At 60.8% G+C, this 55775-nt stretch carries 54 protein-coding genes and 2 pseudogenes (1 of these 56 running past the window's edge); 30 read left to right on the forward strand and 26 right to left on the reverse strand.

All coding sequences use genetic code 11. The features are described 5' to 3' along the window. The 8 genes from GFM02_RS01840 to GFM02_RS01875 all read right to left on the reverse strand — a co-directional run. A protein-coding gene (locus GFM02_RS01840) for an L-idonate 5-dehydrogenase (protein WP_168320591.1) crosses the window boundary here: on the reverse strand, nucleotides 1-494 show its 5' end (the start). Its footprint begins 541 nt before the window's first position; the window shows 494 of its 1035 coding nt (coding positions 1-494); it begins with the start codon at nucleotides 492-494; its stop codon lies off the left edge, out of view. A 9-nt stretch (nucleotides 495-503) separates the two neighbouring features. Continuing rightward, entirely contained in the window at nucleotides 504-1910 is a 1407-nt protein-coding gene (locus tag GFM02_RS01845; protein WP_020047402.1) for a TRAP transporter large permease, read from the reverse strand. A 4-nt stretch (nucleotides 1911-1914) separates the two neighbouring features. Further along, the gene (locus GFM02_RS01850) at nucleotides 1915-2487 is read right to left on the reverse strand and encodes a TRAP transporter small permease (RefSeq protein WP_020047403.1); all 573 of its coding nucleotides are present in this window, start codon (nucleotides 2485-2487) and stop codon (nucleotides 1915-1917) included. A gap of 274 nt (nucleotides 2488-2761) precedes the next feature. Next, a complete protein-coding gene (locus GFM02_RS01855) occupies nucleotides 2762-3736 on the reverse strand; it encodes a sialic acid TRAP transporter substrate-binding protein SiaP (RefSeq protein ID WP_168320592.1) in 975 nt (324 codons plus the stop codon). A 23-nt stretch (nucleotides 3737-3759) separates the two neighbouring features. Beyond that, nucleotides 3760-4518 (reverse strand): FadR/GntR family transcriptional regulator, encoded by a 759-nt coding sequence (locus GFM02_RS01860; protein ID WP_168320593.1) that lies wholly within the window; start codon nucleotides 4516-4518, stop codon nucleotides 3760-3762. 210 nt (nucleotides 4519-4728) lie between these two features. After that, the gene (locus GFM02_RS01865) at nucleotides 4729-5256 is read right to left on the reverse strand and encodes a sigma-70 family RNA polymerase sigma factor (protein ID WP_168272078.1); all 528 of its coding nucleotides are present in this window, start codon (nucleotides 5254-5256) and stop codon (nucleotides 4729-4731) included. 272 nt (nucleotides 5257-5528) lie between these two features. Beyond that, complete coding sequence (locus GFM02_RS01870) at nucleotides 5529-5843, reverse strand: hypothetical protein (RefSeq protein WP_020047407.1); 315 nt, start codon at nucleotides 5841-5843, stop codon at nucleotides 5529-5531. A 177-nt stretch (nucleotides 5844-6020) separates the two neighbouring features. After that, nucleotides 6021-6725, reverse strand: a complete 705-nt coding sequence (locus GFM02_RS01875) for a transcriptional regulator NanR (RefSeq protein WP_020047408.1) — start codon at nucleotides 6723-6725, stop codon at nucleotides 6021-6023. Between the two features lie 137 nt (nucleotides 6726-6862). Between GFM02_RS01875 and oiaX the strand changes: the two genes are divergently transcribed. The 17 genes from oiaX (at nucleotide 6863) to GFM02_RS01960 (ending at nucleotide 25900) form a co-directional block, all read left to right on the forward strand. Further along, the gene (gene oiaX, locus GFM02_RS01880; RefSeq protein WP_205930164.1) at nucleotides 6863-8158 is read left to right on the forward strand and encodes a 3-oxo-isoapionate-4-phosphate decarboxylase OiaX; all 1296 of its coding nucleotides are present in this window, start codon (nucleotides 6863-6865) and stop codon (nucleotides 8156-8158) included. 5 nt (nucleotides 8159-8163) lie between these two features. Next, on the forward strand, nucleotides 8164-9501 hold the full coding sequence (locus GFM02_RS01885; protein ID WP_168320595.1) for a four-carbon acid sugar kinase family protein: 1338 nt from the start codon (nucleotides 8164-8166) through the stop codon (nucleotides 9499-9501). A 119-nt stretch (nucleotides 9502-9620) separates the two neighbouring features. Further along, entirely contained in the window at nucleotides 9621-10448 is an 828-nt protein-coding gene (locus GFM02_RS01890; RefSeq protein WP_168320596.1) for a phosphogluconate dehydrogenase C-terminal domain-containing protein, read from the forward strand. 75 nt (nucleotides 10449-10523) lie between these two features. Continuing rightward, nucleotides 10524-11465: a D-ribose ABC transporter substrate-binding protein gene (locus tag GFM02_RS01895; protein WP_168320597.1), complete on the forward strand. Its 942-nt coding sequence runs from the start codon at nucleotides 10524-10526 to the stop codon at nucleotides 11463-11465. A 73-nt stretch (nucleotides 11466-11538) separates the two neighbouring features. After that, a complete protein-coding gene (locus GFM02_RS01900; RefSeq protein WP_168320598.1) occupies nucleotides 11539-12183 on the forward strand; it encodes a DUF2291 family protein in 645 nt (214 codons plus the stop codon). Further along, nucleotides 12180-13730, forward strand: a complete 1551-nt coding sequence (locus GFM02_RS01905) for a sugar ABC transporter ATP-binding protein (protein WP_168320599.1) — start codon at nucleotides 12180-12182, stop codon at nucleotides 13728-13730. The genes GFM02_RS01900 and GFM02_RS01905 overlap by 4 nt, the downstream gene beginning before the upstream one ends. Further along, a complete protein-coding gene (locus GFM02_RS01910) occupies nucleotides 13727-14791 on the forward strand; it encodes an ABC transporter permease (RefSeq protein ID WP_017957302.1) in 1065 nt (354 codons plus the stop codon). Before GFM02_RS01905 ends, GFM02_RS01910 begins: the two co-directional genes overlap by 4 nt. Before the next feature lies 1 nt (nucleotide 14792). After that, complete coding sequence (locus GFM02_RS01915) at nucleotides 14793-15827, forward strand: Gfo/Idh/MocA family protein (RefSeq protein WP_168320600.1); 1035 nt, start codon at nucleotides 14793-14795, stop codon at nucleotides 15825-15827. Beyond that, nucleotides 15824-17686 carry a D-apionate lactonase gene (apnL, locus tag GFM02_RS01920; protein WP_168320601.1) on the forward strand — a complete coding sequence of 621 codons (1863 nt, stop codon included), beginning with the start codon at nucleotides 15824-15826 and terminating at the stop codon, nucleotides 17684-17686. The genes GFM02_RS01915 and apnL overlap by 4 nt, the downstream gene beginning before the upstream one ends. A gap of 55 nt (nucleotides 17687-17741) precedes the next feature. After that, on the forward strand, nucleotides 17742-18746 hold the full coding sequence (locus tag GFM02_RS01925; RefSeq protein ID WP_168320602.1) for a dihydroxyacetone kinase subunit DhaK: 1005 nt from the start codon (nucleotides 17742-17744) through the stop codon (nucleotides 18744-18746). Between the two features lie 3 nt (nucleotides 18747-18749). Continuing rightward, nucleotides 18750-19394: a dihydroxyacetone kinase subunit DhaL gene (dhaL, locus tag GFM02_RS01930; protein ID WP_168320603.1), complete on the forward strand. Its 645-nt coding sequence runs from the start codon at nucleotides 18750-18752 to the stop codon at nucleotides 19392-19394. A gap of 70 nt (nucleotides 19395-19464) precedes the next feature. Next, nucleotides 19465-20718 (forward strand): ABC transporter substrate-binding protein, encoded by a 1254-nt coding sequence (locus tag GFM02_RS01935; protein ID WP_168320604.1) that lies wholly within the window; start codon nucleotides 19465-19467, stop codon nucleotides 20716-20718. A gap of 93 nt (nucleotides 20719-20811) precedes the next feature. Beyond that, nucleotides 20812-21711, forward strand: coding sequence for a carbohydrate ABC transporter permease (locus GFM02_RS01940; RefSeq protein WP_168320605.1), 900 nt, complete (start codon nucleotides 20812-20814; stop codon nucleotides 21709-21711). Continuing rightward, entirely contained in the window at nucleotides 21708-22592 is an 885-nt protein-coding gene (locus GFM02_RS01945; protein ID WP_012755221.1) for a carbohydrate ABC transporter permease, read from the forward strand. Before GFM02_RS01940 ends, GFM02_RS01945 begins: the two co-directional genes overlap by 4 nt. A 33-nt stretch (nucleotides 22593-22625) precedes the next feature. Beyond that, on the forward strand, nucleotides 22626-24146 hold the full coding sequence (locus GFM02_RS01950; protein ID WP_168320606.1) for a DUF5060 domain-containing protein: 1521 nt from the start codon (nucleotides 22626-22628) through the stop codon (nucleotides 24144-24146). Between the two features lie 20 nt (nucleotides 24147-24166). Continuing rightward, nucleotides 24167-25237 (forward strand): ABC transporter ATP-binding protein, encoded by a 1071-nt coding sequence (locus GFM02_RS01955; protein WP_168320607.1) that lies wholly within the window; start codon nucleotides 24167-24169, stop codon nucleotides 25235-25237. A 153-nt stretch (nucleotides 25238-25390) separates the two neighbouring features. After that, the gene (locus tag GFM02_RS01960) at nucleotides 25391-25900 is read left to right on the forward strand and encodes a GNAT family N-acetyltransferase (RefSeq protein WP_168320608.1); all 510 of its coding nucleotides are present in this window, start codon (nucleotides 25391-25393) and stop codon (nucleotides 25898-25900) included. A 131-nt stretch (nucleotides 25901-26031) separates the two neighbouring features. Here GFM02_RS01960 and GFM02_RS01965 read toward each other — a convergent pair. Together GFM02_RS01965 and GFM02_RS01970 are read right to left on the reverse strand one after the other, a co-directional pair. Further along, a pseudogene (locus GFM02_RS01965) lies at nucleotides 26032-26214 on the reverse strand (ABC transporter ATP-binding protein); the annotation flags it as partial. A gap of 57 nt (nucleotides 26215-26271) precedes the next feature. Continuing rightward, nucleotides 26272-27177 (reverse strand): LysR family transcriptional regulator, encoded by a 906-nt coding sequence (locus tag GFM02_RS01970; RefSeq protein ID WP_168320609.1) that lies wholly within the window; start codon nucleotides 27175-27177, stop codon nucleotides 26272-26274. A gap of 83 nt (nucleotides 27178-27260) precedes the next feature. Between GFM02_RS01970 and GFM02_RS01975 the strand changes: the two genes are divergently transcribed. Both GFM02_RS01975 and GFM02_RS01980 read left to right on the forward strand, forming a co-directional pair. Then, entirely contained in the window at nucleotides 27261-28106 is an 846-nt protein-coding gene (locus GFM02_RS01975) for an oxidoreductase (protein ID WP_168302645.1), read from the forward strand. 183 nt (nucleotides 28107-28289) lie between these two features. Further along, nucleotides 28290-29417, forward strand: a complete 1128-nt coding sequence (locus tag GFM02_RS01980; RefSeq protein WP_348643946.1) for an alpha/beta fold hydrolase — start codon at nucleotides 28290-28292, stop codon at nucleotides 29415-29417. A gap of 111 nt (nucleotides 29418-29528) precedes the next feature. Here the strand turns inward: GFM02_RS01980 and GFM02_RS01985 are convergent, their stop codons facing one another. From GFM02_RS01985 to GFM02_RS02000, 4 genes are all read right to left on the reverse strand, one after another. Continuing rightward, nucleotides 29529-30026 (reverse strand): SRPBCC domain-containing protein, encoded by a 498-nt coding sequence (locus tag GFM02_RS01985; protein WP_168320610.1) that lies wholly within the window; start codon nucleotides 30024-30026, stop codon nucleotides 29529-29531. Between the two features lie 83 nt (nucleotides 30027-30109). Further along, nucleotides 30110-30904 (reverse strand): SDR family NAD(P)-dependent oxidoreductase, encoded by a 795-nt coding sequence (locus GFM02_RS01990; protein ID WP_168320611.1) that lies wholly within the window; start codon nucleotides 30902-30904, stop codon nucleotides 30110-30112. A 36-nt stretch (nucleotides 30905-30940) separates the two neighbouring features. Next, nucleotides 30941-31456 carry an SRPBCC domain-containing protein gene (locus GFM02_RS01995; RefSeq protein ID WP_168302643.1) on the reverse strand — a complete coding sequence of 172 codons (516 nt, stop codon included), beginning with the start codon at nucleotides 31454-31456 and terminating at the stop codon, nucleotides 30941-30943. A 3-nt stretch (nucleotides 31457-31459) separates the two neighbouring features. Continuing rightward, the gene (locus GFM02_RS02000) at nucleotides 31460-31594 is read right to left on the reverse strand and encodes an NAD(P)-binding domain-containing protein (protein ID WP_168320612.1); all 135 of its coding nucleotides are present in this window, start codon (nucleotides 31592-31594) and stop codon (nucleotides 31460-31462) included. A gap of 151 nt (nucleotides 31595-31745) precedes the next feature. Here GFM02_RS02000 and GFM02_RS02005 point away from each other — a divergent pair, with 151 nt between their 5' ends. The 3 genes and pseudogenes from GFM02_RS02005 to GFM02_RS02015 all read left to right on the forward strand — a co-directional run bounded on the left by GFM02_RS02005 (nucleotide 31746) and on the right by GFM02_RS02015 (nucleotide 34209). Continuing rightward, complete coding sequence (locus GFM02_RS02005) at nucleotides 31746-32660, forward strand: LysR family transcriptional regulator (RefSeq protein WP_168320613.1); 915 nt, start codon at nucleotides 31746-31748, stop codon at nucleotides 32658-32660. Between the two features lie 72 nt (nucleotides 32661-32732). Beyond that, nucleotides 32733-32998 (forward strand): annotated as a pseudogene (locus tag GFM02_RS02010) (tyrosine-type recombinase/integrase); the annotation flags it as partial. A 317-nt stretch (nucleotides 32999-33315) separates the two neighbouring features. Then, nucleotides 33316-34209 (forward strand): protein-L-isoaspartate O-methyltransferase family protein, encoded by an 894-nt coding sequence (locus GFM02_RS02015; RefSeq protein ID WP_168320614.1) that lies wholly within the window; start codon nucleotides 33316-33318, stop codon nucleotides 34207-34209. Nucleotides 34210-35363: 1154 nt separating this feature from the next. Here GFM02_RS02015 and GFM02_RS02020 read toward each other — a convergent pair. Both GFM02_RS02020 and GFM02_RS02025 read right to left on the reverse strand, forming a co-directional pair. Continuing rightward, complete coding sequence (locus GFM02_RS02020; protein WP_168271916.1) at nucleotides 35364-35552, reverse strand: hypothetical protein; 189 nt, start codon at nucleotides 35550-35552, stop codon at nucleotides 35364-35366. A 1056-nt stretch (nucleotides 35553-36608) separates the two neighbouring features. Then, nucleotides 36609-37076 (reverse strand): hypothetical protein, encoded by a 468-nt coding sequence (locus GFM02_RS02025; RefSeq protein WP_168271917.1) that lies wholly within the window; start codon nucleotides 37074-37076, stop codon nucleotides 36609-36611. Between the two features lie 623 nt (nucleotides 37077-37699). Between GFM02_RS02025 and GFM02_RS02030 the strand changes: the two genes are divergently transcribed. Together GFM02_RS02030 and GFM02_RS02035 are read left to right on the forward strand one after the other, a co-directional pair. Beyond that, nucleotides 37700-38779: a YihY/virulence factor BrkB family protein gene (locus tag GFM02_RS02030; protein WP_168320615.1), complete on the forward strand. Its 1080-nt coding sequence runs from the start codon at nucleotides 37700-37702 to the stop codon at nucleotides 38777-38779. A 73-nt stretch (nucleotides 38780-38852) separates the two neighbouring features. Next, complete coding sequence (locus GFM02_RS02035) at nucleotides 38853-40136, forward strand: cystathionine gamma-synthase family protein (RefSeq protein WP_168320616.1); 1284 nt, start codon at nucleotides 38853-38855, stop codon at nucleotides 40134-40136. A 45-nt stretch (nucleotides 40137-40181) separates the two neighbouring features. Here GFM02_RS02035 and GFM02_RS02040 read toward each other — a convergent pair whose 3' ends face one another. Then, a complete protein-coding gene (locus GFM02_RS02040) occupies nucleotides 40182-40595 on the reverse strand; it encodes a cupin domain-containing protein (protein ID WP_168320617.1) in 414 nt (137 codons plus the stop codon). 49 nt (nucleotides 40596-40644) lie between these two features. Next, on the reverse strand, nucleotides 40645-41409 hold the full coding sequence (locus GFM02_RS02045; RefSeq protein WP_168320618.1) for an SDR family oxidoreductase: 765 nt from the start codon (nucleotides 41407-41409) through the stop codon (nucleotides 40645-40647). Nucleotides 41410-41805: 396 nt separating this feature from the next. Here GFM02_RS02045 and GFM02_RS02050 point away from each other — a divergent pair, with 396 nt between their 5' ends. Beyond that, nucleotides 41806-42264 carry a carboxymuconolactone decarboxylase family protein gene (locus tag GFM02_RS02050; RefSeq protein WP_168320619.1) on the forward strand — a complete coding sequence of 153 codons (459 nt, stop codon included), beginning with the start codon at nucleotides 41806-41808 and terminating at the stop codon, nucleotides 42262-42264. Nucleotides 42265-42284: 20 nt separating this feature from the next. Here GFM02_RS02050 and GFM02_RS02055 read toward each other — a convergent pair whose 3' ends face one another. From GFM02_RS02055 to GFM02_RS02065, 3 genes are read right to left on the reverse strand one after another with little or no spacing between them, the layout of a single operon-like run. Next, entirely contained in the window at nucleotides 42285-43490 is a 1206-nt protein-coding gene (locus tag GFM02_RS02055) for a thiolase family protein (RefSeq protein ID WP_168320620.1), read from the reverse strand. Beyond that, nucleotides 43468-44997, reverse strand: coding sequence for a class I adenylate-forming enzyme family protein (locus tag GFM02_RS02060; RefSeq protein WP_168320621.1), 1530 nt, complete (start codon nucleotides 44995-44997; stop codon nucleotides 43468-43470). The genes GFM02_RS02055 and GFM02_RS02060 overlap by 23 nt, the downstream gene beginning before the upstream one ends. 29 nt (nucleotides 44998-45026) lie before the next feature. Beyond that, a complete protein-coding gene (locus GFM02_RS02065) occupies nucleotides 45027-45443 on the reverse strand; it encodes an acyl-CoA thioesterase (RefSeq protein ID WP_011649139.1) in 417 nt (138 codons plus the stop codon). A 53-nt stretch (nucleotides 45444-45496) separates the two neighbouring features. Here GFM02_RS02065 and GFM02_RS02070 point away from each other — a divergent pair, with 53 nt between their 5' ends. Further along, the gene (locus GFM02_RS02070; protein ID WP_168320622.1) at nucleotides 45497-46465 is read left to right on the forward strand and encodes a zinc-dependent alcohol dehydrogenase family protein; all 969 of its coding nucleotides are present in this window, start codon (nucleotides 45497-45499) and stop codon (nucleotides 46463-46465) included. 66 nt (nucleotides 46466-46531) lie between these two features. On the opposite strand, the gene GFM02_RS02075 is transcribed toward GFM02_RS02070, so the two are convergent. After that, a complete protein-coding gene (locus tag GFM02_RS02075; RefSeq protein WP_168320623.1) occupies nucleotides 46532-46903 on the reverse strand; it encodes a winged helix-turn-helix transcriptional regulator in 372 nt (123 codons plus the stop codon). A gap of 137 nt (nucleotides 46904-47040) precedes the next feature. Between GFM02_RS02075 and GFM02_RS02080 the strand changes: the two genes are divergently transcribed. Beyond that, nucleotides 47041-47508: a nuclear transport factor 2 family protein gene (locus GFM02_RS02080; RefSeq protein ID WP_017957323.1), complete on the forward strand. Its 468-nt coding sequence runs from the start codon at nucleotides 47041-47043 to the stop codon at nucleotides 47506-47508. Between the two features lie 432 nt (nucleotides 47509-47940). Further along, complete coding sequence (locus GFM02_RS02090; RefSeq protein WP_168320624.1) at nucleotides 47941-48498, forward strand: DUF3299 domain-containing protein; 558 nt, start codon at nucleotides 47941-47943, stop codon at nucleotides 48496-48498. Nucleotides 48499-48810: 312 nt separating this feature from the next. Here GFM02_RS02090 and katG read toward each other — a convergent pair whose 3' ends face one another. Continuing rightward, the gene (gene katG, locus GFM02_RS02095; RefSeq protein WP_168320625.1) at nucleotides 48811-50991 is read right to left on the reverse strand and encodes a catalase/peroxidase HPI; all 2181 of its coding nucleotides are present in this window, start codon (nucleotides 50989-50991) and stop codon (nucleotides 48811-48813) included. Nucleotides 50992-51132: 141 nt separating this feature from the next. On the opposite strand from katG, the gene GFM02_RS02100 reads away from it, so the two are divergent. Further along, complete coding sequence (locus GFM02_RS02100; protein ID WP_168320626.1) at nucleotides 51133-52047, forward strand: hydrogen peroxide-inducible genes activator; 915 nt, start codon at nucleotides 51133-51135, stop codon at nucleotides 52045-52047. 15 nt (nucleotides 52048-52062) lie between these two features. Here the strand turns inward: GFM02_RS02100 and panB are convergent, their stop codons facing one another. Both panB and panC read right to left on the reverse strand, forming a co-directional pair. Then, on the reverse strand, nucleotides 52063-52884 hold the full coding sequence (gene panB, locus GFM02_RS02105) for a 3-methyl-2-oxobutanoate hydroxymethyltransferase (RefSeq protein WP_168320627.1): 822 nt from the start codon (nucleotides 52882-52884) through the stop codon (nucleotides 52063-52065). After that, complete coding sequence (panC, locus tag GFM02_RS02110) at nucleotides 52881-53828, reverse strand: pantoate--beta-alanine ligase (protein ID WP_168320628.1); 948 nt, start codon at nucleotides 53826-53828, stop codon at nucleotides 52881-52883. The genes panB and panC overlap by 4 nt, the downstream gene beginning before the upstream one ends. A gap of 276 nt (nucleotides 53829-54104) precedes the next feature. Here panC and GFM02_RS02115 point away from each other — a divergent pair, with 276 nt between their 5' ends. Continuing rightward, nucleotides 54105-54578 carry a ProQ/FINO family protein gene (locus GFM02_RS02115; RefSeq protein ID WP_168320629.1) on the forward strand — a complete coding sequence of 158 codons (474 nt, stop codon included), beginning with the start codon at nucleotides 54105-54107 and terminating at the stop codon, nucleotides 54576-54578. A 115-nt stretch (nucleotides 54579-54693) separates the two neighbouring features. On the opposite strand, the gene GFM02_RS02120 is transcribed toward GFM02_RS02115, so the two are convergent. Further along, on the reverse strand, nucleotides 54694-55755 hold the full coding sequence (locus GFM02_RS02120) for an ABC transporter ATP-binding protein (RefSeq protein WP_168320630.1): 1062 nt from the start codon (nucleotides 55753-55755) through the stop codon (nucleotides 54694-54696). Between the last annotated feature and the right edge of the window lie 20 nt (nucleotides 55756-55775).

A 55775-nucleotide genomic window follows, 5' to 3' on the forward strand; every position in this document is an offset into this window, starting at 1 on the left:
GCGCGCGACGCCGCGTGCAGGCAGACGGAGAGCGGCTCGCTGCAGGCCGCTTCAGCAGCGGTTGTCGCAGCTCCGACCGCAAAACACAGCTTGGCCGGCACCACCAGCCATTCCCGGAACATGCCCTGCTCATGCGGCAGGCGCATCGCACTGCCCATGAAGCGCATTTCCAGGCAGTGGATCGGCATGTTTTTCTGACAATATTCGCAATGCCCGCAGGGCTGGCTGGGATTGACCGCCACCAGCGTCCCGGGCTTCAGGTCGACCCCCTCGCCCGCCTGGCTCACCGTCCCCGAGGCCTCGTGGCCGGGTATGATCGGCTCGCGAACCCGGACCGGCCCGAAACCGCCGTCCTGATAATAATGCAGGTCGGAGCCGCAAATCCCTGCGGCCGCCATTTTGAGCAGCACCTCGCCGGGACCGGGGGCCGCAACCGCGGCGGTCTCGACCCTGAGATCGCCCTTTTCGTAAAGCCGTGCCACACGTGTCCGCATCTTCCGCTCCTATCTCAGCAGCCCGAGTTGCTGCGGCAGCCACAGCGATACGGCGGGCACGAAGGTGATCAGGATCAACGCCAGGAAGAGCGGCACCAGCCAGGGCAGGATCGCCATGGTCGTGCGTTCGACGGAGAGTTTCGCCACCCTCGACAACACGAAAAGCACCATGCCGAGCGGTGGGTGCAGCAGGCCGATCATCAGGTTCAGCGTCATGATGAGACCGAATTGGACCGGATCGATTCCGAATTTCAGGACGATCGGCAGCAGGATCGGCACGAGGATGGTAATGGCGGCGATCGTATCCAGGAAGCAGCCGACGAAGAGCATCAAGAGGTTCACGAGGATCAGGAAAACCCATTTATTGTCGGTGATCGACAGGATCGCATCGGACAGCAGCTGTGCCGCCTGGCTCACCGTCAGCAGCCATGCAAAGACCGATGCCGCGGTGACGATGAAGAGAACGGATGCCGTCGTCTCGATCGTATCGAAACTTGCCTTGGCGAGCGTCGAGGGCGTCATCGTGCGGTAGCGCACCAGACCGAGGAACAGAGACCAGAGGACGGCGGCGACGGCGGCCTCCGTCGGCGTGAACCAGCCCATCGTCATGCCGCCGATCAAGATGACAGGCGTCATCAGCGCCATGACGGCAGAAAAGCGGAAATACCAGTCGAGGGCGAGAAGGACGAGAAGAGCGATGCCCGCTGCGGCATTCACTGACACACCGGCACGTATCATCAGATAGATGGCCAGCGGCACCGCCAGGACGACGACGATTTCCATCCCCGCCGACAGCAGCTGCCTGACATCGAACGGCGCGTCCGAGCCCCAGCGCTTCTTATAGGCGAAGGCGGCGACAGTGACCATCATCAGCAGCGTCATGACGATGCCAGGCAGGATGCCCGCCATGAAAAGAGCGCCGATCGAGACGTTCGCCATCATGCCGTAGATCACGAAAGGCAGCGATGGCGGGAAGATCGGGCCGAGCGTGGCAGACGCCGCCGTCACGCCGACCGCGGCCTCGACCGGATAGCCGTGATCCTTCATCGCCTTGATCTCGATCGTACCGATACCCGCCGCATCGGCGAGCGCCGTGCCCGACATGCCGGAGAAGATGACGGAACCGATAATGTTGACCTGCGCCAGGCCGCCCTTCATCCAGCCGACGAGAGCCACCGCAAAGGAATAGATGCGGCCGGTGACACCGGCCGAGTTCATCAGGTTGCCCGCGAGGATGAAGAACGGCACGGCGAGCAGCGGGAAGCTTTCGACGCCGGCGATCATGCGCTGGGCGACGATGATGTCGGGCGCGACGCCATAAAGGACGATGTAAAGCACGGATGCGACGGCCATCGAGATGGCAACGGGCACCCCGACCAGCATCAGCATCAGGAACGAGCCAAGAAGCAGGAGCATCAGATCAACCCTCGATCGTCTGGAATTCTTCGGGGCGCTCCAGAACGGAGTAGCCGCGGCGGATATTGGCGATGAAGACTATGACCGAACGGATCAGCATCAGCACGAAGGCGACGAGAACTGTGTAGAAGACGATGTTGCGCGGCAGGTCGATGGTCACCATCTGCTCTTCCGCCACGATGTCGACATAGCGCCACATCAGATGGCAGCCATAGGCGAAGAAGCCGATGCGGACGATATCGACGAAGGTTGCAAGCACACGCGCAAGGCCTGCAGGCATATAATGATAGAACACGTCCACCTGGATATGCCGGGATGTGCGCACGCACATGACGGAACCGAGAAAGACCACGACGATCAGGCAGTTGATGGCGATCTCTTCGGTCCAGGCGTAGCTGTCGTTCAGCACATAGCGCGTGAAGAACTGCAGGAAGACGCAACCCGCCATCAACCAGAAGACGACCAGCGTGATCCAGTCCTCGATGGCATAGTCCGAGACGTTTGCGGTCGGCGCGTGCCCTTCGAACTCATGACCGATTTCTTCGGCGGTGATTGGCGTATGGATTTCTTGCGACATGATCGGCCTTGTTCCGGTTGGGGAAGAAGGGCGCGGCGTGTTCGGGCGGCGCGCCTTTCAGTGTATCGACATCGTCCTGTTCTCGGCGTCTGTTTATTGCGGCGCCTGCCCCTCATCCGGCTGCCGCCACCTTCTCCCCGCCTGCGGGGCGAAGGGGGACCATGCCGCAAGCTCTCCGTCTCTCGCCAGCCTCTCGCAGGGCACGTCCCCTCTCCCCGTTTTTGCGGGGAGAGGGTTAGGGTGAGGGGCACCACGAAAAGGTGGTTTGCAGGCTTTACTGGATCGCGCGGATTGCTTCCCAATCGGCCTTCTCGTAGCCGAAGTCCTCGAAATTGACCTTTTCCATCACGGTCTTTTCGAAATCGGCCTTGTCGACCTCGGCGACGTTCAAGCCCTTTTCCTTGAAGGTCGCAATAAGGCCGTTTTCCTTGCCGGCGATCGTCTTGGTCGTGCGCTCGGCGGCCTCCTGCATGACCTCGCCGAAGATCTTCTTGTCCTCGTCGGAAAGGCTCGCCCACCGCGTCTTCGAGATCACGGTGTTGAGGTGATCGACGATGTGGCCGGTGAGGATGATGTTCTTCTGGACTTCGTAGAACTTCTTCGCCTCGATTGTCGTCAGCGGGTTTTCCTGTGCCTCGACCGTGCCGTTCTGCAAAGCGAGATAGACTTCGGCAAAGGCGATCGGCGTCGTGTTGGCGCCGCAGGCGCGCGGCATGGCAAGGTAAGCGGGAACGTCAGGCACGCGGATCTTCAGGCCCTGCATATCGGCGCATTTGGCGATCGGCTTGTTTGATGTCGTGTGGCGCGTGCCGTAATAGCTGACGGCGGCGATGTGGTTGCCGGTCTTGTCTTCATAGCCTTTGGCAAGACGCTTGAAGACATCGCTCTTGGTGTAGGCGATCAAGTGATCGGGACCGCGGAAGATATAGGGGAAGTAAGTCACGCCGATCGGCTTGTAGTCGCGTGCCGCGAAGCTCGATCCCGAGATGATGATGTCGACCGTCCCGAGCTTGAGGCCTTGGTTGATGTCGGCTTCCTTGCCGAGCTGCGACGCCGGATAGACCTCGATCTTGTAGCGCCCGTCGGTGCGTTTGTTGATCTCTTCCGCAGCCCATACGGAATCCGTATGGAAGGGCTCTGACGTTTCATAGACATGCGCCCATTTCAGCACTGTCTGGGCCTGCGCGATCGCGCTACTCGCCATGATCGCGGCCGCGGTGCAAAGTATCGTTGTCAGTCTGCTCTTCATTGCTCTCTCCTCCCGAGCTTGGGTTAAGTCTTGGCAGTTCCTTTCGACGGCCGCTTGTTGCGTCCGCGCTCCTCTTCCCCCGAAAACTCCTCCCCGAAGCTCTCGGAAAACCTCTTCTGCGACATTGTGAGATGGGCGCGCATGGCGGCCTTGGCGCCGGCTGCATCGCCGGCGGCGATCGCGTCGCGAATGGCCCGATGCTCGTCCAGGGCGCTGCGCCAGGTCGTCGGCCCCTCGAAGTGGCTGGCGAGCCTTGCGAAATAAGGGGTCATGCGCATGTCGAACATCTCGCCCGTGACGCGGATCAATGTCGCATTCCCGACGATGGCGGCAATGCCGGTGTGGAAGGCGCGATCGGCATCGAGCACTGCGATTGCATCGTTGACCACCCCACCCATGCGCGTCAGAGCTTCATCCAGCAGAGCGATATCGTCCGGCTTGGCGCGGCCTGCAGCTTCTTCGGCGATGGCGCATTCGATGAGGGCGCGCGCCTGCAGCAGCTCGAACGGGCCTTCCACCGGCTCGCGCTCGGCCCCAGTGACGGTCGCAGCATGCTGGCGCACCACATAGATGCCGGATCCCATGCGGATGTTGACGAGGCCTTCGACCTCCAGGACGATCAGCGCCTCGCGGACGGTCGGGCGTGAAACCGACAGTTGCTCCGCCAGCTCGCGCTCGGCCGGCAGCCGCTGGCCGACGGCAAGCTCGCCGCTGGCGATCATCAGGCGAATCTGATCCGCGACCTGCCGATACAGGCGGCGTGATTCAACAGGCGAAAACATCGTGGCCTCCCTAGGCGGCTTCTCCTCAAGCGCGCAGCTGGTCAAATGGCCTGACCAATTAAGATATAGATAACATCGCGTGGGTTGTACGTCAATCCGCCGCATAAACTGGAAAAGGAGAGTTTACAGACCCGGCCTAAAATCATCCTGTTCTAGCCGGAGTTTGTGATCGTCTCCGAGAAGAGCACGATCAAAAGAACAGGCGCATGATCAGTCGCGAAGATGGTTTCCGAGCATCAGCAGCAGGGACTCGCGGGCGCGGCTGACGCGACTTTTCAACGTGCCGATCCGGCACCCACATATTCTGGCGGCGTCCTGGTAGCTGGTACCGGCAGCCACCAGTGTCAGGGCGCGGCGCCTGTCGTCGGAAAGAAGTGTCAGTGCCTGTTGCAGTTCGTGTTCCCGCAGCGCCCATTCCTGGGTCGGCGCGATCGCGATCCGTTCCACCATCACGTCCATTCCCGTCGGTTCGCGTTTCTGTCTGCGATAATTGGTGCAGAACGTGTTTCGAAGGATGGTGAAAAGCCAGGATTTCAGGGAGGTGCCGGGACGGTAGAGATGAAGCGAGTTCAATGCCTTCAACAAGGTTTCCTGCACAAGATCGTCGATATCGTCGTTGCTGCTCAGGAACCTTCGGGCAAAGATGCGCAACGCCGGCGTCAGTGCAACGATTTCTAGCTCGATTGCGGACGTGTTTTTGTCGTGCGACGCAGAGTGTATGGAAGATACTGATGCCATTTTTCTCTCTCGGGATGAGAAGGAAAAGTTCTGGACGTCCTAATCGTTGCCGTACGATATCGGACAAACACGTCGTTGACGCGATCCGGCACGTTTCGCGTTGGTGAATCACGTTATCGCAAAAGGGAGGCTAGCGGCCTGGAGCCGTCGTGTCGGCAGCGGTCCTGCCCGACGGACTGCTTTACTGAAGTTCGCCCACGCGAAACCCCCGAGGTTGGATGTCCAACTTTCGGGGGTCAGGTCACGAGGCGGAGTTTTCGTGAAGAAGCCGATCAATTGTTGTGAGCCGCGCAGGCTTCATCCATCGGGGTGGCGTTGCTCGTACCGCCCTGCGTCTGAAGATTGGCGGAATTGTTGACCGGGTTGGGGCACTTGACCTTGTCCTTCGTGCCGCTGGTCGTGGAACCAGTCGTGGTGGTATCCGTGGCCATCGGCTTCTTGGCCTTCGTGTCGCTGCCTGCGCCGCCACCCTGGTCGGCCTGGCTCTTATCAATGGTGGCACCTGCGGGGGCGGGATTCGATTGTGCGAAGGCGGATGTGGCCATGCCGACAGCCAATAGTGACGCTGCTACTAGTTTCATACGCATTGTGATGTCCTCCTTGGGATCCTTTGCATACTTGACCCACTCAGAACCTCATTCTTAGGTCATTGTTCCGGCTGCAGCCGACAAAATGCACTACCGGGCCCACAGCCATCGCGCGGTCAACAATCGAGATCTTTAGCAGGGGGATGAGCAGCCATTGCCCACAAGGGCAATCGGCGATTACTTCGCGTAAAGCGCTCGCGACCGCTCGAGATGTTTGAGAAGTGCCGTTTCCGAGCCATCCACGTCGTTTGCTTCAAGGCGATCGACGATCTCGTCGTGTTCGGCGAGCGTGAATTTTTCCTTGCCGGTCCAGATCAGCATCTCGGTATGATATTCCTTCAGCCAGGCAAGCATTGCTTCGCTGACGGCGACGTAGATCGGGTTGCCTGATATCTGTGCGATGCGGGTGTGGAATTCCATGTCCGCGTCGATGAACTCTTCGGCCCGGCCAAGCGACATTCGCTGGCGTTCGATGATGTTCCTGAGATCGGCGATATCATTTGCGGAGGCCCGCTGCGCGGCCTCCCGCGCCATGCCCCGCTCAAAGAAGATGCGCGCGCTCTTCAGATATTCCAGCGAGTCCGAAGATTGCGACAGCATGATCTTGGCGGTGAGATCGACTTGGCGGAATATCGATTTTGCCGTCAGCCTGAGGACCTTCGCCCGCTCGCCATGCGAAATGCTGACAAGACCTTTATTGGCAAGGGACTGCATGGCCTCCCTGATCGCCGGCCGGCCGACGCCGAAGCGTTCCATCAGCACGCGCTCGGACGGCATTTCGTCGCCGGGCTGAAGCTCGCCCGAGGTGATCATTCGCTCAAGTCGATCAAACACTTCGTCAGAGAGTTTTCGGCGGACGATTTGTTCGAGGGGCTGGGTCATCACATCTCGCTGGCTCAAATGTTTTCTCCTAACAGTTTCCGGGTCGAGAACAAAGCTGTCGGTGAAAATTTGCGGATCCGAAGATTCTACTTTTCATGAGTTGGAATACTCATTATACCAGATCACAAGTTGACGCCATGGTAATCTGCGTGGCGAGAGGAGCAACCGTCCGTTTCATGATGATTACCCTGACCTACCGCATCGAAACGCCCGGCAACGTCGAGGCGATGGCGGAAAAGATCGCGAGCGACCAGTCGACCGGAACCTTCGTGCCCGTCCCTGGCGAGACCGAGGAGCTGAAATCGCGTGTCGCCGCCCGCGTGCTGGCGATCCGTCCGCTCGAGGGCGCCAGTCATCCGACTTGGCCCGAGGTCGCGCCCGGCACGCTTCTTCATCGCGCCGATGTCGACATCGCCTTTCCACTGGACGCGATCGGGACAGACCTTTCGGCATTGATGACCATTGCGATCGGCGGCGTCTACTCCATCAAGGGCATGACCGGCATCCGCATCGTCGACATGACGCTGCCCGAAGCCTTCAAAAGTGCGCATCCCGGACCGCAGTTCGGCATCCCTGGAAGCCGCCGCCTTACCGGCGTCGAAGGCCGACCCATCATCGGAACGATCGTCAAGCCGGCGCTTGGTCTCAGACCGCACGAAACGGCGGAACTCGTCGGCGAGCTGATCTCATCCGGCGTCGACTTCATCAAGGATGACGAAAAACTGATGAGCCCGGCCTATTCGCCGCTCAAGGACCGCGTTCAGGCGATCATGCCGCGCATTCTCGATCACGAGCAGAAGACCGGCAAGAAGGTGATGTATGCCTTCGGCATCTCGCATGCCGACCCCGACGAGATGATGCGCAACCACGACATCGTCGCCAAGGCCGGCGGCAATTGCGCCGTCGTCAATATCAACTCGATCGGCTTCGGCGGCATGAGCTTTCTGCGCAAGCGCTCCAATCTGGTGCTGCACGCGCATCGAAACGGTTGGGACGTGCTGACGCGCGATCCGGGCGCCGGCATGGATTTCAAGGTCTACCAGCAATTCTGGCGACTGCTCGGGGTCGACCAGTTTCAGATCAACGGTATCAGGGTCAAGTATTGGGAGCCGGACGACAGCTTCGTCTCGTCCTTCAAGTCCGTCAGCACGCCGCTGTTCGACGTCTCCGATTGCCCGCTTCCGGTTGCCGGTTCGGGTCAGTGGGGAGGACAGGCGCCCGAAACCTATCGGCGGACCGGCCGCACCGTCGATCTTCTCTATCTCTGCGGCGGAGGTATCGTCAGCCACCCCGCCGGCCCGGCGGCAGGCGTTCGGGCCGTGCAGCAGGCCTGGCAGGCCGCGGTCGCGGACATCCCGTTGGAGATCTACGCGAAAGATCATCCGGAGCTCGCCGCTTCGATTGCCAAATTCAGCGACGGCAAGGGCGCGTGACCGCGATGGATGAACCTCTCATCAGCTATTACGGGGATGACTTCACCGGCTCCACCGATGTCATGGAGGCCCTGGCCTCGAACGGCGTGTCGACCGTGCTCTTCCTCGACATTCCGACGCCGGAACTGCTCGCGCGCTTTGGGGATTGCCGTGCAATCGGCATTGCCGGGACAAGCCGCAGCGAGACCCCCGCCTGGATGCAAGAGCACCTCACGCGCGCTTTCGAGTGGCTGAATTCGCTCGGCGCGGACATCTGCCATTACAAGGTCTGCTCGACCTTCGATTCCAGCCCCGAAATCGGCAATATCGGCAACGCGATCGAAATCGGCCGATCGGTGTTCGGGCAATCCGTCGTGCCCATCATCGTCGGCGCGCCGCAATTGAAACGCTACACCGCATTCGGCAATCTCTTTGCCGCTTACCAGGGCCGGATCTTTCGCATCGACCGCCATCCCGTCATGAGCCGCCATCCCGTCACTCCGATGGACGAGGCGGACCTTGCGGTCCACCTGTCGAAGCAGACCCGCCTTCCCGTCCTGGTCGCCGATCTCGTCGCCATCACCGCGACGGATGCCGATGCGCGTGTCGACGATCTGGCGTCTGCTTCAGAAGGGATCCTGCTCATCGATGTCGACTCCGAGGTGACGCAGGAGGCCGCGGGGCGGCAACTGCTTCGTGTCACCGGCCGTGCCGGAAGTTTTGTCGCCGGCTCCTCGGGGGTCGAATATGCTCTGCTCAGCGCATGGCGGCGGAGCGGCTTCATCGGCAACAGCGGCGCCGAGTTTCCTGATATCGGCCCAGTCGACCGCCTCGCCGTCGTGTCGGGCAGCGTATCGCCGACGACCGAGCGCCAGATCCGGACGGCTGTCGAGAACGGCTTCGAGAGCATCGCGCTCGATCCGCTTGCGCTGGTCTCGGAACATTGCGAAGCCGCGATGGATGCGGCGGTCGAGGCAGGCATCCAGAAGCTCAGGCAGGGCAAGAGCGTCATTCTCTACACCGCCCTTGGCCCGTCTGCAGACCGCGGCGCCGACATCGATAGCCTTCCGGGCGCTCGTCACCGGCTCGGGAGCGCGCTCGGCACGATCTTGCGCCGCCTGATCGAGAACGAAGCACTATCACGTGCGGTCGTCGCCGGCGGCGACACATCCAGTCACGCGCTTAGGCAGTTGAAGATCGACGCGCTGACGACGCTCCTTCCGCTGCCTCAGACGCCAGGCTCTCCGCTTTGCCTTGCGCATGGCGACTATCAGCCGACCAACGGCCTGCAGATCGCACTCAAAGGCGGCCAGGTCGGGACTGACGGTTATTTCATGCAGATCCGCGAGGGAAGGAAACACTGATGGTTTCCCGTCCGGCTTGGCGCAGAAAAACGTGTGGATCATACAAATTGAGTGATATGGTGATTGACTCATCATACCAGTATATGATCCTATCCAGAAACGGAAAAGGTGAGGAAAACATGACTAAGATTGCCCTCTTCGGCGCAGGCGGGAAAATGGGATACCGGCTCGCCAAAAATCTCAAAGGCTCGCGTTTCCAAGTGCGCCATGTCGAGGTGAGCGACGCAGGCAAGGCCCGTTTGAAGAATGATCTCGGTGTCGATTGCGTGCCCGTCGATGTCGGGCTCGATGGCGCCGAGGTGGTGATCCTGGCCGTGCCGGACACGGCGATCGGCAAAGTCGCGGCAGGCATCGTCGACAAGCTCGCATCAGGTACCATGGTGATCGCGCTGGACGCTGCGGCTCCCTTTGCCGGCCACCTGCCGAAGCGCGATGATCTTACCTATTTCGTCACCCATCCCTGCCATCCGCCGATCTTCAACGACGAGACGGACATGCAGGCGAAAAAGGACCACTTCGGCGGCCTCTTCGCCAAGCAGCATATCGTTTCGGCGCTGATGCAGGGTCCGGAAAGCGCCTACGCGCTCGGCGAGGAAATCGCCAAGCTGATCTGGGCCCCAGTCATGCGATCGCACCGGGTCACGGTCGATCAGCTTGCCATGCTCGAACCAGGCTTGTCGGAAACCGTCTGCGCATCGCTGCTCGTCGTCATGCGACAGGCAATGGACGAATGCGTGGCACGCGGCGTGCCGAAACAGGCCGCCCGCGACTTCCTGCTCGGCCATATGAACGTGCTCGGCGCGGTCATCTTCAAGGAAGTCGACGGCGTGTTTTCGGATGCCTGCAACAAGGCGATCGAGTTCGGCATCCCGGCGCTGATGCGCGACGACTGGAAAAAGGTATTCGAACCGCAGGAGATCGCCGAAAGCATCCGGCGCATCACCTGAACCGGCTTGGGGAGGCAAACCCTCCCCTCAACCGCCCCAGGGAGAAGGGGCTTCATGTACAACAGGGAGGAAACAATGAAACTGACGCGCAGACTGACACTTGCAGCTTTTGCCGGCGCATTGGCGCTCGGAACGGCTCTTCCGGCCTTTGCGGCCGATCTCATCGCCATCATCACGCCGGCGCATGACAATCCTTTCTTCAAGGCCGAAGCCGTCGGCGCCGAAGCCAAGGCGAAGGAACTCGGCTACGAGACGTTGCTCATGACGCATGACGACGACGCCAACAAGCAGTCCGAAATGATCGACACGGCGATCGGGCGCGGCGCCAAGGCGATCATCCTCGACAATGCCGGAGCCGACGCCTCCGTCGCGGCCGTCAAGAAGGCGAAGGATGCGGGTATCCCCTCCTTCCTGATCGACCGCGAAATCAACGCGACGGGCGTTGCCGTCGCCCAGATCGTCTCGAACAACTATCAGGGCGCCCAGCTCGGAGCGCAGGAATTCGTCAAGCTGATGGGCGAGAAGGGCAATTACGTCGAGCTGGTGGGCAAGGAGTCCGACACCAATGCCGGCATCCGCTCGCAAGGCTATCACGACGTCATCGACGACTACCCGGACCTGAAGTCCGTCGCCAAGCAGTCGGCCAACTGGAGCCAGACGGAAGCTTATTCGAAGATGGAAACCATCCTCCAGGCAAATCCCGACATCAAGGGCGTCATTTCAGGGAATGACACGATGGCCATGGGCGCTATCGCAGCGCTGCAGGCGGCCGGCCGCAAGGACGTGATCGTCGTCGGCTTCGACGGTTCCAACGACGTGCGCGACTCCATCAAGTCGGGCGGCATCAAGGTGACGGTCCTGCAGCCCGCCTATGCGCAGGCTCAGCTGGCGGTGGAACAGGCAGACGCCTACATCAAGAACAAGACGACGCCAAAGGAAGAGAAGCAGTTGATGGATTGCGTTCTCATCAACGCCGACAATGCCGGCAAGCTCGAAACCTTCGCCCTGACGAACTGATCAGCCGCGAATTGCGGAGGGCGCAGCGCTGCGCCCTCCGCAATGCATTTCGCAAGACGTCGAGGTTTAAAGCATGTTGAGAATGAAGGGCGCCCTGCTCGCTGCCGTCGTGGCGGCCGCCTTGCCCGGTTGCAAGATCATCAAGACGCCGACGGCTGAGGAAAAGGCTGCGGCAGCGGCAAAGACCGCCTTCGACCCGAATGCAAAGGTCGAGGCGATCTGGCAGTCCGAGGCAGTGCCCTACTTCGAAAAGCGCGCCGGCAACCTGAAAGACGTCATGCAGCTTTCCGCCTCCAGCCCCGACGCCGCAGGCGCAAAATACGGCAATCCCCGCAAGCAGAGCAGCTCGCCATGGACCTATGCGGTGAAGATCACCGGCAAGGTTGTTGCGGCTGATACGGCCTCGCGCGCGGCGACGCTCGATGTCGACGCCGATGGCGACGGCAAGGCCGACGCCAAGGTGCAGATCGGGCCGGCGCTGCGCGGCACGGCGCTGCGCGACACGCTGGAGTTCGTCAATTTCAACGAATTCAAGAACCAGATCGAGTGGGCGCAGTTCGGCAAAGCCTTCAACGAGAAGGCCAATACCACCTTTCTCTCCGCCATCCCGCGTGAGGGCCTCGCCGGCAAGACGGTGACCGCGATCGGCGCCTTTCCGCTGCCGAAGAGCGACGAGCTGCCGCTCATAACGCCTGCGGAACTGAAGGTCGGCCCATGACCACAGGAGAGACACAAAAGGACGACATCATCCTGCGCCTCGACGACGTGTCGAAGGTCTATTCGGGTATCGTCGCCGTCAAGCGCGCCAATCTCGAGCTTCGCCGCGGAGCAGTGAACGTCCTTGTCGGCGAAAACGGTGCAGGCAAATCGACGCTGATGAAGATCATCGCCGGTGTCGAGCGCCCGACGCTCGGCCGCATCATCCTGGACGGCAAGCCCATATCCTTCGACAGCCCTGCAGATGCGCAGGCGAATGGCATCGGCATGATCTTCCAGGAGCTCAATCTCTTCGCCAACATGTCGGTCGCCGAGAACATCTTCGCCAGGCGTGAGATCACCCGCGGCATCCTCGGCATCGATCACAAGGCACAGGTGCAAAAAGCCAATGCGTTTTTGAAGCGTCTAGATGCCGGCATCGAGGCCGATACGATGGTCGAGGATTTGCCGATAGGCCAGCAGCAACTCGTCGAGATCGCCAAAGCGATGTCGTTGAATGCCCGGATCCTGATCATGGACGAGCCGACGTCGGCGCTTTCGGCGGCCGAAGTCGAGATCCTGTTCAAGGTGATCGCGGAGCTGAAGGCCCAGGGTGTGGCAATCGTCTATATCTCCCACCGGCTCGAAGAGCTGATGCGGATCGGCGACTACATCACCGTGCTTCGGGACGGCCAGATCACCGGCGAGGCGATGGTCCGCGACATCGACACGCGCTGGATCGTGCGCTCCATGATCGGCTCGGATGCCAAGGACTTTGCAAAACCCGTGGACCATGCCGTCGGAGCTGAGGTCTTTCGCGCCGAAAATATCAGCCTGCCGCGGCCGACAGGCGGGCTTTCGGTCAACGATGTCTCCCTGTCGGTCAAGGCAGGCGAAATCCTCGGCATCTACGGCCTGATGGGCGCCGGGCGCAGCGAATTCTTCGAATGCGTCATCGGTCGCCACACACATTCGACCGGCAAGATCTTCATCGACGGCAAGCAGGTTCGTGCCCGCGACACCACCCGGCGCATCCGCCGCGGCCTTGCGCTCATTCCGGAAGACCGGCAGCGGGAAGGTCTGGTCCAGGTGCTTTCCATTGCCTCCAACCTGACGCTGGCGAGCCTTGGCCGCTTCACCCGGCTCTTCCATATCGACAGGGGTGCTGAGAAGAACGCCATCCGCGATGCGATCCGCGACCTCTCGATCAAGGCGCCGAACCCGGATTTCGAGGTGACCTCGATGTCCGGCGGCAATCAGCAGAAGGTTGTCATCGGTAAGGCGTTGATGACCAATCCGAAGGTGCTTCTGATGGACGAGCCGAGCCGCGGCATCGATGTCGGCGCCAAGGCCGATGTCTTTCGCACCATGCGGCGGCTGGCGGCAAACGGGCTCGCCATCCTGTTTTCGACTTCCGACCTCGAAGAGGTCATGGCGCTTTCCGATCGCATCGCGGTGTTGAGCAACGGCCAGCTGATCGCCGTCTTCGACCGCAACGAGGCCACGGAAGAAGCCATTATCGCGGCTTCGGCCAAGGGACACGGACATCAAGGGAAACTCGCGTCATGATGGCGGCTACATCAACCACTCTTGCGCCGAAGGGCGCCAACGGCTCGGCGCTTCTGACGCTGATGAAGCTCAGGACGTTCATCGCGCTATTTGCGGTCATCATCTTCTTTGCGATCTTCGCCCCGAACTTCACCTCGACGGCGAACATGATCCTGATGTCGAAGCATGTGGCGCTGAACGCCTTCCTGGCGATGGGCATGACCTTCGTGATCATCACCGGCGGCATTGATCTCTCGGTCGGATCGATCGTCGGGCTTTGCGGCATGGTCGCCGGCGGCCTGATCCTTTACGGCATCGAATTGCCGATCGGCTACACCATCTTTTTCAACCTCTTCGAGATCGTGCTGATCACCCTGTCGATCGGCCTGCTCATCGGTCTGATCAACGGTCTGCTGATCACCAAGCTCAACGTCGCGCCCTTCATCGCCACGCTCGGCACACTCTATATCGCCCGCGGTCTCGCTTTGCTGTCGTCGGACGGGCAGACGTTTCCGAACCTTGTCGGCCGGCCGGAATATGCGACGACCGGCTTCGATTTCTTCGGCGCGGGACGCATTCTCGGTCTGCCGGTATCGATCTGGATTTTGATCGTGCTGGCGCTGCTGGCCGCCTATGTCGCCCGCTCGACGCCGATCGGCCGTCATATCTTCGCTGTCGGCGGCAATGAGCGGGCCGCGCGCATGTCCGGTATCCGGGTCGATGTCGTGAAGATCTTCGTCTACATGTTCTCCGGACTTTGCGCGGCAATCGTCGGCGTCGTCATCTCCTCGGAACTGATGGCAGCCCATCCGGCGACCGGCGAAAGCTTCGAACTCAATGCGATTGCCGCAGCCGTGCTCGGCGGCACCTCGATGTCGGGCGGCCGCGGCACGATCGGCGGCACGATCATCGGCGCCTTCGTCATCGGCATTCTCTCCGACGGTTTGGTAATGATGGGCGTCTCCTCCTTCTGGCAGATGGTCATCAAGGGCCTCGTCATCATCATTGCTGTCGTCGTCGACCAGGCGCAGCGCCGCCTGCAGCAGCGCGTTACCTTGATGCAGATGGCAAAGGCAGGTTGAGATGACGGAATTGAAAGGGGCTTTGATCGGTTGCGGATTCTTTGCGATCAACCAGATGCACGCCTGGAACGACGTTCGAGGTGCCTGCATCGTCGCGATCTGCGATCGCGATCCGGAGCGGCTGAAGATCGTCGGCGATCAGTTCGGCATCGAGCGTCGATACAGTGATGCCGAGGCGATGTTTGCCGATGGCGGTTTCGATTTCGTCGATATCGCCACGACAGTGCAGAGCCACCGCGCCCTGGTAGAACTGGCCGCCTGTAACAGGGTGCCGGCAATCTGCCAGAAACCGTTCGCCAAGACCTTGTCGGATGCGAAGGCGATGGTCGAGGCGTGCCGCAATGCCGGCATCCCCCTTATGGTGCACGAGAATTTTCGCTGGCAGACGCCGGTCCAGGCGGTGCGCAAGGCGCTGGAGGCCGATGTCATCGGCACACCCTTCTGGGGCCGCTTCTCCTTCCGTTCGGCCTATGACGTCTTTTCCGGGCAGCCCTATCTCGCCGAGGGGGAACGGTTCATCATCGAAGACCTCGGCATCCATACGCTCGATGTCGCCCGCTATATCCTTGGTGACGTTCGATCGCTCACCGCCCGCACCAATCGGGTCAATCCCACAATCAAGGGCGAGGATGTCGCGACCATTCTGCTCGATCACGAAAACGGCGCCACGTCGGTCGTCGACGTCAGCTACGCCACCAGGCTTTCCAGGGAGCCGTTCCCCGAGACCCTGATCGAGCTCGACGGTTCTGAGGGCACGATCCGCCTGGCCCGGGGTTACGGTCTCGAAATCACCAACGCCAAGGGCACCACCACCACGGACGTATCTCCGAAGCTGCTGTCATGGGCCTCGCGGCCCTGGCACAACATCCAGGAGAGCGTCTACGCCATCCAGCAGCATTGGGTCGATCAGTTGGAGCGCGGCGCCGAACATTCGACGTCAGGGGCGGACAATCTGAAGACCTTCGCCCTGGTAGAGGCTGCCTATGACAGCGCTGCCAGGGGACAGACAATCGATGTCGGAGCGATGCTGCGATGACGATCGATGCGTTCCAGCTCTACGGCACCCATATCGTCGATCCGCCACCGGTTCGCCTGAGAGCGGGAAAATTGGAAGCCGATTTCGCCAACGGTAACCTCCGTACCATCCGTTACGATGGAACCGAGGTGCTGAGGGCGATTTCCTATCTCGTTCGCGACCGGGACTGGGGCACCTACAGCCCTGAAATCGCCGATCTCCGGATCGAGCAGCGTGACGATCGTTTCGAGGTCGCCTATCTCGCCTACTGCGAGGGACCTGATGATACGAGGCTTATCATCGACGTTCGTATCACCGGAAGCCCGGACCGGCTCGACTTCGAGGCTGAGGCCATCGCCCCGACCGGCTTCGAGACCAACCGCTGCGGCTTCTGCATCCTGCATCCGATCGTCGGCGTGGCGGGTTCACCGGCGACGGTCGAGCATATCGACGGGCAGATCGTGGCGACACGGTTTCCCGATGTCATCGAGCCCTGGCAGCCGTTCAAGGACATGCGGGCCATCACCCACGCGGTCATGCCTGACGTTCAGGCGGAATGCCGGATGGAGGGCGACACCTTTGAAATGGAAGATCAAAGGAATTGGTCGGACGCATCCTATAAGACCTATGTCAGGCCGCTCGCGCTTCCCTGGCCGTATGAGATTGCCGCCAATCGGCCCGTTCGACAAAAGACGTCGCTTGTTATCAGGGATATCGGCGGTGCTACGCGGCATCCTCCAGCTGCGGCGTCGGGCGGCGTCATAAAACTCGAACTCGGGGCACGAACCGGCACCATGCCTGATATCGGCGTTATCATTACGCCCGAAGAAGCCGATGCGACCCTCTCGGCAAAGTCCGTCCTAACGGAGATCGCTCCCCAGGAACTCCTCTTCCATTTCGACCCCGGTGCCGGGCACGGCGTCGAAGCACTCAGGCGGTTCGCAGCAATCGCGACGGTCCATCGCGGCCGCTCGGCGCTGGAGATCGCCCTTCCCTGCAAATCAGTCCCGGCGACCGAGACCTCCGAGATTGCCCGCCAGATGCAGCTGGCGGAATTCCGGCCGGATGCGATTATGATCTCGCCTTCCGTCGACCGACAGTCGACGCCGCCCGGCAGCAAATGGCCGGATTGCCCGCCCCTGGATGAGGTCTATACAGCTGCCCGCGCCGCCTTTCCCGGCATTCGCATCGGCGGCGGCATGCTGAGCTATTTCACCGAACTCAACCGGAAGCGCGTCCCCGATGGACAGCTCGACTTCGTCAGCCACTGCACCAATCCGATCGTGCATGCCGCCGACGATCTCAGCGTCATGCAGACATTGGAAGCGCTGCCCTTCATCACGCGATCCGTTCGAGCGATCTATGGCGACAAGCCCTACCGGATCGGCCCATCGACGATCCCGATGCAGCAGAACCCCTATGGCAGCCGCACGATGGACAATCCGGCGGGCGCACGCATTCCCATGGCCAATCGCGACCCGCGCCACAATGGGCGTTTCGCGGAAGCCTTCGCGCTCGGTTACGCGATACGGGTGCTGGATGCCGGCCTGGAATGCCTGACGCTCTCGGCCTTGTCAGGCCCGTTCGGTTTGATCGCCGGTTCGGCCGAACCGACCGAGCAAGGCGGGCGGCGCCCGCTGTTCAACACCGTGCGGACATTGTCCCGATTGGCTGGCGCAGGCTGGCAGGAATGCGTCTCCTCCTCTCCCTCCGAGGTCCTGTCTTTCGTTGCACGGAATGCCGCAGGCGCCAGGCTTCACGTCGTCAATCTGACGGGCCAGGAACGAACGGTCGATTGCGGCGCATGCCGGCCGGCAGATGCAGGCAAAGAGTTGCGGCTTGCGCCGTTTGCGACCACAGCCCTCCCGCTGGCGGATTGACCTTCGGCGGTGCAACCGCATTTATGCAGGCGGAGCTCGCAATGGGAGGATCAGCATGAAGACGAAGAAGCTTATCAATTCCGGCGCAGATGCCGTCGATGAGATGCTGCAAGGCATTCTGGCGGCGCATCCGCGCCATCTGTACGCCGTGGAGAACATGCCCCGCGCGATCATTGCCAGAAACGGGCCGCGCAAGGGCAAGGTCGGCTTGGTCATCGGCGGCGGATCGGGGCACGAACCGACATTTCTGGGGTTTGTCGGCAAGGGGCTGGCGGACGCGGCCGCAATCGGCAACGTGTTCGCGTCGCCGCCGCCCGATCCGATCATCGCCTGCGCCATGGCGGTCGACGGCGGCGCCGGCGTGCTGTTCATGTATGGCAATTATGCCGGCGACGTGATGAACTTCGACATGGCTGCCGAAATGCTTGCGCTTGACGAGATCGAGGTACGCACCGTGCTCACCACGGATGACGTGGCATCCGCCCCTGCCGATCAGAAGGACAGGCGACGGGGCGTGGCGGGCAACGTCTTAATCTTCAAGGCCGCTGGCGCAGCCTGCGATCTTCTCTACTCGTTTGACGATGTCGAGCGTGTCGCCCGCCATGCCAATGCGCGAACCTATACGATGGGTGTTGCGCTCTCGCCTTGCTCTCTGCCCCAGACGTTGAAGCCGAACTTCCTGATCGGCGAAGGGGAGATGGAGATCGGAATGGGAATCCATGGGGAGCCTGGCGTGGCGCGCGAGCCGCTGAGGCCGGCCGACGCGGTGACCGACGAACTCATGGACAGCATTCTTCGGGAGATGAAAGCAGACCGGGGCGATCGTGTCGCCGTGCTCGTCAATTCGCTGGGTTCGACCCCGATGATGGAACTCTACATCATGATGCGGCGCGTGAAGTCCCGGCTCGACGATGCCGGGCTCATCCTTCATACGTCGCTCGTTGGGAATTACTGCACCTCGCTCGAAATGGCCGGCGCGTCGATCACGCTCATGCATCTCGACGATGAGCTTCAGCAATTGATCGACTACCCCTGTGATTGCGCGATGTTTGCGAGGTAATCGATGACGTTTACGACCGAAGACCTGCAGCGCTTGTTTGCCGCGATTGCCGAGGATATCGCGGCGGAACGAGATCAACTTTGCGAACTGGACGGTGCCATTGGCGATGGGGATCACGGCCTTGCCATGGATGCGGGCTGCCAGGCCGCGGCGAAAGCGGTCGGCGAGCTTGACGCCGGGATCGCCCCGACAGCCGCATTCAACGTCGCGGCAAAGGCTTTCCTGAATGCAGTCGGCGCTTCGTCCGGCCCCTTATATGCCACGGCCTTCATGCGCGCCGGAGCCGCCGCCAAAGACAAGCAGACATTGAGCGATGACGACTTCCTGCGCGTCTTTGCGGCAATGGCGCAGGGAATTCAGGAACGCGGAAAGGCCGAACCAGGTGAAAAGACGATGGTTGACGCCTGGAGGCCCGCGGCTGACGCGGCACTTGATGCCTGGCAGTCGGGAAAGCCCCTCCCCCAATGCTTCGAGGCAGCCGAGCGGGCAGCGCGCGCAGGCTGTGAAGCGACCAGCAACATGACGGCGGCCAAGGGGCGGGCTTCGCGATTGGGGGACCGCGTGATCGGGCACATCGATCCCGGTGCCGCCTCGGCCGTCATCATCATCGCCGCAGTGGCAAAATTTGCGCAGTATCATGATGGTTAGCTCATCATACCAGTTGACATGTCGATGACTATCTGCAACAAGGGGCCGGCTTTACAAGAGGAGGACGGTAATGCTGACCCTTTCTGCGAAATTGAAGACTGCGAGCATCGTGGCGATCGCCGTGGCGTCGCTATCGGCCACGCCGGTTCTTGCGGAAGACATCACGCTTTGGACCCTCAACTTCGACAACAATGCTGCCAACACGGCTCTGAAAAAGGTCGCGACAGACTTCGAAGCTGCAAACCCCGGAACGCATGTCGAGATCGTCCAGCGCGCCGTCGACGAGCACAAAACCGCCTTGCGTGTCGCTGCGGGCTCCGACAAGGGACCTGACATTTATTTCAGCTGGGCAGGCCTCGGCCTCGGCGGCGAGTATGTGAAGGCCGGACTGTCCCTGCCGCTCGACAAGTACTATTCCGAGTATAAGTGGAACGACGAATTGCTGCCCTCGGCAGCGGCTTTCGCCGACCTCTATCCCGGCGGCAAGCACGGCGTCCCCTTCACCTTCAAGGGTGAGGCCGTCTATTACAACAAGAAGCTTTTCGAACAGGCCGGCATCAAGGAAGAGCCCAAGACCTACGAGGAATTCCTTGCCGCGGCCGATAAGCTCAAGGCTGCAGGCATTCCTGCCTTCACCTTCGGCGGCACGGTCAACTGGCACGTCATGCGCCTCATGGACGTTATCCTTGAAACGAAGTGCGGTGCTGAAAAGCACGATGCGCTGAAGGCGATGACGCTGGACTGGACCAAGGAGCCCTGCGCGACGGAATCCTTCGCGGAGTTTGCGAAGTGGACGAAGGACTATACGCTGCAGCCATTCATGGGCATCGACAACAAGCAGTCCTACAGCCTCTTCACCGCAGGCCGCGCGGCGATGATGCTCGAAGGCGACTGGCTGGTCAGCCAGCTTAACGGCTCCGGCGCCAATCTCGACGACTACGGGATTTTCCCCTTCCCGACCAACACCGACCGCCTCTATGGCTTTGCCGAGTACAATTACATCAGCACCAAGAGCAAGAGCCCTGACGTAGCGGCGAAGTTCCTCGACTACTTCCTCTCGACGAAAGTCCAGCAGGACCTGCTCGGCCAGTTGAGTTCGACCTCCGTCAACAAGAATGTACAATATGCCAATCAGAAGCCGCTCGAGGCGGAATGGCTGGGGATCTTCCAGAAATACGGCAAAGTGTACATGAACGGCGACCAGGCGTTCCCGCTCGATGTCACGACGGAGTACTTCCGGGTCATCAACGATGTTGCTTCCGGCAACACCGAGCCGGCCGATGCCGCCAAGCAGCTGCAGAGCTTTATCGCAAGCAGAACCTGATTCCTCCCGAGGCGCCAGCCGATCGACCTCAGGGTCGCGCGGCTGGCACATTCTTTCGTGAGCTGGCAGCAAATGCATCGCCAGGAGGAAAACATGTCACTTCGACAGTCGACACATGATCCGCGCGTACAAGCGCTCATCCTGCTCGTGCCAGCCCTGGCAATCTATGCCGTCTTCGCGCTCTACCCGATGCTCAATGTCGTGATCCTAAGCTTCCAGAAATGGAACGGGCTGGATCCGCAGCGGCAATTTGTGGGGTTTGGAAACTACGCGGCGATTTTCACAAAGGATCCGGTCTTCTGGGTTGCCTTCCGCAACACGGTGATCTGGACCCTGATGAGCCTGATTTTTCCGCCGATGGTCGGACTGCTGCTGGCGCTCAGCCTCAACCAGAAGATATTCGGCCGAAATGGCCTCAGGGCCATCTTCTATCTGCCTGTTATCATCGCACCGATTGCCGTCGCCACCATGTGGAAATGGATGTACGATCCGTTCTTTGGCCTTTTCAGCCAGTTGCTCACCTCGTGGGGCATGCAGGGCTGGATCAATGACTGGCTGGGCAACAGGGATATCGCCCTTTATTCCGTTTTCGTCGCCTATCTCTGGCAGACGGTTGGCTTCTCGATGGTCCTGTTCCTGGCGGGCCTGCAGAATGTCTCTCAGACGCTCGTCGAGGCAGCCCGCATCGATGGCGCCGGCCGCTGGGCGGTGTTCAAGCATGTAACATTGCCGGCCTTGCGCCCAACGATCACGATCGTTCTCGTTCTTTCCGTCATCTCTTCCCTGAAGGCCTTCGATATCGTCTACGGCCTGACCGGCGGCGGGCCGGCGCAGTCCACCCAAATGCTGGCGCTCTGGGCATTCACGCAGGCGATGCAGATCTTCGATTTCGGACGAGGTGCGGCGATTTCGGTCGTGCTGCTGCTGATCACTATGGCCGTCGTCATTCCGTATCTCAAGTGGACCCAGAAGCACGAGGAGGTTGAATCGTGACAGCAGTACCGACCGACCAGACCGCAGTGCATCTGCAGGTCGAACCATCGTCGATGAAGCGGGATCCGATTCTGATCGGCCTCTGGATCACGCTTGTTATCGTGGCGCTCGTCTGGGTCGCGCCATTCGTCTTCATCGTCTTCACCTCCTTGAAAACGCCGGCGGCGGTGACGGGCACGGGCGCCTTCGTGCCGCCAACCGAGCTCGCTTTCGAAAATTACAGCGCCGCATGGAGCCGCGGCAACTTCGCAAACTCCTTCTTCAACAGCGTCATCATCACCGTCATCAAGGTGCCGCTCGGGCTGTTCCTTTCGGCGATGGCCGCCTATGCCCTTGCCAAGATCAAGCTGAAGATCACCAAGGCCCTGCTACTGCTCGTCGTGTTCGGCACGATGATCCCCTTCCAGGTAATGCTTGCGCCGCTGTTCACCCTGGTCAATTCACTCGGCCTGATCGACACCTATCCGGGCGTCATCCTTCCCTACATCGCCTTCGGCGTTCCCTATCAGGTTTTCATCCTGCACGGCTTCTTCAAGAGCATTCCCAAGGAGCTGTCGGAAGCAGCACTGATCGACGGCGCTAGCCACTTCATCATCTTCAGACGGATCTTTCTGCCTGTGTGCCTGCCCGTGCTTGCCGCACTGCTCATCCTCGACTTTGTCTCCACCTGGAACGAATTCGCCATGGCGCTGGTGCTGCTCCAGGATCAGCACATGTGGACCTTACCACTCGGCCTGATGTCGTTTCAGGGGCAGTTCTCGAGCAATTACGGCCAGCTCAATGCGGCCATCGTGATGACCGTCCTGCCGGCGACGATCGTCTATCTCATCTTCCAGCGTTACTTCGTCTCTGGCCTGACCTCCGGCGCCGTCAAAGGCTAGCGACCACAAAAGCATTCACGAGGAGAATATTCTATGTCTGATGCAACAGTCGAAAAATGGGGCGTGTTCGAGGCCTCCTTTGATGGACCCTCTGGCGGTAATCCCTATCTCGACGTGGCATTCGATGCCGTGTTCACTCACAAGAGCCGCGAAGTCCGCGTGCCGGGCTTTTATGACGGCAACGGGACCTACCGTATCCGCTTCATGCCGGACATCGAAGGCGAGTGGTCGTTCCTGACGCGCTCCAGGACAACCGCACTCGACGGCAAAACTGGGACACTGATTGCGACCAGGCCTTCGGCCGGCAATCACGGCCCAGTGCGCGTGCGCAACAAGTTCCACTTCGCCTATGCCGACGGCACCCCGTTCCTATCCTTCGGGACGACCTGCTACGCCTGGACGCACCAGCCGCTCGACATGCAGAAGCAGACCCTCGAAACCCTCAAGAAGGCCCGCTTCAACAAGATGCGGATGGGCGTGTTTCCGAAGGACTATCCCTATAACGTCAACGAGCCGCTGCACGCCTGCTTCGAACGCGGGGCGGACGGAAGGGAAGACTTCGACCGTCCGAACCCCGCCTCGTTCCAGCACTTCGAAAAGCAGGTCGCAGCGCTCTGCCAACTGGGGATCGAAGCCGATATCATCATCTTCCACCCCTATGACCGGTGGGGCTATGCCGACATGTCGGCCGAACAGGATTTTCGCTATGTCGAATATCTGGCCGCTCGTCTCGCCGCCTACCGGAACGTCTGGTGGTCGCTTGCCAACGAATATGATTTCCTCATCGATACGAAGCCGATGGAGCAGTGGGATCGCTACTTCCACATCCTGGAAGAGAACGACCCCTACCAGCACCTGCGCTCCATCCACAATGGCGACGTGACGGCGAATTTCGATCACCGCAAGCCATGGGTCACGCACACCTGCATTCAGAACCCTGACGTCAAGCGGACCCAGGAATGGCGCGATGCCTACGGCAAGCCTGTCGTCAACGACGAGCCGGAATATGAAGGCGACATCCTGCAGTCATGGGGCAATCTCAATGCGCAGGAACTCGTGCATCGCTTCTGGATCACGATGGCGCGCGGCGGCTATGCCGGCCATGGCGAGACCTATTCCCATCCCGAGGACATGATCTGGTGGGCCAAAGGCGGCGAACTGCGCGGCGAAGCGTGGAAGCGCATCACCTTTCTCCGGGACCTCCTGGAAGCCGATGTCAAGCACGGCCTCGAACCGCTGGGCATCATCGGCGAATGGCCCTGGTCCCGCGTGTCGGGCGCGCGCGACGGCGACGGCGATTTCCGCCTGATCTATTTCGGCGAGCATCAGCCGGTGATCTGGTCCACGGGTCTGCCGGTCGACAGCGACGATTATGATGTCGATCTCATCGACACCTGGGAGATGACGATCACGCCGGTGGAGAAGGTGGCGGCTCCCGTTCCGCATCCGACGCGCCACGGCTCGATCGTGCGCGGCGGCAAGCCGGACGCGGCCTTCGGCGTGAAAATTCCGCGCAAGCCGTACCAGGCGCTGCGCGTGCGCAGGAAGCGCTAGAAGATGACAAGGAGTACGAAATGTCTGGCTTGAGCATCAGAAACGTCAAGAAATCCTTCGGCACGGTCGATATCATTCATGGTGTCGACGTCGAGATCGCCGACGGTGAATTTACCATTCTCGTCGGCCCCTCCGGCTGCGGCAAGTCGACATTGCTGCGCATGATTGCCGGGCTCGAGGATATCACCGCCGGTCAAATCAGCATTGACGGCAGGGTGGTGAACAATCTGCAGCCGAAGGATCGCGATATCGCGATGGTCTTCCAGAACTATGCGTTGTACCCGCAGATGACGGTTTCCCAGAACATGGGATTTGCGCTCGAGCTCGCCGGGGCCAAGCGGCCGCAAATTGAACAGAAGGTCGCTGAGGCTGCAGCAATTCTCGGATTGCAGCCGCTTCTCGATCGAAAGCCTGCTCAACTGTCGGGCGGACAGCGACAGCGCGTCGCCATGGGCCGCGCCATCGTTCGCGATCCGAAAGTCTTTCTTTTCGACGAGCCGCTCTCCAATCTGGATGCGAAGCTGCGCGTGAAGATGAGAGCGGAGATCAAGGCTCTGCACCAGCGCCTGAAGACCACGATCGTTTATGTCACCCATGACCAGATCGAAGCCATGACCATGGCTGACAAGATCGTCGTGCTCCACGGCGGTCGCGTCGAACAGATCGGCAGTCCGCTCGAACTCTACGACCGGCCGCGCAACATCTTTGTCGCAGGTTTCCTCGGTTCACCCGCGATGAACTTTCTCGAGGGAACTCTTGAGGGCGCAGGCAACCCGGCATTGTCGCTGCCGGGTGGGTCACGCGTAGCGCTTTCGCGGGCTCCAGCCAATGCCGCCAACAGACCGCTGACGCTGGGTATTCGTCCCGAAGACATCACCTTTGGTGGCGAAAACGGTGTGGATGCCGTGGTCAAGGTGGTCGAACCCACGGGATCGGAAACCCATGTCGCCGTGGAACTTGAAGGCCGGGAGCTGACATGGGTCGTTCGCGAACGTGTCGAGCTGGTGCCGGAACAGCCGGTGAAGCTTTCTTTCGAAACGGCCAAGGTTCACTTTTTCGACCGGCAGACGCAGCAGCGTTTGAGCGCCTGAAGATGAAAGGCCGGGAGCAAATCCGTCGAACACGAAACCGGAATGTGACGGCATCGGGCGTGCTTGATGATTCCTCGTCTTCGCAGCGAATTGGCGACTTGTAATCTCTGATCTCGCCGATAGGCTGTACCTCCAAAACGAGGTAGCCAAGGCATGCACATTCGAAGGGCCGTCTCCGCCGACGCGGCGGAGCTGAGCAGTCTCCTGAACGAGATCATCCTTGCCGGTGGAACGACCGCACTCGAAACGCCGCTTTCGGCTGCCGAGTTCGCGGACTGGTTCATCGATGGCGAGTATCCTCTGACCTGCCATGTTGCAGAGCACGATCAATCGCTCGTCGGCTTTCAATCGCTCAGCTTATACGGCGACCCGCCGAAAGGCTTCGCCGACATTGCGACCTTTGCCCGTATCAGCCCAAGAACTCGCGGCGTCGGCAGCGCTCTTTTCCCGGCGACCCGAGCCACAGCGGAAGAGCTCGGGCTCGAATTCATCAATGCAACCATCCGGGCCGACAATGTCAGCGGCCTTGGCTATTACGCAAAGATGGGCTTCGAGACCTATGACCGGCTGGTCCAGGTTCCGCTTCAGGACGGGACGCCCGTCGACAGGATCAAGAAGCGTTTCAGAGTAGACGCCAGGCACCACACGATAACTGACGCTTGAAACGTGTTCGATGGCGCTGTGGGAATGCTTGGCATCCAAGGGCCGGACCGGTTTCAGCCTTGCCCAGCATCGCCTATTGTCGGAGACCGATAGGTCGATACTGCCTCTTTGCATGTGGCCTCGCGCTGCCAGGTCACGGCATCGGCGAGCGCGCCGCCGAGGCGTGTATCCCAGCTATTGGCCATGCTGGCCATCGGTGCGAGATAGCGCAGAGCCATCGTCGCCGTGAACGCGATAAAGAATACGGATCCGGCGCCAACCAGCAATCCCATCATCGGCCAGTACCATGTCATCAGAATAGTCGAGCCGATGAGACAGAGACACGTACAAAAGGCCAGAAGTGGGCATGCGGGTCGGCGACGAGATTCCCGTTACTTCCGCCGCCGGATTAGATCGAGAAACGCCGCGAGCACCGGTCGCATTTGCTGTTTGGAAGGATAGTAGAAGTGAAAGCCTGGGAATGGAGGGGTCCAATCCGCCAGGATACGGATGAGCTTTCCACTTTCCACGTATGCAGCAACTTCATGTTCCAGCAGGTTGCCTATGCCCAATCCGTCAATGGCCGCTCCGAGCATCAGCTCCGGCTCGTTGAAGGTCAGTGGCCCGCTGACGCCGACCTCAAATGCCTTGCCGTCTCTTTCGAACTCCCAGGCATAGATCGTTCCGGCAGACAGCATCCGGTAATTGATGCAGCGATGCTGGATCAGATCTTCCGGCTGACGGATCGGCGGATGCTGGTCGAGATAAGAGGGCGCCGCCACGATGGCCATGCTCAAATCTGGGCCGACCTTGAGAGCGATCATATCACGCTCCAGTTTCTCCCCCAGACGAATCCCGCCGTCGAACTGCTCCGCAACTATGTCCCGGTAAGCGTAGTCGATCAGCACCTCGATTGTCGCCTCAGGATATCTCGTGCCAAATTCAGGCAGGATCGGCCTGACGACCGCTTCGTAAGCTTGGCGCGTCATTGTTAGCCGCAAGGTCCCGAGCACCTGCTCGCGTCCGTGCTCAAGCGATTCTAGTGCTTCGTCAATTCCATCAAGTGCCGGCCGTAGGGCCGCAAGCAGCGTTCGGCCTTCTTCCGTTATCGATACACTGCGGCTGTTGCGCTGAAGCAGCCGGTAGCCAAGGCGAGCCTCAAGGCGGCGGATCGTGTGGCTGAGATTGGACGTCGACATGGCCAGACGGGCTGCAGCCTGGGTAAAACTTCCAGCCTCCGCAACGCATGCAAATGCTGCGAGATCATCAAGGCCGCCCCTCCCGCCGTGAGATCTCATTCAACGACCCTTGTAAAAAGCACGATCTAATCAAACGGTTTATCCGATCATACTTTCCTTAGGTCAATCAACGGAGAAACATTATGATCACCAAAAACGCTGTATGGCTGATCACCGGCTCGTCCAGAGGCCTTGGCCGTGCCATCGCCGAGACGGTTTTGGAAGCGGGCTACCGCGCAGTGCTGACAGCACGTCGTATCGATCAGTTTGACGACTTGGTCGCCAAGTATGCCGATGCCGTCCTTGTGCTTAAGCTTGACGTCACCAACCAAGACCAGATCGACGCCGCAATCAAGGCCACGACAGATCAATTCGGTGCTGTCGATGTGCTGGTCAACAATGCCGGCTATGGCTATCTCGCCGCTATCGAAGAGGGTGAAGACGTTGACATGCGCGCTTTGTTCGAGACCGACCTGTTTGCCCCGATCAACCTCATCAAGGCTGTGCTGCCGGGCATGCGCGCCCGTCTTCAGGGTCACATCGTCAACATTAGTTCCATCGGCGGCATCGTGACCTATCCTGGGGTTGGTTACTACCACATGGTCAAGTTCGGCCTGGAAGCGATGTCGGAAACACTTGCCAAGGAAGTCGCCGGGCTCGGTATCGGCGTGACCGTCGTCGCGCCAGGCGCCTTCCGGACGGACTTCCGCGGCCCGGACTCCATCAAGTTCTCGGCAACAGTCATTGAGGATTACCGGGATACCGCTGGAAAAACTCGGGAAGCAACTGCGGCGGGACACGGTAAGCAGGTCGGCGATCCTGCGCGCGGTGCTCGGGCCATCGTCAAAGCTGTGGAGGCGAAACATTCGCCGGTCCATCTGTTGATCGGTGGTGACGCACTCGATCAACTTCGAAAGAAACTCGCCGACGTCCGCATCGAAACCGATGCGTGGGAGGATGTCACCCGCAGCACGGATTTCGAGAGTTAAGAGGCTGCTCGACAGAAGGACGCGCAGCCTTCGCAGGCGATCGGCGCGTCTACTCCCGGCGCGGCCTACCCTCCGTCGCACGCAATCAATGCAGGGTCCCCCAGTGAGCAGGAGGGCCGGTTCAGCGGTTGCTGATGCGCGATCCAAATTTCGTAGCAATGGAGTCAACTGGAGAATTCCACCATGATGGACTCACCAAGACATATTAGCTTTTCAGAAGAACTATCGCTCGGCCGGCGTTCCATCCTACTCGGGATGGCCGCAGCCGCTGCGCTATCGGGCGAAGCCTGGGGAGCGCCTTCCTCAGCGCTGGTTTCGGATACCTTCAGCACGCCTCGTCATACGACGCACTACCTCGAGTGCGGACCGACCGACGGACCGTTAATAGTCTTCCTCCACGGCTTTCCGAGCATCAGTTTAATATGGCGGGCCCAGATGGAGGCGTTAGCCGCCGACGGTTGGCATTGCGTCGCTCCTGATTTGCGCGGCTTCGGTAGCTCCTCGGCCCCGGCAGCCAAAGACGCTTACAACATGCAGGAAATCGTGACGGACATGGTGGAGTTCCACGACCACCTTGGCGGCAAGCCGGCAATTTGGATCGGCCACGACTGGGGCAGTATCGTGACCGGTTCGTTGGCCGCGCATGAGCCCAAGCGCAGCCGTGGCGTGGTGCTGGCCTCGTGGGCGTATTTTCCCGAGGCGAACAGCCTACCCCAGTTGGTGTCGCTGGTTGATCGAACGATCTATCCGGCCGATCAGTATCCCGATGGCCAATGGGACTATGCCCGCTATTACATAACGAATTTCGATGGGGCGGTCGCTGATCTCGAAGCAGATTGCGCAGCATACCTCGCGTCGGCCTATCAGCCCGGCAATCCCGCAGCCGTCGGTACTGTTTCGCCGATGGCGACAGTCACACGGAACGGAGGACGCTACGGCGCTGCGCACCGCGCCCCGCCGACGCAACCTAACCCGGCACTCTGGCCCCCGGCGGACTTCGAGGAGCTGGTACAGGCGTTCAAGGCTCATGGTTTCCGCGGCCCCTGCGCATGGTACACGAACGATGACGCCAACATCGCCTACGCACGCAAAGCGCCTGATGGCGGCCGACTGTCACAGCCGGTGCTGTTCGTCAACGGCGATTTCGATCAGATCTGCAGCATCACAGGCAATCGCCAAGGTGATCCGATGCGTGCGGCGTGCCCAGACCTTACGGTGACGAGTTTGCCAGCGGGGCATTGGCTGCCGCTGGAGCGAAAAGCAGAACTCGTCCAGGTCGTCCGCGCTTGGCTCCGGAGCAAAAACCTTTGATGCGGCGGTGACGTTCGATACCCAAAGCCTCGGCACAGCGCTATTAGTCGTCGCCAATCCACCACCAGCTCCAGATAGAACGCCATGCACCTTACGACATCAGTCATTGGCTTACCGCAACGCCGAGGATTGGCGCTTAAGCGCGACTTTCGCAAGGTCTTCGAGCAGCTTCTCATGCGTCCGCCAGAAAATATCAGGCGCCTCCTTGGCCAGTTCGAGCCAGAGCGGTCCTTGCATCGTCTCCTCGGTCCAAAGGTGACATCCTTTCGGTGTCGCCGTGATAATCCAGGCATGATAGGCCCTAGACTCCTTGGAGGCCTTGGGACCACCGCCCCAAGCGATCCGCGTCGTCGGCTCGAACTCTAGAACTGACGCTTCGACGTCCTGGCCCGCGAGATTGGTCTCGAAATGAGTCCCGGTCTGCAGACGGGTATGGCCGTCACGCAGGTGGACCTGAGAGACGCCCGGGTAGAATTCCGGCCACGCCTTGGGATCGGTCAGAAGAGACCAGATTGTCTCGGGGGAAACGGCAACCTCCAGTTCATTGGTGAAGTGGATCGGAGACAGGCTGGGTTTCATATCCTCAGGCCAGCGTATTGCTTCGAACATATTCGATTTCCTGTTTTGGAAGAGTTGGCCGAGCATAGTCGGCCGTCAGGGTCCAAATTGCTCCGAGACGTTTCTCGAAGCGATTAGGCGATTGAGCGAATGACGCCACCATCCACGCGCAGTGCCGCGCCGCTTGTGCCCGACGCCTGCTCCGAGCAGACGTAGACCACCATGTTTGCAATTTCCTCAGTCGTCGTGAAACGGTTGATGAGCGTTGTCGGGCGCATCGCCGCGAGGAAGTTTTGTTCTGCTTCTTCTTGCGATATGCCCTGCTCGCTGGCCGTGGCCGCCATCCAGTTGCCTAGAATTTCTGAGCGTGTTGGCCCCGGCAGAACCGCGTTCACGGTGACCCCCGTTCCGCCGATCAGCTCGGCGAGGCCACGCGACACGGCAAGCTGAGCCGTCTTCGTCATCCCGTAGTCGATCATCTCCTTGGGAATGTTGATTGCGGATTCGCTGCTGATAAACACGACCCGTCCCCAGCCGCGCTTGACCATACCAGGCACGTAATGGCGAGCGCAGCGCACGCCGCTCATCACGTTGAGCTGGAAAAGATCAAGCCACTCGCTGTCGTTCTGGTCGAAAAAACCATTGACGTGGGCGGTACCAAGATTGTTGACGAGGATATCGGCATCCGTGATCCGAGCCGCCAATATCGATGATCCCTCGGCTGTCGAAAGGTCGGCAGCGACGCCCGTGAATTCAGCTGCAGGCAGTCGTGCGCGGAGTTCCGTCAGCGCTGCTTCGACCCGCTGTTCCCCGCGACCGTTGACGACGACAGACGCACCTGCACGCGCCAAGCCTTCGGCGATTGCGAAGCCAATACCAGCGGTTGATCCAGTAACGACAGCTCTTCGGCCTGCAAGTTCGATCTTCATGATGAGTAGTCTCCGTTTCTGCGTTTGGCGAAATTTTCATCCGGCCTCGTTAGACAGATGTTTGGCCATTTGCGCCTCTGCCGCGTCGGCAAGGCGTTCCACCCAGTCTTGATGGTAACGGTAGAGGCCACCGGGATGCTTGCGGCCGAGCATTTCGAGGAACCATTCGCCCTGTTGCGTCTCCTCCGTCAGGACATGGCATCCGTCTTGCGTCGGTGTGATGACCCAACCGTGGTAGGCGCTCGAACCCGTCGGGTCGCCGTCCACGGTCGTTGCCCACGCAAGTCTTCGGTTTTCCACAAATTCGGTCACCAGAAGGCTCATCGGATAACCGACGGTCACGCGGCTGTACCGGGTTCCCATTGCCAGTTCGGCCTCCCCCGACAGGATCTTGACCTGGTCCTCAGCAGGAAAATATCGGGACCAGTTCTCGGCATCGACGAGAAGCTTCCATACAACCTCGGGAGGGGCTTTAACGTCGATGTCATTGAGCGCGTAGATTGCCGACGTCTTCGGATCGAAGCGATCTGGCCAGATCACGTGATTATACATGAACTAAGCCTCACGACCGATCGAAACCACAGAGTCCCGACCCCGTGAGTTTGCCATGCCTACAGCAATGCCGCTGCGTGCGAACTGGCTAGCCAGGGCAACACCCACGCTGCCGCTGCCGATAATCGAATATCTCATAATCACCTCTTGCGCCTTGAACTCGTGATGCCGTCAGGGCCTCGCCTTCAACCGGCGATCTTCTTTCACCTACAAGCTATGGGGTGGAATGAAATCCGAATAGATGATATATTGAGATGTGATGTATCTGATATTCTGATGGGTCAAACGAATGCTCGACGGCGTTTCCTTGGATCAGTTGCGAACGTTCATCGCCGCCGTTGACGAAGGAAGCTTTTCTGCGGCAGCTAGAAAGCTCAACCGCGTCCAGTCGGCAGTCAGCGCATGGATAGGCGGACTTGAGCAGCAAGTCGGCGTTACGCTTTTCGATCGCTCGGGGAGGTATCCAGTCCTTACCCCAGAGGGGGTGTTGTTGCTTGCAGACGCTCGCCACGTTGTTGCCGGAGTGGACACACTGAAGGCAAGGGCGAGGCTCATGACCTCGGGCGTGGAATCAGAGCTTTCAGTGGTGATCGACGTGTTTTTTCCAACCTCCGTCGTCAGTGCTGTCGCGAAGGAGTTCGCCGAGCGATTTCCATTAACGCCGTTGCGTCTCTTCGTCGAAGCGCTGGGAGCGGCTTATCAGCCCGTCTTGGACGGTAGGTGCAGCCTCGGTATCCTGCCGCCGCTACCCCAGCCGTTTCCATCGCTGGTCAGCGAGCGGCTAGGGGAACTGCCATTGGTCGCGGTCGCCTCAGCATGCCATTCGCTCGCGAGTTTTGGTCGGCGGATCCCGCGACAAGAACTGGCGAAACATGTTCAGCTCGTTCTCACCGACCGATCCGATCTCACGTCCGGTCGAGACTTCGCCGTCGCCTCGCCTTCAACATGGCGGCTGGCAGACCTTTCCACCAAACATGCATTCCTCAAAGACTGTGTAGGGTGGGGGGGCATGCCGCTGCATATGATCGAGGAAGACATTTCCAGCGGTACCCTCGTAGTGCTGGATGTTGACGACATGCCGCCTTCTGGCTTCATGCTGACAATGTCGGCGTTTCATAGGCCCTCGCAGCCTCCCGGACCGGCAGGCAAATGGTTTGTCGACCAACTGAAGTCGGTATGGCATGCTGAAAGATCTGTACATTGAACTGACGACCGCTCGATACGCAGCAAAGGCCGTGAATATTCAGGCTGTTGTTCTTCTCTCACCACGCCAACGCGTGTCACCGGTCAAGGCAAAGATGTCGGCCCCGACCGACTGCTCGATCAGGAAGTGGCGCCGGCGTGCGCCCCGACCTCACCGAGATCGAGCGTGCGGAAAAATTCTCAGGCCACTCGCTGCGTGCCGGCCTTGCCTCCTCCGCCGAAGTCGATGAACGCTCCGTGCAGAAGCAGCTCGGCCACGCGTCCGCCGAGATGACCCGAAAATATCAGCGGCGGCGGGATCGGTTTCGGGTGAAGCTCACCAAGGCATCCGGACTTTGACAGGCCCCTCCCCTGCCTGAGATGAATTCGTTAGGTCAAAATTGGGTGCCAAGTTTTCCAGCTTAGGGCTTCAATTGAAATCGGGAAGTAAAAGCCACATTGCAGGCCACATTTTGATGTGTGGCGACAAAGTTAAATTTTGTAGCCTGGGAATAACATCATGAAGTAACGAGGTAGTTTTCCATAGCGGAAGAGAATTTCGGTTTAACTTCCGTCACCAGTTCCCTCTCCGATGGATCAAGCGCCGGGATAGAGATGGATTTGGAGCCGCAAAGACGTAAAAGGAACAGGTCAAAGCAACGCCCGGAGATTTGCCCATGCCGACTGCGATGTTCACGGCCGACGAACTGGCGGTGATCCGCCGCGCTTACGCCCATCAGGTGGCGGCAACCGCCGCAACGACGAACCCGCGGATCGAAGCTGCCTTTGCCACCGTCCCGCGCGAAAAATTCCTCGGTGCGCCGCCATGGCAGATCGCCAATCTGGGTGGCGGATATCGCCCCCTCCCCTCCTCCGACTTGGTTCTGGCCTATCAGGACGTGCTGTTCGCCCTGCAGTCCGAAAAGGGTGTCAACAATGGCAGTCCCTCGCTGCATGCCCGGCTCCTGGCAGAGCTGGACATACAAATCGGCGATCGCATCGCCCACATCGGTGCCGGCACCGGCTATTACAGCGCCATTCTCTCGGAGCTTGTCGGCGCTTCCGGTTATGTCTATGCCGTCGAGATGGATCCCGATCTGGCTGCCCACGCTCAAACAGCGCTTGCCGATCGGGCCAATGTCAACGTCATTAACGCCGATGGCGGTCAATGGCCGCTGGAAGAGATGGATGCGATCTATGTGAACTTTGCCGTCGCGCGGCCCGCGGAACCCTGGATCGAAAGGCTGCGGCCTGGAGGGCGCCTCGTGCCGCCACTCGGCGTACCGCGCCAGGACCGACCGCCGAAAGGCGGCCGTCACGCATCCCATGGTGCTGCACTTCGTATCGAGCGCGGCGAGAGTGGGTTTGCGGCGCGTTGGATCGGCGCGGCCTATTTCGTCTGCGCCAATGGTGGATTGACAATCGACGATAGCGAGATCGAAGCGCTCACCGCCGCCTTCAGGCGCGGCGGCATCGAGTTCGTCAAAAGCCTGCTCTGGAAGACGGAGCCGCGGATAGGACGGTGCTGGTATATCGGCGACCACTGGGCGCTTTGCTATGATGACGTCTGAAACATCCGCGCCGGTTCCGCGAAAGTCGGCCGCCTCATCTCAACGAGCAATATAGCGCGCCGCGGCACCGAAGAGCTCGACGTCCTCTACACCATCCTCCTTTCGCCCGGCGCGATCAGTTCGCCCCACTTCTCACCGACGATGACGTCGCCACGCTCAAACATCCGGAGCAAGACATGGGCGAAAACACGCCCAGGGCGCCGACATCAGATCTAGCTATCTCAAAGCTTAGTGCAGCCCACCAGCGCCCTCCCCCGTCCGACACCGAAAAGCCTGCTGTTGAAATTTGCTGCCCATCATCATTGAGGTCGGGCCAAGCCTGCCGAGGATCCGAGCGGCGGCCATGCCGGCTGAGGCGGAGGCAGAATTACGCACCAACGGCTTATCGAAATCAGTGGGCCGCGTGAGCCGGACAGGCCGCGCCGTCGGGTGACCCGCTGGTTGATCCGAACTTGCCGGCGCGGTCCCGCTCCGGCCATCGACGCCCCTCTGGGACGACGGCACTCAGGCTGCGATGAAGACCAGTAGGCGACAGCCCTCGATCGGCGGCGTTTCGGCGCGTGGCTCCACGCCGACCATCGAACGAAGGCGGCGGATCGCGGCTCCTCTGCTGGCGGCAGCACGGCAGCAGCGACACAGATTGGCGACGCACGCAATTGATCGTCGCCGCCGGCGTCCAAATTGCCGCCGCAACTCGCTTGAGGGCCGGAGCGATAAGAATGGAGGACAAGGAGACGTTCCGTGCCCGGCGACGACAGTGGGTCGCCGAGACGGCAAAAGCCCGGCGCGGGAGAGATGCGCCGGGCTTCGATAGTGACTGACAGCGTGGGAGGAGAAGCGCCGTCCGTCGGACCGAAGCGGCTAGGAGGGGAAACGCGCTTCGGTCCGTCATCAGGTAATGCCGCAATGCGGCAGATTCAAGCCTGGCGTTTGCCGCGGATGTCGCAGACGAGGGGTCAGACACATGCGGCCTTTTCACGCAGGCGACCAGGGTTCGGCGCAGGGTTGTCCGCGGACAACTTGCCGAGCAGCGATCCCAGCGGAGGGAATTCTCCGGCTTTTAGCGGACTTCTCCGCCGCCACAAAGTGATTGATGAGGGCAGGGGGTCGCACCGCTGATGCGCCGAGAGCCGGACGGGCGAACGGAGATTGCCTCAACGATCGACGACGATCCGCCCCGGACCTGCCTTGCCCAACCCTTCGCCCGAGGGCGCTGCCTCGCTCATCTCCATCTGACTGACGGCCGAATTGACCGAGATATCGAACAGGGCGATCACCAGCTGGCCGACCTGTCGCCAATCACCAACGACGGCGACAACATCCGGCCATCCGCCCCGCCACATGCGGACGCTGCCGCCGGCTTCCAGCCATCCGCCGCATCATTCGAGGTTTGTGCCTTTGGCCTGCAAAACTCAGGAAGGAAGACCAATCGGCATAGCTTGGACGTATGAACCGATCGATGCAGCGCAAGCTGACAGGACATTGGATTCGCCGCCGTTACGTGCCGCTCTCTCCCGCCTCGTCCAGACGTGCCCGCAGGGGCATCCAGGGAAGGGGCTGGCCACTTCCGCCCGATCAACTGAGTTAAACGGGCAACGAAGTCACCTGATCTGAGATTGCCGCCGAAGCGTTGCCGCTAGCCAGGCGGCCTCCCGCCGAGCGACGGACGGCATCGATTGCCGCTTGGTCCAGAAGATGGGAGAGCGGCGGGGATGACGGCGTCGCGACCACCCCGCCATCCGTTGCCGCGCATCCTTTTCGATGAGCGAAGCCGCAGCGCCGGCGGCCCCGCAGCCTCTTCGAATGCATTCCGCTCCCCCTTAAATGGGGATCCGGTTTCGGCATTGCTGACCTGTCGACAGACCTGACGAGGCTCTTCGACCCCTGGAGCCAGCGGCGTCCACGCCCGTTCGGCAAGGGGCACGAAACCGCTGCGCTGCGACCCCAGGCAGAGCCATCGAGGCGGCAGCAATACCGCAAGCCCATAGCATCCATCAGCAGGGCGAGATCAGGGATGTTTTCTCGCCCGTGCGAACCGATTGCTGCAGGGATCGGCTCATGTGCAAACGACCTGCCGGTTACCATGTTGATCATCCGGTTGTCCGCGGACAACGGCACGATCAGGCAACATTCGGCGTGCACTGCGGCTCACGGATTCGCCTGGGAAGGCCGCAGGGTCAGCTGCCCATCCGCCACCGAAGTCAGCTCCTGTGGCGATAGCCGACCGACAGAACGCGGCCTCACTGCCATCGCATTCGGCTCCTCCTGCGACCGAGCCGAAGGTTGACGCGACGGGAGGGGCTGCCTTTCGTTCCGACAGCATTGGCAGTTCACAGCCGGGGCTTTCGGGCGCGTCAGCCCATTGCGACGGATGGCCGCTGATATCGACCGATCGTCCGTCAACGCACGCGACACACCAGCGACTGTTGCTGATTTGCTTGCGGCAGCGAGCCGAGCGTATGCGGGAACGGCAGCATCCGGTCCACTTTATCCTGGGGTAGCCGACCGCGGCGCCAAGGCCGCACCGTCACGTCAGACCCGGCATCGATGCACGCTATTTGATGACGGGCAGCTCCTCGCTCTCTGGCAATGTGGAAGACCTGTTTATCCTGGCCGATATGCCAGGAGATGATCCCACGCTTTTTGAACAGTGCGCCGGAGATGCCCAGCAATGAATGGCCGGAGCAGCACCTCCAGTGACGGTCGGGGAGGGGCCGCCTATGGCAATTAACATCAGGCTGTGAGTTGGTCGGCATCTGGAGCAGCGCGCATCCTGTCGCCGCCTCCTTGCCGCGCAGTTGCTTTCGCGTGGCGACATGGTCGATCGCGACGCACGTTCTGTCGATTGCTGAGACGCCATCAAGCAACCACCGATGCCATCGAGATCGCGTCCGCAGACAGCTAGTGTCTCTGTCCTCGACGACGTTTGGTCATGAGGCACACCGAGCTAAGGCAATGGGCCCTTCAGCCCCCGGTATTTGCCCGTTGATAACGTAAACGGCTATTGCAGGCCATTGTCACCGGCGCTATTGTTATTGCCAGGCTTACTGCACAGCACGTCGCCTGCAGGCACCGGCATCGGATGGCAGCAGGTGGAATTCAGATCCAAGCCGCGCTTCCGATACGAGCTGCGCACCGATCTACCGCCTCGCGGCCGGCAAACCGCCCTATCGGCAGACTTGTTGAAAACACGCCCAGCGACGCAGTAACGAAACTAAAGTCCAAATTCGCTTCCATATCAGGGCGAGATAGCAGCAACATCAATAACTTATAATTTTTGAAACGACTTAGGATCCCTTGCTTTGGGCAAATCCTGAGTGCAGCGACGGCATGGTTTGACGAGCCGTCAATCGTTTCCAATCCCGCTGCCTGACCTGCCTGGGGAACAGACTGATCTCGGGCTTCGTCTCAAATGTCCGCAGGAAAGCAACGGCTTGCATCCTTTAGCGGCATGCCGCGTTATCTCCGCACCAGACCAGAGACCATCCTCATGCCTGATGTGCTTCACCTCAAGAGATTCTCCGTTGCGGCGACAATGATGGTTGCAGTGATCGGCGCACTTGTCTTGATGCAGGCGACTGAGCGCAGGTCGGTCGCCCCGGCTGCGAATATCGGCCACGTAGGTGACGATCATGGCCGGAGCGCCAGCACGCCCGAGGCTATCCCTTTCAGCGGCCTTCGCGACGTGTTCTGGCGCGTCTTCCACGAGGTCCTCGCCGACCGGGTCACTTTGATTGCCGCGGGAGTGACGTTTTATCTGCTCCTGGCGCTCTTCCCGGCCATGGCGGCTTTGGTGTCACTCTACGGGCTGGTTGCAGATCCGGCCACCATATCCGAACATCTTCGCGAATTGGCCGGCCTCATGCCATCAGGAGCGTTCGATCTTCTTGCCAATCAGATCAAGGAGCTCGTCGATCGGCGCGACGCGACGCTCGGCATCACCTTCTTCGTCGGCCTCGGGATCGCTCTCTGGAGCACGCATAGCGGCACGCTGGCGATCTTCGACGCGATGAACGTCGCCTATGAGGAGGAGGAGAAACGAGGGCTTGTCCGGTTGAACCTGATCGGCCTCTGCTTCACCTTGTGCGCGATGCTTTTGACAATTGTCATGGTTGGGCTCGTCGGGGTCATGCCGGTTGTTCTCTCCTATCTCTCGCTCGATCAGTTCAAGGAGCACATGGCCCTTCTCATGCGGTGGCCGCTGCTTCTGCTGGTCGTCGCAGTGGCCGTTACATCGGTCTACCGCTTCGGCCCGAGCCGCGAGCCTGCCAAGCTCCGGTGGATGACGTGGGGGGCGGTTCTGACCACGGTCGCCTGGACCGCCATGTCCCTCGGCTTCTCCTACTATCTGGATCATTTCGCCAACTACAACGCGACATACGGCACGCTCGGCGCGCTGATCGGCTTTCTCGTCTGGATCTGGCTTTCCGTCGTCATTCTCATCGTCGGAGGAGAACTCAACGCCGAACTGGAGCATCAGACCGCGAAGGACACGACGACGGGGACGCCGTTGCCGATGGGAGCACGCGGCGCCTATGTCGCTGATACTCTGGGCAAGACCATGAACTGACCGCGATGATTGCTCCTCTCCTATGGTTTTGATGTATTCTGCCACTTCTGCAGTCCCGACACAGGAGACGATGATGACCGCCCCGCATCCTTCCAAAACTCATATCGGCAATCATGCGCTGCATCCCGAAACACAGATGCTGAACTACGGCTACGATCCCGAACTTTCGGAAGGGGCGGTCAAGCCACCGGTGTTTCTCACCTCCACCTTCGTTTTCAACACGGCCGAGGATGGTCGCGACTTCTTCGATTACGTGTCGGGCCGCCGCGAGCCGCCCGAAGGGAAGGGGGCGGGTCTCGTCTATTCTCGCTTCAACCATCCGAACAGCGAAATCGTCGAGGACAGGCTCGCCGTCTACGAACGGACGGAAAGCGGCGTGCTGTTTTCATCCGGCATGGCGGCGATTGCCACCACCCTGCTTGCCTTCGTCCGACCGGGGGATGCGATCCTGCATTCGCAGCCGCTCTACGGGGGAACGGAAACATTGCTGGCGAAGACCTTCCTGAACCTCGGCGCCGCCGCCGTCGGGTTTGCCGACGGCGTCAGCGAAGGATCGGTGCAGAAGGCGGCTGAAGAGGCGATGGCCAAGGGCCGCGTTTCCGTCATCCTGATCGAGACGCCCGCCAATCCGACCAACAGCCTGGTCGATGTGGCGATGATTCGACGCGTGGCCGACGCGATCGGTGCAAGACAGGGCCATATGCCGATCATCGTCTGCGACAACACCCTGCTCGGGCCGGTCTTCCAGCGGCCAATCGAGCACGGCGCCGATATCTCGCTCTATTCGCTGACGAAATATGTCGGTGGTCATTCCGATCTGATCGCCGGCGCCGTTCTTGGCCGTAAGGCGGTGATCAAGCAGATCAAGGCCTTGCGCGGCGCGATCGGCACCCAGCTCGATCCGCATTCCTGCTGGATGCTCGGCCGTTCGCTGGAAACGCTGCAGCTGCGCATGGAACGGGCAAACAGCAACGCGCGGGCCGTCGCCGACTTTCTGCGCGATCACCCGAAGGTCGAGAAGGTTCACTACCTGCCCTACCACGATCCGGAATCGCCGGCCGGCCGGACCTTTGTCGCGCAATGCACCGGCGCCGGTTCGACTTTCTCTTTCGACATCCGCGGCGGTCAGCCAGCCTCGTTCAAATTCCTGAACGGGCTGCAGATCTTCAAGCTCGCGGTCAGCCTCGGCGGCACGGAATCGCTTGCGAGCCATCCGGCCGCCATGACGCATTCCGGCGTACCCGCCGATGTCCGCCAGCGCATCGGCGTTCTGGAATCGACGATCCGTCTTTCGATCGGTATCGAGCATCCGGACGATCTGATCGCCGACCTGGAGATAGCGCTGCAGGCTGCGTGATCGGGGGGGAACGATGCCCGGCGGCGCCGGGCATCGAGTACCACTTTATTTGTCGTCGATCGTCAGTTCCGTCTCGTCCGTGTCCAGCACGAAGACCGCAAGCAGGCGCGCCGGATTGGTGTCGCTGGCGTTTGCGCTGACGCTGTGGTGATCGCCGGGAAATTCGGCGAAGCTTTCTCCGGCCTTATACGTTTTCACCGGACCGTCGTTCACCGCGCTGCGGATCGCCCCTTCGAGAACGGTGGCGTAGATGAAAGCGGAATTCGGATGGGTATGGCCGGGCGACATGCCGCCGGGCTCATATTCCACCATCACAGCCCTCATGCTCTTGCCGGGAACATTGGGAAGCTTCTGGTCGAAAACGACGCTTATCTTCGCTTTCCCACCTCCGGCGTGAGCTTGAGTGCCGGCGGCAAGGACAAGCGCGAATGCCGCTGCCGAGATCATTTTCCTGAGCATGTCTGGTCTCCTCAGTTGATAGAATGGGTCGACGGGCGCAGCCTCGCTGTCAGGCGCTCTTTTTCTGCGGCGGCTGCCGGCTGAGCCAATCGTCGAAGCGGATCTGGCCAAGCCGTGCCTTGGCTCCGGTCACGAGCGAATTGTCCTCGAGCTCGACGCCGAAATAGCGGGCGTGCGGATCGGCGACCACCTGGCGCGGATCGTTCGTCGCCTTGAAAAGACGCGTCACGATTTCGGTGAGGCGGACTTTTTCCGGCCCGCCGATCTCGATCGTGCCGTTCACAGGCGTGCCGAGCGCCACCTCGGCCATCACGTCGGCGACGTCGTCGGAGGCGATCGGCTGCACGTAGGCCGGCGACAGATGCACGGTCTGGCCGACCGTGCCCGACTGGGCGATGCCAGCCATGAATTCGTGGAACTGTGTTGAATGGACGATGGTATAGGGATTGCCGGAGCCTTTGATCAGCTCTTCCTGGGCCATCTTGGCGCGCATGTAGCCGCTGCCCTGCAGGCGCTCCATGCCGACGATCGACAGCGCGATGTGATGCTTGACGCCGGCGGCGGCCCCTGCCTTGAGCAGATTGCGGCCCGACGTCTGGAAGAATTCCAGGACGGCCTTGTCCTCGAACGAGGGCGAGTTTGCGAGATCGAGCACCACCTGCGCGCCAGAGAGCGCTTCGGCCACGCCCTTGCCGGTGATCGTGTCGACGCCCGAATTCGGTGAAGCCGCCAACACCTCGTGCCCCTTGTTGCGCAATCTTTCCACGGTCTTCGAGCCGATGAGGCCGGTGCCGCCGATAACGACGATTTTCATGGGTAGTCTCCTTGTCCTTTACGAGGAGTTTCCTCTGTTGACTTGCCATTGTTGACTTGAACGCGAGCAGGCGACTGCTCGGCCTGGCGAAACCGCGCCCTCGATGGGTGAAGCGACTTCATCGGGACCGCCGCCGGTCGGGCCGGTGTAACCGATGCCAGACAATGCGCCCGATCGCGGTCCCAAACTATTCTCCCTCGGTCGCTGTCACCCTATGCGAACGCAGTAGGCCAACTGGCTCTGCGATGAGCCGGTTGGCTGAAATGGAGGAACATCACGTCGACAGGCATCGGCCGAACCTACTGTTAGGGCAGATGACCGACCCGGAAGGCAAGGCGTATTCACTGGTCTGCAAGCCGGTGACTTCGGCCATCAATCCTCACAATGGAGATAAGAATGACCAAGCGTCTGAACTTCATGGCCCATAAGAACAGCGGCATCGACGGCCTCGTGGCTGTTGAAGCCTGGATTGCGAGAAGCTTCGATCCGAAGCTGCTCGAACTCGTCAAAGTGCGTGTTTCTCAAATGAACGGATGCGCGCATTGCCTGCATATGCACCGCCAGGACGCGCTGAAGCTCGGCGAAACGGATGACCGGCTGCTGCTTCTCAACGCATGGCGCGAGTCGCAGCTCTTCACCACGCGGGAGCGGGCGGCACTCGCCTGGGCCGAGGCTCTCACCCACATCGCGAAAAGCCATGCGCCGGATGATGTTTATGAAGAGGCGCACGCCAACTTCTCGGATGGCGAGCTGGTGGCGCTTTCGATCGGTATTGCGATGATCAATGCCTGGAACAGACTAGCGATCGGCTTTCGGCTTCAGCATCCGGCCGATCACAAACGCGCCGCTGCCTGACGGTCTGCGCCTTCACCGGGTCAGGAAAGCTGGGTAGCCTCGAACATAGCGGTCAGTCCGATGCCTCCGCCGATACCGATCATCGCCAGGCCGGTCGCGCCCGGCGCCCAGCCTTCCCCGGTGTTGCGGATCAGCTGGCTGTAAAGCCGGGTAACGAGGATTGCGCCGGAGGCCCCGAATGGATGACCCAAGGCAATTGCTCCGCCGTTCCTGTTGATCGTGTCGGCAGGGATAGCGAGCTGGTCCAGCGATGCCAGAACCTGGGCCGCGAAAGCCTCGTTGAATTCGATGGCATCGATGTCGGAGAGCAAGAGCCCGGGCTGACGCTGCAGCAACTTCCTGGTCGAGGCGACCGGGCCGATGCCGAGCAGGTTGGGATCCACGCCGGCAGCGGCGCTGTCGATGAAGGCAAGGCCCTTTTCGAGGCCGAGGCTTTTCGCCATGCCACGGCTCATGACGAGCACCAGGCAGGCGCCGTCGTTCAGCGGGCAGGCATTGCCGGCTGTCACCGAACCATCGGGCAGGAAGACCGGTCGGAGGTTTGCGAGTGCCTCAAGGGATGTGGACGGGCGCGGGCATTCGTCCCGTTGCACCAGTCCGTGGCCGGTCGACATGTCGATGATCTCTGGCCGAAAGATGCCCGCCTCGGCCGCCGCTACGGCAAGCCTATGGCTGCGCAGGGCGAATTCATCCTGTCTCTGCCGCGATATGCCGAACTGACGGGCGACGTTTTCGGCGGCAATTCCCATTTCCGGATCGCCGATCGTTTCCGGCGAAAACCGGGCGCGCCCGTAAAATCGCGGCGGCATCCCATTTGCCTTTGGTCTTTCGACGCGCCATGGCGCGGTGCTGACGCTCTCCACGCCGCCGGCCAGAAAGCACGAACCGGCTTTCGCCTGGATCAGCCGGGCTGCCATGATGATCGCTTCCAGGCCCGAGCCGCATTGGCGATCGATCGCAACACCCGGAACCGACATGGGCAGACCTGCTGTGAGCGCTGCCAGCCGCGCGATGTTTCCGCCGCCGCCGGCGGCATTGCCCACCACCACATCGTCGATGTTTTCTGGGTCAATTCCCGTTTCGGACACGATCCGGCGGATGATCGGCGCAAGCAGGTCTTCCGCCGCGACAGTCGACAGCGATCCGAAAGCCCGGCCGATCGGCGACCGATAGGCGGCAACCACGACTGGCTGCCAATCCTCGTCAGGTTGAAAGGCGTAGGACAAGATCGTCTCCAGAAACCACGGCCTGCTCCACTTGCCCCCTCGAGATCTTGCCGCTGCTCGTCATCGGCCAGGACCTTATATGGTAGAATTGCCTGGGGATCTTGTACTTCCCGAGCATCTGCGCGCAATGATCAGCCAGGATTTTCGGGTCCACCGTCTCTCCCGAAACGACAGCGACGATCCGCTGACCAAAATAGACGTCCGGCAATCCGAAGACAACGGCATCCTCTACCCCGGGGCAGACTTTGAGCGCGCTCTCGACTTCGGCGGGATAGATGTTGTTGCCGCCTGATATCATCATGCCGCCGGCCCTGCCGATCACCCGCAGCATGCCATTGGCATCGAGTTCGCCGAGATCTCCGACCGTCGCTCCCGCTTCTGTGACCCGGAACGCCTGACCGTCATCGCCCCAGAGATATCCATCCGCGATCAGGTCGCTCTTGACGAATATGGTTCCCGGCACATCGGTCCCGACGTCGTTCTCCTCGGGGTCGCGAATGGAAATTCCCACGCCGGGATAGGCCTGTCCGACCCGCTCGATCGGAAAATTGATCTCGCCGCCGACAAGGGTCGAGACGGTCATGAAACCAATCTCGGATGCCCCGTAATATTCCCGGATACGGGCAATCGGAAACAGTCGGCGCATGGAGTCGATCCCTTTCCTGTCAAGCTTTGCGCCGGCGGTGAGGACATCGCGCAGAGAGGTCAGAGCGGGTTCACCCGCCCAGGCCCTTGCAATTCCGGCTATATGGGTGGGCACGGCAACCAGCCGTTCGACTTGCCGGGAGGAGAGCGTGCGTGCGACCACGCCCGGATCCCATTTCCGGACCGAATGAAAGGTCCCCCCGGCATCCAAAGCTTCGACCAATGCATAAAGCGCCAGGCCATGCGCGAGGGCTCCCGGGCACATTGTCGACGGCGCGCCTTCGAGTTCGAAAACGACGCGTCCGCGATCGAGGCTCCTGCGCCATTGTTCGCGCGAGCGATAATAGGCCTTCGGCTCGGCGGTGGTCCCTGAGGTGAAGCCGATCAGAAAGATCTTGTCGGCATCGAGCGGCAACTCGGCTTCACCTCCCGCCGCGGCGAGGTCGAAAGCCTCCGCTCCGGCAGCCACCACAGGAATGCCGAATCTCCGGGCAATTTCAGCACTCGGCCCGGCATCGTCGTCGACAATCAGAACGTCAGGCGCCAGGCGCTCGATGATGCGTTCGATCCTTTCCGCCGGCATCATCGGGTCGATGACCGCGCAGGCATTCGGGAAAGCGGTGGCCGCCGTAAAATACTCGGCAAAGCCGATATGATTGCCGAGGCTGAGAGCGGCAAGCTTTTCCACGCCGGGCAGATCGAGCATGCGGCGGTTCGAGCGGGGGAGCTCCCGGAGAAACCGATAAATTGCCTTGGCGCGCAAATAGAGCTCGCCATAGCTGAGCGAGCGCCCGTCGATCACCAGCGCCGGCTTTTCCGGTGTCTCCGTTGCATGTCGAAGAAGCTGCGCATGGATCGGCATGGACACCCGCTGGTTTGAATGATCGGCAATCAGCCGGGAGACAGAGCGGCTCTGGTCGCTTCCGGGATCGGCGTCGGGCGGCTGTCGGAAAGGCCGACGCAGACCCAGACGAAATGCGCCGATGCGCAATGGGCGCCATCGCGCTGGCGAAAGAGTTCGATGGCAAAGGACAGGCTCGTGCGCCCGATTTTCTCCACGTCCACCTTTGCCTCGACGACATCGTCGAGGTCGATCGGGCTGTGAAAGGTGATCTCCGCCTTCTTCACGTGATAGGCAACGCCGGAGGAGGTGTGACGGAAATGGCTGAGAATTTGCCGTTGCCGCAGGAACTCGACGACCGCATCCTCGCAATAGTCGAGATAACGGGAGTTGTGGACATGACCATAGATGTCGATGTCTCGCATCGAGACCCGGAACGATGCTAAAGGCCTGTCGTCAACGCTCATTCGATCACCGAAAATTCGACGGGGTGATCTAACCGCAGTGTGTGGGGGATGCAATGCAATATCAGGCGGTGGTGCGACAATTCGGTCCGGCTCAGGATGTCGTCGAGCTCGAGCGGGCTGCGCTGCCGCCGCTGCGGCGCGACCAGATCCGGGTGCGCCTGCTCGCGCGGTCGATCAATCCCTCCGATATCATCACCATATCAGGCGCCTATGCCGGACGCACGACCTTGCCCTTCATTCCCGGCTTCGAAGCGTTCGGCGTGGTCGAAGAGTGCGGCGAAGAGGTTCACGGCCTCTCTCCGGGGACACGCGTGCTGCCGGTGCGCAGCGCCGGCGGGTGGCAGGAATTCAAGGATACCGATCCCGGCTGGTGCCTCCGCGTTCCGGACGAGCTTTCGGATTTCGAAGCGGCGACGAGCTATGTCAATCCGATGACGGCCTGGCTGATGCTGCATAAGAAGATCGGGCTCAGACCCGGCATGCGCGTCGCCATCAATGCCGCCTCCTCTTCGATCGGAGCGATATTGATCGGTCTCGCCAATGCCGCAGGCGTGGAGCCGGTCGCCATCGTCCGCAGCGAAGGATCGCTTGAGCGCCTGCGAGGCCGGGTCGAGGCTGTCATCATCGATAGGGAGGAAAGCGATCTGGTTGCCGGACTCGCCGGCCGGCATGGGCTCGACGCGGCGCTCGACTGCGTCGGCGGCGCGCGCGCCTCAATCCTCGCGGATGCGCTTAAACCCGGCGGACACTTCGTGCATTACGGCCTGCTGTCGGGCCAGAGCATCCCGAATTCATTCTGGGCGTCCCATCCCGATATCGCCTTTTCCTATTTCCACCTCCGGGAATGGGTTCATTCGCAAGCCATGGGCAATGTCCAACAGGCCTATTCCGAGGTTGCGGCGCAGATCCTTTCGAAGGTGATCGCGACCGAGATGCGGGAGGTATTCCCCCTGGAAAATGTCCGGCAAGCCCTACAGTCCGCTCTTCCCTTCCGAACGGGCGGCAAAGTTCTGTTGGCCTGACGGGGCAAGCGCCCGCCTCGATGCCCCTGCGGGGCGCTTCAGGATGAGGCTCTCTTGAAGTTCGCGCTAAGCGTTTTCGTGCCGCTGCCGCGCGATGGTGATTGCCGGGTGGTTCTGCTCGGCCCATCCAATCAGGGTTTTCATGGGTATGAGGAAGGATTGCCCAAGTTCCGTCAGCTCATATTCCACCCGAGGTGGGACCTCCGGATAGACGGTGCGCCGCACGAAGCCGTCCTGCTCCAGATGCTTCAACGTCTTGGACAACATCTGCTTCGAGACGTCCCCGATCTCGCGCATCAACTCGTTGAAGCGTTTCTTTCCGTCTTCCAGTGCCTCGAGGGTGAGCAGGCTCCATTGATCGCCGATACGATCGAGCACACCTCTGATCGGGCATCCCGCCCCGGGCTGTTGTTTCGGCTCGTCCGTTTCCTTAGGCATGCTCCGTCCTCGGTCATCGTCGGCTGACCTTGCCACTAAAACCTGCCTTCTTGCTAGGCATGTCGCGGTTTCATAGACCAGCTCTCATAGTCTTCTTTCAAGACTAGATCGCGAATCCATACCAAGGAGCTTGATGCATGACATTCGGGAAATCGCTTTTCGCACTCGTCATTTTGGCAGGCGTCGCCGCGCCGGCCGGCGCTTTTGCTGAATCGGCCTCGCGGGATTTGAAGATCGAGGAAGCCAACCGGAAGCTGGTTGTTGAGTTCTACGACCGCTTCTTCAACAAGCACGATATCGAGGCCGCCTCAGTCGTCGCTGACGATTACCGGCAGCACAATCCCCAAGTTCCCGATGGGAAGAAGCCTTTGATTTCCTTCTTTACCGGCTTCTTCAAGGACAATGCCCAATCGAAGGCTGAGATCGTCCGCAGCGCCGCCGATGGTGATCTCGTCTGGCTGCATGTGCACGCGACGAACGGTGCCGATGACCGCGGCCAGGCGATCGTCGATATTTTCCGCGTCAAGGACGGCAAGATCGTCGAGCACTGGGACGTGATCCAAGCCGTTCCGAAAGAGGCGGCAAACAAGAACACCATGTTCTGAGTTGGGTGGGGCCGGCTTCCCAGCTGGCCCCGTTATCGGCGCTGCGCCTGGTTCAGCCGTCTCTCCCGTTGCTGCCGATTTCCGCCGCACTGCTCGGTCAACATTTGCCGATGGCCTAACGCCCTCATACGCCAAAATGGCTGGCGCCAGAATCGATCCGCATCAAGCAATCCGCGGACGCTCCGATTTCGGCGTTGCCAGCCCGTGTTTGAAAGCTCCAGGCAGGACACGGGCTTCGAGAAAATTGAACTTGTGATTTCTCCGCCAGTAGGGAGATGGGTAGCAGGGCAGACGGGTGGCTACCGCGCACCCTCTCTTTGCTAGTTGCAAAGCCCTGAGGAGCCCGCACCCGAAGCTTTGACGGCGAAGCGGGATCGAGAGTAGCATCCATGCGGCGGCGGCAAGGTGGTCAAGCGGCCCGGTGGAGATGCAATGATGAAATACAAACCTTTCCTCCTGACGTTCGCGGCGCTAGCATTTTGTTCCGCATGGCCAGTTTCTAACGTCTTCGCTGCCGCGCAGCCTATCTTCTGGAGTGCTTTACGGCCGGCCGATCAGGCCAAAGCGACAGTGCCGCTGTCGAGCACGGCGGTACGCGGCCCACAGGGCGAAACACTCGCCTGGCATGGCGAGGAGCATCCGATCGAATTGACGGGCTTCGTTCTGCCGATCGACCAGGATGGCGATCTTGTCTACGAATTCATGCTGGTGCCTTGGGCCGGAGCCTGCAGCCACATGCCTTCTCCCCCGCCCAACCAACTGGTTCGTGTCGTTCCGGAAGAGCCTTTGCACCTGGCAAGAATGTACGAGACCGTCACCGTGACGGGTACCCTGCGGCCTGGCCTGGATCAGGCGCAATTCTTCATGATCGACGGTGACCGCGTCCTCACCTACGGCTACAGCATAAGCCACGCCCAGGTGGCGACAGTAACGGCGACGACCGATCCCGATCTGCTGTCACTTTCGCCTTTCGGCATTCTGCCTCGCTAAAAGCCCAGAGACGGTGCTGCGATCGGGCGACGCCACCTCCGCACTCCTCATTCCTGTGCCTGTCACAGGAATCCAGCCACCGCGCGTCTGCGCGGTGAATGACTTTTACCGGAAAGCGAGTCTCTCGCGCCCAAGGACTTGGGCGCACTGGATCCCTGTGACAAGCACAGGGATGAAGGAGGAGAGGTAGTGCCCGCCTAACCGAGCATCAGACGCCTCGATGACTGGACACTCGGGCGGTAGGTCCCGCCTTCAATGCAAAGAAAGTGCCGGGACGCGACTGAAAGCCGCGTCCAGACAGTGTTCAGCCGATCAGACGATATCGAAACGATCGGCGTTCATGACCTTGGTCCAGGCCGCGACGAAGTCCTTGACGAACTTCTGCTTGGCGTCGGACTGGGCGTAGACTTCGGCAAAGGCGCGCAGTTGCGAGTGCGAGCCGAAGATCAGGTCGACGCGGGTGCCGGTCCACTTGACGTCGTTGGTCTTGCGATCACGCCCTTCGTAAACGCCGTCCTTGCCGGCAGCGGGGGACCACTGCGTGCCCATGTCGAGCAGGTTGACGAAGAAGTCGTTGGTCAGCGTTTCCGGGCGGGAGGTGAAGACGCCATGCTCGGGAGCCCCGGCCTTCAGCACACGCAGGCCGCCGACGAGAACGGTCATTTCAGGTCCGGTCAGCGTCAGCAGCTGCGCACGGTCCACCAGGGCCTCTTCCGGCTTCATGAACTGCCGGCCGCCGATATAGTTGCGGAAACCGTCGGCGCGGGGCTTGAGCGCCGCGAAGGAATGCGCGTCGGTCTGCGCCTCGGAGGCGTCCATACGGCCCGGCGTGAACGGCACGCTGACGGCATGACCGCCGGCCGCTGCCGCCTTTTCCACACCGGCTGCACCGCCCAGAACGATCAGGTCGGCCAGCGAGATCTTCTTCGCCCCGGCCTGGGCGGCGTTGAAGTCTTTCTGGATGCCTTCGAGAACGCCGATGACCTTGGCGAGCTGCGCCGGCTGGTTGACTTCCCAGTCCTTCTGCGGGGCAAGGCGGATGCGGGCGCCGTTGGCGCCGCCGCGCTTGTCGGAGCCGCGGAAGGTCGAGGCCGACGCCCAGGCGGTCGAGACCAGTTCCTGCACGGTGAGACCTGACGCAAGCACCTTTGCCTTGAGGTCGGCGATATCCTTGTCGTCGACGAGCGGATGATCGACGGCCGGGATCACGTCCTGCCAGATCAGGTCTTCTGACGGAACCTCCGGACCGAGGTAACGGACCTTCGGGCCCATGTCGCGGTGGGTCAGCTTGAACCATGCGCGAGCGAAGGCATCGGCGAACTCGGCAGGGTTCTCCAGGAAGCGGCGCGAGATCTTTTCGTAGATGGGATCGAAACGCAGTGCCAGGTCGCTGGTCAGCATGGTCGGAAGATGCTTTTTCGACGCATCATAGGCATCCGGGATGGAGGCTTCAGCGTTCTTGGCCTGCCACTGATGCGCGCCGCCCGGGCTCTTGGTCAGCTCCCATTCGAAAGCGAACAGGTTTTCGAAGAAGTAGTTGCTCCACTGGGTCGGCGTCTGGGTCCAGGTCACTTCGAGGCCGCTGCCGATGGCATCGCGACCGACGCCGGTGTTGAACTTGCTGGTCCAGCCCAGGCCCTGAGCTTCGAGCTCGCCGCCTTCCGGGTCGACACCGACAAATGACGGATCGCCAGCGCCATGGGTCTTGCCGAAGGTATGCCCGCCGGCGATCAGCGCCACGGTTTCTTCGTCGTTCATCGCCATACGGGCGAAGGTTTCACGGATGTCGCGGGCGGATGCCAGCGGATCCGGAGTGCCGTTCGGGCCTTCCGGGTTGACATAGATAAGGCCCATCTGCACGGCGCCAAGCGGCTCTGCCAGTTCGCGTTCGCCACTGTAGCGTTCGTCACCCAGCCATGTTCCCTCAGGACCCCAGTAGAGTTCTTCCGGCTCCCAGACGTCGGCGCGACCGCCAGCGAAACCGAAGGTCTTGAAACCCATGGATTCGAGCGCGACGTTGCCGGTGAGGATCAACAGGTCAGCCCAGGAGATCCTGTTGCCGTATTTCTGCTTGATCGGCCACAGCAGGCGGCGGGCCTTGTCGAGGTTCACGTTGTCAGGCCAGCTGTTGAGCGGCGCAAACCGCTGCTGGCCGGCCCCGGCGCCGCCGCGGCCATCGGTGATGCGGTATGTGCCGGCGCTGTGCCAGGCCATGCGGATGAACAGGCCGCCATAATGACCGAAATCGGCCGGCCACCAATCCTGCGAATCCGTCATCAGCGCGTGAAGATCCTTCTTCAGGCCGTCGAGATCGAGCTTCTTGAACTCCTCGGCATAATCGAACGCCTGGCCGAGGGGGTCGGCGCGGCCGGAGTTCTGGTGAAGAATCTGCACGTTCAACTGGTCCGGCCACCAGTCGCGATTGGATCTGCTGCGAGGCGTATTACCGTGTGCAACAGGACATTTGCCTGCGCTGTCAGTGGGGTTGTCCATGATCGTCTCCTTCATTGCTTGATCTCTGCGGTCCAAAAAGATGAGCCGAGCTGGCGCCCCGCTCTCTCCCTGCAGTCTTCATATCGGAAGCGCTTCATAAATTTAAGTTGGATTTACTGATCGTTGCGATAAGCTGAGGTTATGAAGAACCTTACCCTGAAACAGCTACGTTATTTTGAAGCACTGGCAAGAGACGGCCGCTTCCGACGTGCCGCCGACGCCTGTGCGATCTCCCAGCCGGCATTGTCAATGCAGATCAAAGAACTTGAGCAAGAGTTGGGCGGTGAGCTTTTCGAGCGCAACGCGCGTGAGGTGAAGCTGACCGCTTTCGGTCAGACCGTCGCTCTCAGGATCCGCGATATCCTGCGTGGCGTGGACGAACTGGCGGAACTGGCGCGCGCCGCGCGCGATCCTTTTCTGACGCGGCTGCGCATCGGCATCATACCGACGATTGCGCCCTATCTGTTGCCGGCAATCATCAACGATCTGAACAGGAGCTTTGCAGGCATTCAGATCGAAGTGCGCGAAACGCAGACGTCGAAGCTGGTTCAGGAGCTGGCGCAAGGTCAGCTCGACACGGCAATCGTTGCCTTGCCGGTGTCGGAACCCTCCCTGGCAGAACTCGAGCTCTTCAAGGAAGAGTTCGTGCTGGTTCGCCGGCCCGAAGACGAGGGTAAGCCGGTGCCCGAACGCGAGGCGCTGCGCGAAATGCGGTTGCTGCTGCTCGAGGAAGGCCATTGCTTCCGCGATCAGGCCTTGTCGTTCTGCAAGATAGGCCAGGCCCGTCCCCGGGAAGTCATGGAAGGCAGCTCTCTCTCCACCCTGGTCCAGATGGTCAGCGCCGGTATCGGCATCACCTTGATTCCCGAGATGGCCGTTCCCCTCGAAACGCGCTCGGCGCATGTCTCGATCTCCCGTTTTCAGTCTCCGCGGCCGTCGCGGACGATCGGCATGATCTGGCGCAATTCGACGCCCATGGCCAAACAACTCCAGCAGGTTTCCGAGGCGGTTCGCCGGTCGGCCGACAGCATGCGAGAACGGTATGCCGCCCGGTGATGGACCGGCCTCGCCTCAAGACCGCCGTTTGAACGTATGCTCGGCTGCCGGAAACTGTCGCGATCGGACCTCGTCGGCATAAGCGGCAGCGGCGACAGAAATCCTTTTGCCGAGTTCGTCGTAGCGCTTCACGAAGCGCGGGGTGAAATCGTTGAAGAGCCCCAGAATGTCGTCGGAAACCAGAACCTGACCGTCGCAGGCGGAAGAGGCGCCGATACCGATGGTCGGAACGTGCATGGCGGCCGTCACCTCCCGGGCGAGCGGCTCCACCGTGCCCTCGATGACGACGGCAAAGGCGCCTGAGCCGCCAACGGCGTGGGCATCGCGACGGATTTTCGACGTCTCGTGTTCGGAATGGCCGACGGACCGATAACCGCCTGCGGTTTGGACCTGCTGCGGCATCAGGCCGATATGGCCCATAACCGGAATCCCCCGCTTCGTCAGAAAGGCGATGGTCTCGGCCATCTCCTCGCCGCCCTCCAGCTTGACGGCATCGCAGCCGGTTTCCTGCAGGACGCGGACAGCGTTGCGGAAGGCGATCTCCTTCGATTCCTGATAACTGCCGAACGGCATGTCGACGACGACGCAGGCCTTGCCGACGCCGCGCATCACCGCCTTGCCGTGCGCGACCATCATGTCGAGCGTGACGCCGATGGTGGTCTCCATGCCATAGAGCACCATGCCGAGCGAATCCCCGACCAGCAGGAGGTCGCAATGCTCGTCGAGCAGCCGCGCCATGGGCGTCGTATAGGCGGTCAGGCAGACGATCGGCTTGCCGCCCTTCATGGCTGAGATGCGCGCTGGCGTAAGGCGCTTCTGAATTCCGGCCGCGCTCATCTGGTCGCTCCCTTTCCCGGCAAGCCCGGCCCGCCAATAACCCGGTTGCCCCCGGCAACCCTCTTGTCTCCGACAACTCGATTGTCACCGACGACCCGGTTGTCACTGACGACCCGGTTGTCGAGCAGTCGTGTCGAGCCGACCCGAACGAAGAGCGCCACGACGACAGGGTCTGCGATCGACGTGACCGGCTGCAGTGTTGCGGCATCCCTGACGGCGACGACCTCAGGCTTTGCCAGCGGCTCGCGATCAAGAAATGCCATGAGCCTTGCCTCGAGTTCCACCGGATCGGTCAGGCCGTCGGCAACCAGACGCTCGGCCTCATCAAGGGCCTGTGGGACGATCACCGCGGCACGCCGCTCTGCCTCGCTGAGATAGACGTTGCGCGACGACAATGCGAGGCCGTCGCTGTCCCTGACCGTCGGCACCGATATCACGCGCACCGGCACGGCAAGATCGTCCACCATGCGCTTGATGATGACGACCTGCTGGTAATCCTTCTCTCCGAAATAGGCGGTCTGCGGTTGCACGATGTTGAAAAGCTTGCAGACGACAGTGGCGACGCCGGCAAAATGCCCGGGCCGTACCGCTCCTTCGAGTTCGCGCCCGAGATCGGGAACGTCGACGACGGTCAACATCGGGCGGGAATACATGTCCTCGACGCCAGGCGAAAAAAGGAAATTGACGCCGGCTTGCCTCAGCATGGCGGCATCGCGTTCCAGATCGCGCGGATATTTACTGAGGTCTTCCGCAGGGCCGAATTGCAGCGGATTGACGAAAATCGAGACGACGACGATGTCGTTCTCGGCTCGAGCGCGCGAGACGAGCTCCATATGACCGGCATGGAGATAGCCCATCGTCGGAACAAGGCCGACGGTTCGCCCCTGCCGCCTCAGCGCGTCGAGCGTGTGGCGCAGCTCGTCAATGCTCGAGAAAACCCGCATATATCCTCCCCTAGCCGGTCACTCCATCTTGGGCGCGGATAAGAAGTGTAATCGATGCGGCAGGTCAATGCATATTCCTCGATAAAAACGATTAGATGAAACGCCAGCCGATGACACCGGACCATATCAGCCCGGGGGAACGGATTTTCGTCACTTGGCTGCTGTTCCGCATCTCACCTGCTTGCAGTGGAACCGACGATGTGCGACTTCCGTTACTCGCCCTGTCCGTCAATATACCATCACAGTCGATCGCTATGGACGTTACATGGAGGACGCATGGACAAGCCCTGGAAGATCAGCCGCGGACCGATTGCGGCAACCGAGCTCGACGTGGAGAAGGCAACCGCGATCAATGTGCTGTTGATCCGGCCGGTCGGCGTCCTTCCGGCCAAGGCGGGAGATCCTGTCCTTCCTTTTGCCGTCGGCCTTTTCAACGAACTCCGTCCGCTCCTGAAGCCCGATGCCGGCGTCACCACGCTCAGGCGAGCGACCGCGGCCTATGTCCACTGCCGGCGCTACTATTTCGCCAGCGCCCAACCCGATTCCATGCGCCATGACCTTGACGGTGAACCCGTCGAACCACTGTCGTCCGAAGACCGGCTGGTCGCGCAAAAACGCTTCCTGAGCCTCAAACAGACCACCGGTAAAGCCGACGCGTCCGAGCAGTCAGCACCGGTTCCCGCTCCGCTGTTGAGCAAAAGCGAACAGATCCGAGCAGCCCTCCTCGGCAAAAGGAACGCCGTCAGCTAGAGCTGGCTGACGGCTTTCTCGTAGCAGTCTTCTATAGCGTTTCCATTCGGGGCCGGGGGCGCGGAAAACGCGCCCCCGGCCGGCGCCGGCCGAAGGGGAGGGGCAATCGGCCGGGTCAGTTCAACGGTGCTTCGCCTGATGTGATCCGCTGCTCGTTTCCGGCAAACAGGTGAACCGCATCATGGATTGGTGCAATCCTCAGCACCTCGCCGGGGGCTGCCCTGATCCGTTCCCTGAAGACGCAGGTCAGCGTCTGCATCCCCAACCGGACGATGACGAGCGTTTCCGAACCCGTCGGCTCGACCACCACCGTCGTGACCTCGATGCCGCCCGGGTCCAACCGGATATGCTCGGGTCGAATACCGTAGGTCACGGCTGCAGGCGGATGCCGATCGCTCGGCAGGAGCAGGCCGTCGGCGGTTCGAAACCCGTCTTCCGTCATGCTGCCGCTGATGAAATTCATCGCCGGGGAGCCGATGAAACCGGCGACGAAAAGATTGTTCGGACGATCGTACAATTCCAGCGGAGAGCCCGACTGCTCGATCAGGCCGTCCTTCATGACGACGATCTTGTCGGCCATGGTCATGGCTTCGATCTGGTCATGGGTGACATAGATGGTCGTCGTCTGCAGCCGTTGATGCAGTTCCTTGATCTCCGAGCGCATCTGCACCCTGAGCTTGGCATCGAGGTTCGACAGAGGCTCGTCGAAGAGGAAGACCGCCGGGTCGCGCACGATCGCCCGCCCCATCGCCACACGCTGTCTCTGGCCACCCGACAGTTGCTTGGGATATCTCTCCAGGAGAGTTTCGAGACCGAGGATCTTCGCGGCGTTGCCGACCCGCTGATCGATCTCCGTCCTCGGCATCCGTTTCAGCCGCAGCGAAAAGCCCATGTTCTTGGCAACGGTCATGTGCGGGTAGAGCGCATAATTCTGGAACACCATGGCTATGTCCCGATCCTTGGGGGCAAGCTCGTTGACGATATGCTTGCCGATCTGGATCTGCCCCGAGGTGATGCCCTCAAGGCCGGCAATCATCCTCAAAAGCGTGGATTTGCCGCAGCCCGAAGGGCCGACCAGAACGACGAACTCGCCGTCGCCGATATCGACCGATACGCCTTTGATGGCTTTGAACGCGCCGTAATCCTTGCGCGCATTGTTGACCGAAACATGAGCCATTGCCGTCCTCCCGAAATCGC

This window comes from Rhizobium leguminosarum bv. viciae (assembly GCF_012276115.1).
In the GTDB taxonomy this organism is placed as follows: Bacteria; Pseudomonadota; Alphaproteobacteria; order Rhizobiales; family Rhizobiaceae; genus Rhizobium; species Rhizobium leguminosarum_T.

What these genes read in the sequence shown, in the direction of transcription:
- GFM02_RS01845 (WP_020047402.1), bottom strand. Translation starts at nt 1,910, where the DNA reads ATGCTCCTGCTTCTTGGCTCGTTCCTGATGCTGATGCTGGTCGGGGTG.
- GFM02_RS01850 (WP_020047403.1), bottom strand. Translation starts at nt 2,487, where the DNA reads ATGTCGCAAGAAATCCATACGCCAATCACCGCCGAAGAAATCGGTCAT.
- GFM02_RS01855 (WP_168320592.1), bottom strand. Translation starts at nt 3,736, where the DNA reads ATGAAGAGCAGACTGACAACGATACTTTGCACCGCGGCCGCGATCATG.
- GFM02_RS01860 (WP_168320593.1), bottom strand. Translation starts at nt 4,518, where the DNA reads ATGTTTTCGCCTGTTGAATCACGCCGCCTGTATCGGCAGGTCGCGGAT.
- GFM02_RS01865 (WP_168272078.1), bottom strand. Translation starts at nt 5,256, where the DNA reads ATGGCATCAGTATCTTCCATACACTCTGCGTCGCACGACAAAAACACG.
- GFM02_RS01870 (WP_020047407.1), bottom strand. Translation starts at nt 5,843, where the DNA reads ATGCGTATGAAACTAGTAGCAGCGTCACTATTGGCTGTCGGCATGGCC.
- GFM02_RS01875 (WP_020047408.1), bottom strand. Translation starts at nt 6,725, where the DNA reads ATGACCCAGCCCCTCGAACAAATCGTCCGCCGAAAACTCTCTGACGAA.
- oiaX (WP_205930164.1), top strand. Translation starts at nt 6,863, where the DNA reads ATGGTAATCTGCGTGGCGAGAGGAGCAACCGTCCGTTTCATGATGATT.
- GFM02_RS01885 (WP_168320595.1), top strand. Translation starts at nt 8,164, where the DNA reads ATGGATGAACCTCTCATCAGCTATTACGGGGATGACTTCACCGGCTCC.
- GFM02_RS01890 (WP_168320596.1), top strand. Translation starts at nt 9,621, where the DNA reads ATGACTAAGATTGCCCTCTTCGGCGCAGGCGGGAAAATGGGATACCGG.
- GFM02_RS01895 (WP_168320597.1), top strand. Translation starts at nt 10,524, where the DNA reads ATGAAACTGACGCGCAGACTGACACTTGCAGCTTTTGCCGGCGCATTG.
- GFM02_RS01900 (WP_168320598.1), top strand. Translation starts at nt 11,539, where the DNA reads ATGTTGAGAATGAAGGGCGCCCTGCTCGCTGCCGTCGTGGCGGCCGCC.
- GFM02_RS01905 (WP_168320599.1), top strand. Translation starts at nt 12,180, where the DNA reads ATGACCACAGGAGAGACACAAAAGGACGACATCATCCTGCGCCTCGAC.
- GFM02_RS01910 (WP_017957302.1), top strand. Translation starts at nt 13,727, where the DNA reads ATGATGGCGGCTACATCAACCACTCTTGCGCCGAAGGGCGCCAACGGC.
- GFM02_RS01915 (WP_168320600.1), top strand. Translation starts at nt 14,793, where the DNA reads ATGACGGAATTGAAAGGGGCTTTGATCGGTTGCGGATTCTTTGCGATC.
- apnL (WP_168320601.1), top strand. Translation starts at nt 15,824, where the DNA reads ATGACGATCGATGCGTTCCAGCTCTACGGCACCCATATCGTCGATCCG.
- GFM02_RS01925 (WP_168320602.1), top strand. Translation starts at nt 17,742, where the DNA reads ATGAAGACGAAGAAGCTTATCAATTCCGGCGCAGATGCCGTCGATGAG.
- dhaL (WP_168320603.1), top strand. Translation starts at nt 18,750, where the DNA reads ATGACGTTTACGACCGAAGACCTGCAGCGCTTGTTTGCCGCGATTGCC.
- GFM02_RS01935 (WP_168320604.1), top strand. Translation starts at nt 19,465, where the DNA reads ATGCTGACCCTTTCTGCGAAATTGAAGACTGCGAGCATCGTGGCGATC.
- GFM02_RS01940 (WP_168320605.1), top strand. Translation starts at nt 20,812, where the DNA reads ATGTCACTTCGACAGTCGACACATGATCCGCGCGTACAAGCGCTCATC.
- GFM02_RS01950 (WP_168320606.1), top strand. Translation starts at nt 22,626, where the DNA reads ATGTCTGATGCAACAGTCGAAAAATGGGGCGTGTTCGAGGCCTCCTTT.
- GFM02_RS01955 (WP_168320607.1), top strand. Translation starts at nt 24,167, where the DNA reads ATGTCTGGCTTGAGCATCAGAAACGTCAAGAAATCCTTCGGCACGGTC.
- GFM02_RS01960 (WP_168320608.1), top strand. Translation starts at nt 25,391, where the DNA reads ATGCACATTCGAAGGGCCGTCTCCGCCGACGCGGCGGAGCTGAGCAGT.
- GFM02_RS01970 (WP_168320609.1), bottom strand. Translation starts at nt 27,177, where the DNA reads ATGAGATCTCACGGCGGGAGGGGCGGCCTTGATGATCTCGCAGCATTT.
- GFM02_RS01975 (WP_168302645.1), top strand. Translation starts at nt 27,261, where the DNA reads ATGATCACCAAAAACGCTGTATGGCTGATCACCGGCTCGTCCAGAGGC.
- GFM02_RS01980 (WP_348643946.1), top strand. Translation starts at nt 28,290, where the DNA reads ATGATGGACTCACCAAGACATATTAGCTTTTCAGAAGAACTATCGCTC.
- GFM02_RS01985 (WP_168320610.1), bottom strand. Translation starts at nt 30,026, where the DNA reads ATGTTCGAAGCAATACGCTGGCCTGAGGATATGAAACCCAGCCTGTCT.
- GFM02_RS01990 (WP_168320611.1), bottom strand. Translation starts at nt 30,904, where the DNA reads ATGAAGATCGAACTTGCAGGCCGAAGAGCTGTCGTTACTGGATCAACC.
- GFM02_RS01995 (WP_168302643.1), bottom strand. Translation starts at nt 31,456, where the DNA reads ATGTATAATCACGTGATCTGGCCAGATCGCTTCGATCCGAAGACGTCG.
- GFM02_RS02000 (WP_168320612.1), bottom strand. Translation starts at nt 31,594, where the DNA reads ATGAGATATTCGATTATCGGCAGCGGCAGCGTGGGTGTTGCCCTGGCT.
- GFM02_RS02005 (WP_168320613.1), top strand. Translation starts at nt 31,746, where the DNA reads ATGCTCGACGGCGTTTCCTTGGATCAGTTGCGAACGTTCATCGCCGCC.
- GFM02_RS02015 (WP_168320614.1), top strand. Translation starts at nt 33,316, where the DNA reads ATGCCGACTGCGATGTTCACGGCCGACGAACTGGCGGTGATCCGCCGC.
- GFM02_RS02020 (WP_168271916.1), bottom strand. Translation starts at nt 35,552, where the DNA reads ATGTGGCGGGGCGGATGGCCGGATGTTGTCGCCGTCGTTGGTGATTGG.
- GFM02_RS02030 (WP_168320615.1), top strand. Translation starts at nt 37,700, where the DNA reads ATGCCTGATGTGCTTCACCTCAAGAGATTCTCCGTTGCGGCGACAATG.
- GFM02_RS02035 (WP_168320616.1), top strand. Translation starts at nt 38,853, where the DNA reads ATGACCGCCCCGCATCCTTCCAAAACTCATATCGGCAATCATGCGCTG.
- GFM02_RS02040 (WP_168320617.1), bottom strand. Translation starts at nt 40,595, where the DNA reads ATGCTCAGGAAAATGATCTCGGCAGCGGCATTCGCGCTTGTCCTTGCC.
- GFM02_RS02045 (WP_168320618.1), bottom strand. Translation starts at nt 41,409, where the DNA reads ATGAAAATCGTCGTTATCGGCGGCACCGGCCTCATCGGCTCGAAGACC.
- GFM02_RS02050 (WP_168320619.1), top strand. Translation starts at nt 41,806, where the DNA reads ATGACCAAGCGTCTGAACTTCATGGCCCATAAGAACAGCGGCATCGAC.
- GFM02_RS02060 (WP_168320621.1), bottom strand. Translation starts at nt 44,997, where the DNA reads ATGCCGATCCATGCGCAGCTTCTTCGACATGCAACGGAGACACCGGAA.
- GFM02_RS02065 (WP_011649139.1), bottom strand. Translation starts at nt 45,443, where the DNA reads ATGAGCGTTGACGACAGGCCTTTAGCATCGTTCCGGGTCTCGATGCGA.
- GFM02_RS02070 (WP_168320622.1), top strand. Translation starts at nt 45,497, where the DNA reads ATGCAATATCAGGCGGTGGTGCGACAATTCGGTCCGGCTCAGGATGTC.
- GFM02_RS02075 (WP_168320623.1), bottom strand. Translation starts at nt 46,903, where the DNA reads ATGCCTAAGGAAACGGACGAGCCGAAACAACAGCCCGGGGCGGGATGC.
- GFM02_RS02080 (WP_017957323.1), top strand. Translation starts at nt 47,041, where the DNA reads ATGACATTCGGGAAATCGCTTTTCGCACTCGTCATTTTGGCAGGCGTC.
- GFM02_RS02090 (WP_168320624.1), top strand. Translation starts at nt 47,941, where the DNA reads ATGATGAAATACAAACCTTTCCTCCTGACGTTCGCGGCGCTAGCATTT.
- katG (WP_168320625.1), bottom strand. Translation starts at nt 50,991, where the DNA reads ATGGACAACCCCACTGACAGCGCAGGCAAATGTCCTGTTGCACACGGT.
- GFM02_RS02100 (WP_168320626.1), top strand. Translation starts at nt 51,133, where the DNA reads ATGAAGAACCTTACCCTGAAACAGCTACGTTATTTTGAAGCACTGGCA.
- panB (WP_168320627.1), bottom strand. Translation starts at nt 52,884, where the DNA reads ATGAGCGCGGCCGGAATTCAGAAGCGCCTTACGCCAGCGCGCATCTCA.
- panC (WP_168320628.1), bottom strand. Translation starts at nt 53,828, where the DNA reads ATGCGGGTTTTCTCGAGCATTGACGAGCTGCGCCACACGCTCGACGCG.
- GFM02_RS02115 (WP_168320629.1), top strand. Translation starts at nt 54,105, where the DNA reads ATGGACAAGCCCTGGAAGATCAGCCGCGGACCGATTGCGGCAACCGAG.
- GFM02_RS02120 (WP_168320630.1), bottom strand. Translation starts at nt 55,755, where the DNA reads ATGGCTCATGTTTCGGTCAACAATGCGCGCAAGGATTACGGCGCGTTC.